The following is a 56299-nucleotide window of genomic DNA, read 5'->3' on the forward strand; positions in this document are numbered from 1 at the left end:
CAGCATTCTTACGCATTGTTGATTACTGTCCCTTCTTTGCACCGTAGCGGGAACGAGCCTGCTTGCGGTCCTTAACGCCCTGGGTATCCAGTGCGCCACGGATAATCTTGTAACGAACACCCGGGAGGTCCCTAACACGACCGCCGCGGACGAGCACCATGGAGTGCTCCTGCAGGTTGTGGCCCTCGCCTGGGATGTACGCGGAAACCTCGATACCGGAGGTCAGGCGAACACGAGCGACCTTACGCAGTGCAGAGTTCGGCTTCTTCGGGGTGGTGGTGTAAACGCGGGTGCAAACGCCACGACGCTGAGGGGAGCCCTTCAGCGCTGCGGTTGCGACCTTGGAGCGCTTATCATGGCGGCCCTTACGGACCAGCTGCTGAATAGTTGGCATAAATCTAGTCTTTCTGTATGACTTCGGCTGAACTGACCGATGCTGCCCAAACACGCAAAAATAGGGGCTCTTTTCCGGGGCCCTTCCGCATGTCCAGAACATCAATCAGCCATTCAAGCCGATTAATCGATCAGACTTTTCGCCCCACATGAAGGCGAAACCTCTTCGAACAATAGCAGCGACACGCAAAACATCCAAATTCCACCTACCTGGCGATTTATCCAATCGTCGCAGGCAGGAATAACGCAAGGCTTTACGACGCCACACCCCACCCGAGCCCGCCTGCGACAAATTCCCCGGAACTTTGATCCCCACCCAAAATCGGGCATTAGGCGAGGCCTATAGGGACAACAATCACATCCACTAAATAGGCACACGCCCCGTCGGCGTTTCAACATTCGAACCACTATATATAGAAACGATAAACCCATTAGTGCGAATATCTTGTGTTTTAGTTGCTCGCCCCGGCAGAAATTACAGCTATGTTATTTCGTGTCGCCCGGCGCTGCGTGGTGGCTTTTTGGCATCCCGGCTTGCCGCAAGTCCTCCCACATGACTGCAGTTGCCACCTAATTCCCCCACATGCACGCCTGGGCGTGCCATCAGAGCTGGAAAGGCAGCGAGCTTTTCGCTGTACCAGCGCTCCATTTCCATAACGAAGGGAAGAACTACATGGGTTCACGGACCATTAACGTCGCAGATTCCATCGAAGAGTACTTGGGCCGGCGCGATTGGCGCATCAACGCCAATGCCAATCAGGATTTCTCGCTAGGAGGGTTGATTCTTAACAACGCTGGCAAAGTAACCGCTAATTACTGGCTAGATGAGGTCTTTACGCCAGCCGCGGGAAGTGCACACCGAGCCGGTGATATTCACATCCATGATCTAGACATGCTCAGCGGCTATTGCGCTGGCTGGTCACTGCGCCGAGTTCTAGAAGAGGGATTCGGTGGCGTTCCAGGCACTATCTCTTCAGCACCACCGAAGCACTTTTCCTCCGCGTGCGGACAGATCGTCAACTTCCTGGGCACTCTGCAAAACGAGTGGGCAGGCGCGCAGGCCTTCTCCAGCTTCGATACCTACATGGCGCCTTTCGTGCGGCTGGATAGCCTCAGCTACGGCCAGGTGCTCCAGCACATGCAGGAGTTCATCTTCAACTTGAACGTGCCTTCCCGCTGGGGCACGCAGACGCCATTTACAAACCTCACTTTCGATTGGCACTGCCCTGCCGACTTACGCGACCAGGTACCGCTCATCGGCGGCGAGCCCGTCGACTTCTGTTACGGCGACTTGGAGGCGGAGATGGTCATCATCAACCGTGCCTTCATCGAGGTGATGTCCGCCGGCGACGCGGACGGTAGGCCTTTCACCTTTCCTATCCCCACCTACAACATCACCCCGGACTTCGATTGGGACAGCGAGAACGCCGAGGCGTTGTTTAGTATGACCGCGAAGTACGGGCTGCCCTACTTCCAGAACTTCCTCAACTCTGATCTAGACCCAGGCATGATTCGTTCCATGTGCTGCCGGCTGCAGCTGGACCTGCGCGAGCTATTAAAGCGCGGCAATGGCTTGTTCGGCTCGGCCGAGTTGACCGGCTCCATCGGCGTGGTCACGCTCAACTGCGCACGCCTGGGCTACCTCTACCGCGGCGACGAGGAGGCGCTATTGGCGCGCGTCGCAGAGCTGGTAGATCTCGGCGTCGACACGCTCGAGCGCCGCCGCGCCTTTGTTAACGAGTGCTTGGACAAAGGTCTTTTCCCCTATACCAAGCGTTGGCTACCCAGCTTGGATAACCACTTCTCCACCATCGGGGTCAACGGCTGCAACGAGATGATCCGCAACTTCACTTCCAATGCCTACGATCTCACCGATACGCGCGGCCACGCACAGGTTCTGCGTCTGCTCGAGCGGGTTCGCGCACTGCTTGTCGACGCCCAGGAGAAGACCGGGCACCTTTATAACCTCGAGGCTTCACCCGCCGAGGGCGCTACGTACCGCTTCGCCCGCGAAGATCTGAAGCGTTATCCAGACATACTGCATGCCGGCACCGCAGAAGAACCGTATTACACCAATTCCTCGCAACTGCCCGTCGCGCACACTCCCGATCCTTTCACCGCACTTGCAGCCCAAGAGGACCTGCAGACCCAATACACCGGCGGAACGGTGCTGCATCTCTACATGGGTTCGGCGATGTCGACCGGCAAGGCTTGTGCGACCCTGGTGCGCCGCTCGCTGGAAAAATTCCGCCTGCCCTATGTCACCATAACGCCGACTTTCTCCATTTGTAGCTCCCACGGATACATATCCGGCGAGCATCCGCACTGCCCCGACTGCGGCTCCACCACCGAGATGTGGACGCGCGTGATGGGCTATTTCCGGCCAGTCTCTAGCTTCAACACGGGCAAGAAGGGAGAGTTCCATGAGCGCCAGTACTTCGACGAGAGGCTTGCGGCCAGCGTCTAAGACTGCACCTTCGTTGCAAGAGCCGAAGCTAAATTCCAGAACGCTGCTGCCGATTGGCGGGCTTATCCCCTTCTCGGCTTCGGATTGGCCGGACCACCTGACCATGACGTTATTCCTCAACGGCTGCCCGCTGCGCTGCAGCTACTGCCATAACCCGCAGCTGCAGGCCTTTGGGCCGGGAAACTATAGCTGGCAGGACGCGTTTTCCTTGCTATCCAAGCGCCGTGGGCTTCTCGACGGCGTAGTCTTTTCCGGCGGCGAGCCACTTTCCGCGCCCGGGCTGCCGCAAGCGATAGCCGAAGCCCACGCGGCTGGCTTTAAGGTTGGTCTCCACACGAGCGGATACCTGCCGAGCAGGTTGGAAAAGCTCGTGGATAACCCCCTGACGCGGCCAGAATGGATAGGCATCGATGTCAAGGCCTTGCCAGATGATCTGCCACAGGTCACCGGCTGCAGCCGCGCCCAAGCGCAGCGGATGTGGGAGTCCTTTTATCTGTTGGCAGAAAACGCCCGGGCAGGGCGGCTAAAACTACAGGCCCGCACCACTTTGTGGCCCGGCTCCTGCATAGAGGCACGGCTTCCCGAGCTGGAAGAACGCGTTGCACAACAAGGACTTAAGCTCGTGCGCCAGTGGGCACACGACGTCGACAAGCACGGCGTCTACCGCGGGGCGGAAGCTACTGCCAAACCCACGTAAATTCGGCGTCGGTGGCGTGCTCGGAGAAGTAAACCTTCTCCTGTGCCTCCCAGGTCTCGAACCACTCTGCGTAGTCCGGATCTCGCTCGATGGCTCGCTCATAGCGCTTTTCGCGCGGGCCGTCGAGGCCCACCGTAATCACGGTGCCGCGCTCCTGAGCGGCGGCGATATTTTCTGGGGTAACCGCACCGACTCCCTCCACGATAAGGTCATCGCGCGCGTCCAAACTCGCCCACTCACCGGGCGCATTGGCTTCCCAATCCCAGCGCCAGTAGCCAGGATTGGCCCCGCGCAGCACCTGTTCGGCAACCATCTGGGAGCCCTGCTCAAGGCCGTGCCAACCGGGATAGAACTCGTCCAGGTGCACCACACGCCAGCCTGCTCTATCGGCGAGGGCGGCGCAGGCCCACGTCTTGCCAGCACCCGATGGCCCATCGATGAGCACCGTCACCGGCTTGAAGGGTTTCTTGCGCGTCGCGGCAGCCTTGATGACATCCTCGATGAGGCGGTCGAGCTGACTGTCGAAGTCCATGCTTCGTGGCCCTTTCGTCTTATAGACCGAAGAATCTCCAGGAATCTGTAACTACCGACGCTACCACCGGCACTGCTGCCAAAAGTGAACCGGCTAACATGATGAGCCAATCTTTCCTGCTCACACGCGACTCGCGCGCCCACGTGCGTGACGGCGAGTACAGCGGAGTACGTCCAAAGCCGCGGGCCTCCATCGCCGTGGCCAGCTTGCCGCCGCGACGTAGCGCCACTACCAAAAGGCCGAAGGACATCGTAAGCAAATGCTTAACCTTGCCGCGATCCCCCAATCCCCGCGCCCTCCGGGCACGAGCCATGGAATCCCAGTCGTCTCGAAACAGCGTCGCCATACACACACCGGCGACCGCGCCAATAACAAAACGCGAAGGCAGGCGAAGGTTCTGCGCCAGGGCGTCGCCTAAGCGTGTGGGATCAATGTCGCGCGCGAGAACAATCATTGGCAGCGCTACCGCGAGCACACGCAGCATCATCGCCACCGAAAGGCGCACCGAGTTCTCCGAAACCACGATGAGCCAAAGCCGGAAGTAAACCTCCCCGCCCTCGGCGCCATACAGCAACATCGACACGCCAGACAGTGCGGCGAGGATAAACAGGAACCATCCGCTCCTTATGAGCTTTCCCCAGCTGACTCCACACAGCGGCGCAAATACGAAGGTGATGACCAAAGAAACCGCGGCGGAGACCCAATCCACCGAGAGAAACAACGGCAAGGTCAGCGCCAGCATAAGGTAAACCCGCGTCAATGGGTTTACGCCGGACAAGATATTAGGCACGTGGCACCTCCACGCGGTGGTCACCGAGAGCCGCGATGAAGAGGGGATCGTGGGTTACCGAGGCAATGGTCACTCCCTCATCGCTTAACTCGCGCAGCATCCACACCAGTTCCGCGAAGGTCTGCGGATCCTGGCCAAACGTCGGCTCATCAAGCAACAGCACCGCCGGCGCGCTGACCAATGCTGTGGCCACCGAAAGGCGCCGTTTCTCTCCGCCCGAAAGGGTGAAGGGATTGGCGCCAAGCAGCTGCCCCAAACGCAGGCGCTCTACTAGTTCCGCGATGCGCTTTTCTGGGATCTCCTCGCCCATCACTCGGGGTCCCACGCGCAGTTCATCGGCAACGCTGCGCGCAACGAATTGATGTTCTGGGTTCTGAAACACGTACCCAATGCGATGCGCGAGCTCCCGCGACTTCCACGTTGCCGGGTCTCCTTTAAGGCCGCGGCGCACGTGCTCGGCGACGCCCACCTCACCCGACGTATACGGCAACAGCCCGGCCATGGTTTCCAGCCAGGTGGTCTTGCCAGCACCATTAGGGCCAGTCACCACGGTCGAAGCTCCCGTAGGAAGCTCAAAGGTACGCGGCGGACCAAAACGAGTCAGCAGGTCCTTCGACCACATTGCTGGTTCAAGGCTGGATACGTCTTGTTGAACGCGAGCCTGTGGCAGCGTGGGCATCGCCTGGGCGCGTGCTTCCAGCACCTCGCCCATGGAAGCGTCAAGCGCAACCTGCCCGTCCTCGATGAGTAGTCCGCGTTGCAGCAGGTGACGCCATCTATCTGGCTGGTGCTCAACCACGATGAGCGTGGCGCCGGTGCGCTCTACTAGCTGGGTTACTGCGCGGACCACCGAATCGGCTCCCTCTGGGTCGAGGTTCGCCGTGGGCTCGTCCAACAAGATAAGTCCTGCGCCCATCGCCATCACGCCCGCCAAAGCCAAGCGTTGCTTCTGGCCACCGGAAAGCCGAGCGGTGGGATAGTCACGTGGAAGGTCAAGACCCACCAGCTCCAAGGCTTGGTCGACGCGGCGCCAAATCTCAGAGCGTTCGAGGCCAAGGTTCTCGCAGCCGAAAGCAACGTCGTCGCCCACTCGCGAGGAAATTACTTGGGAATCAGGATCCTGCAGGACCAGCCCCACTGGCATGCCTTCGCCAGGCCACTCACCATTGCCCGCGGTACCAGCTCCGAAGAGCTGGATCTCTCCTACCTGCTCGCCTTCCTCGTCGCCGCCGAGCACTCCGGCAAGAGCCGCCAAGAGCGTGGACTTGCCAGAACCGGAGTCACCGCACAGCAGAATTCGGTCGCCGGGCTCGACGTGGAAAGCAACATCCCGCAGCGCCGGCTCTGCGCGCCCGGCATGGGTCCAGCCGAAGCCTTCTACGCGGATGCCTGTTCCAGAAACCATTCTTGAAAGTGCTTCTTAAGACTCGCGGCCTGCAGCAAAGCGGTCGAGCGCACCAGTGGCCGCGAGCGCCTTGACCGTGAAGTAGCCCAGCACACCGGCGAGGATTGCGCCGGAAAGGCAGGTGCACACCAAGTAGATGATGTTGTATTCAACGGAACGGGCTAGGTGGCCGGCAGTGAAGAGCTCCAAAGTCCATGCACCGACGCCGGCGGCTAGGCCAGCGATGGTGGCAACAAGCAGGTTAAAAGAACGGTAGGCAAAGATGGCGAAGACAATCTCCACGCCGATGCCCTGGGCGATGCCAGAGAGCAAGGTTGCCGCGCCCCACTGGGAGCCAAGAGCGGCGGAGACGCAGGCAGCGAGCAGCTCCACAAAGAGCGCCGCACCTGGCTTGCGGATGATAAGCCCACCGAGCACGCCTCCCAGCAACCAGATGCCAGAGGCCAAACCGCCCAGTCCAGGGGTAAAGGCATCGAGAGCCTCGTAGCCGGCATAGCCCGCGGTGTTCCAGAACAAGAAAATCAGGCCACACGCCACTGACAAGACCGCGGCCACGACGATGTCGACGACGCGCCAGCGGCGGTTGGGCTTTCCAGCCTTGTGCGCAGTGCGTGCCGAAGATGCAGGTGTAGTAGACATTTTCCTCCCTCGCGCCGGTATTACCCGGATCAGGTGCAACGGTTCCCCATATGTGGGGGTCTCAGCCTTCTCCCGCGCAAAATGCTGCGTTTGTTGTTCCTGAGTTTCGGTCTAAGGAGGGAGAAAGCACCCGTGTTCGCTGTGTAATTAGATGACTTCGTCAATTTGGACCCACTAATGCTAGCAAAAGTAAAAGGCCCCATGCCTAAAAGCATGGAGCCTCTCAAAGCCGCAGCGTTATACCCAGAAAGCTGGGACATCGCGCGGGGGTGGACTTAGAACGTGAAGTCCTCATCCAGCGGGACGGATGCGCCGGTGAACTCACCGAATCCATCGTCGCCGTAGATGGAATCGCCGTAAGTCGGGATCGAGTACGCAGCGTTGCGTGCGGCCTCGGTCGGCTTAACGGAGATGTTGCGGTAACGCGAGATACCGGTACCAGCAGGGATGAGCTTACCGATGATGACGTTCTCCTTCAGGCCAATGAGCTGATCGGAGCGCTTGTTAATAGCGGCGTCGGTAAGCACGCGCGTGGTCTCCTGGAAGGAGGCCGCGGACAGCCAGGACTCGGTAGCCAGCGATGCCTTGGTGATACCCATGATCTCGGAGCGCAGCTGAGCTGGCTCGCCGCCCTCGGCAACCTGTGCGGCGTTGACCTGCTTGGCCTCAGAGAGGTCAACCAGAACGCCCGGCAGGTAGTCGGTGGAGCCGGAGTCAATGACGGTACCGCGACGCAGCATCTGGCGGATGATGATCTCGATGTGCTTGTCGTGGATGGCAACACCCTGGGTACGGTAAACGGCCTGCACCTCGTCGATGAGGTGCTTCTCGACGCCGCGGCGACCGAGGACCTCGAGGACGTCGTGCGGATCAGCCGCACCACGCATCAGGCGCTCGCCGGTGGTGACGTGGTCACCGTCGCGCAGGGAACGCTCGATCATTGCGTCCGGGTTGGACTCCATCGGGCGGCGGACCTGTGCCAGGCCCTGGCGCTTCGACAGCTTCTCGTAGACGACGTTGTCGGAACCGTCATCCGGAGTGATGGTCAGGGTCCAGAAGTTGCCCTCATCGGACAGGGACACGGTGCCGTCAACGGATGCGATCGGCGCACGGTTCTTCGGATTACGTGCTTCGAACAGCTCCTGCACACGTGGCAGACCGCCGGTAATGTCGCCACCGACACCACCCTGGTGGAACGTACGCATGGTCAGCTGGGTACCCGGCTCACCAATGGACTGTGCAGCCACGATGCCGACTGCCTCGCCGATGTCGACAAGCTGGCCGGAGGCCATGGACTTGCCGTAGCACTTCGCACAAACGCCGGCTGGGGTCTGGCAGGTAAGGACGGAGCGAACCTTGACCTCGGCGATGCCGGCAGCCAGGATCTTCTCGGTCAGTTCCTCGGTCAGGTCAGAGCCTGCCTCTGCAACGACGGTGCCATCTTCAGCCTTCACATCGGACGCGACAACGCGGCCGGATGCGGAAGTCTCCCACAGCTCGTGTTGAACCAGCTTGTCGCCGGCCCACTCGCCCAGCGGAACGCGGACGCCCTGGCGGGTGCCACAGTCCTCTTCACGGACGATGACGTCCTGTGCCACGTCAACGAGACGACGGGTGAGGTAGCCGGAGTCCGCGGTACGCAGTGCGGTATCGGCTAGGCCCTTACGGGAACCGTGCGAGTTGTTGAAGTACTCCAAGACCGACAGACCCTCACGGAAGGAGGTCTTAATCGGACGGGTGATGTAGTCACCCTTGGAGTTCACGACCATGCCCTTCATGCCGGCCAGGGTCCAGATCTGACGCATGTTACCCGCTGCACCAGACTTAACGATCATCGGAATCGGGTTGTCATCCGGGTAGAGATCCTCGACTGCCTTACCAACGGTGTCGGTAGCGTCCTTCCAGAGCTCAACCAGGCGGTCGTAACGCTCACGCTCGGTCAGCGCACCCTGCTCCCAGTACTTGCGCTCGATGCGCTGTGCTTCCTTCTCGTAAGACTCGAGAACCTCGGTCTTGTTCGGAAGGACCAGAACGTCGTCCATGGTGATGGTCACGCCAGAGCGGGTTGCCCAGTAGAAACCGGCATCCTTCATCTTGTCCAGAACCTGGGCAACGGTGATCATCGGGTACTTAGCAGCGAGGTCGTTAATGACGTCACCGAGCAGTACGGAGTTCTTGGCGCCGCCCTTACGGACCATGACGCCCTCGAGGTACGGGTAGTTCCACGGCAGCAAGTCGTTGAACATGATGCGGCCAAGGGTGGTCTGCGCCATCCAAGCCTGGCCCTTCTGCCAACCATCAGGGAACTGCTCAGCCTCGATCTCAGCCGGCGGACGCAGGTGGGAGATGCGGACCTTGATTGGTGCCTGCAGGCCCAGAACGCCGCGGTCGCGAGCCATGATGGCCTCGGCGTAGGAGGAGTAAACACCGGTTGCGGGGCCGTTTTCGGTCGCCTCGGTGTAGCGGCCCTCGCCGCCGATCTCGCCCTCTGCCTTGTCCATGGTCAGGTAGTAAAGACCGGTGACCATATCCAGACGCGGCATAGCCAGCGGCTTACCGGATGCCGGGGAAAGAATGTTGTTGGAAGCGAGCATGAGGACACGAGCCTCAGCCTGTGCCTCTGCGGACAGCGGCAGGTGAACTGCCATCTGGTCACCGTCGAAGTCAGCGTTGAACGCCTCGCAAGCCAGCGGGTGCAGCTGAATTGCCTTACCCTCGACCAGCTTCGGCTCGAAGGCCTGGATACCCAGACGGTGCAGCGTAGGTGCACGGTTGAGCATAACCGGGTGCTCGGAAATAGCCTCTTCCAGAACGTCCCAAACCTCAGGGCGCTGGCGCTCAACCATGCGCTTTGCAGACTTGATGTTCTGTGCGTAGTCGTTTTCGACCAAGCGCTTCATGACGAAAGGCTTGAACAGCTCGAGAGCCATCAGCTTCGGCAAACCACACTCGTGGAGCTTCAGCTGCGGGCCGACGATAATAACGGAACGGCCGGAGTAGTCAACACGCTTACCCAGCAGGTTCTGACGGAAACGGCCCTGCTTGCCCTTGAGCAAGTCAGACAGAGACTTCAGCGGACGGTTGCCAGGTCCGGTGACCGGGCGGCCGCGACGGCCGTTGTCGAAGAGCGCGTCAACAGACTCCTGCAGCATGCGCTTCTCGTTGTTAACGATGATCTCAGGAGCGCCGAGATCGATCATGCGCTTCAGGCGGTTGTTGCGGTTGATAACGCGGCGGTACAGGTCGTTCAGGTCGGAGGTGGCAAAACGGCCACCGTCGAGCTGAACCATCGGGCGCAGCTCCGGCGGGATAACCGGGATCGCGTCCAGGACCATGCCTGCCGGGTCGTTACCGGAGCGCAGGAAGGCTGCTACGACCTTCAGACGCTTCAGCGCGCGCATCTTCTTCTGGCCCTTGCCATTGTTGATGACTTCGCGCAGCTCTTCGGCCTCAGCCTCGAGATCGAAGTTACGGATAAGGGTCTGGATAGCCTCAGCACCCATGCCGCCGGTGAAGTAATCCTCGTAGCGATCAACGAGCTCTTCGTAGATGGTCTCGTCGATGATCATCTGCTTCGGAGCCAGCTTCAGGAAGGTGTTCCAGATTTCATCCAGTCGTGCGACCTCGCGCTCGCCGCGCTCACGGATGTGCTGCATCTCCTTGTCAGCAGCGTTCTGGACCTTGCGGCGTGCGTCAGCCTTTGCGCCAGCAGCCTCCAGCTCAGCCAGATCCTGCTCGAGTTTGGCAGCGCGCTCTGCGATCTCAGACTCGGTGTCTTCCTCGACGTCCTTCTTCTCCAGAAGCATCTCTGCTTCAAGGGTGGACTGGTCGTTGTGGCGAGCCTCTTCATCAACAGAGGTGATGATGTTGGCTGCGAAGTAGATGATGCGCTCCAGGTCCTTCGGAGCAAGGTCCAGAAGGTAACCCAGGCGGGAAGGAACGCCCTTGAAGTACCAGATGTGGGTTACCGGAGCAGCCAGCTCGATGTGGCCCATGCGCTCACGGCGAACCTTGGACTTGGTGACCTCGACGCCGCAGCGCTCACAGATGATGCCCTTGTAGCGAACACGCTTGTACTTACCGCAAGCGCACTCCCAGTCACGGGTTGGGCCGAAGATGCGCTCGCAGAACAGGCCGTCCTTTTCCGGCTTCAGGGTGCGGTAGTTGATGGTCTCAGGCTTTTTAACCTCGCCCTTGGACCAACGGCGAATGTCATCGGCAGTGGCCAGACCGATGCGGAGCTCGTCGAAGAGATTTACGTCAAACACGTAATGTCTCCCTTTCATCCCCACGCGAGTGTGGGGAACGTTGATGGCTTTAAAAAATTCTCAAATAGTGTGCCCTGCTGGTAGCTCGGGGGCCACCAGCCAGGACCGTAAGCTCTCACGCTTGAGCTCAAGCGTGCTATGCGATGTCGGCGTCAGCGCGCTCGTCGCGCGAAAGGTTAATACCCAGCGACGGGCTATCCATGTCGTCATCGTCAGAGCCAGACAGCTCCATCGGCGTGCCGTCGGTGGAGAGAACCTCCACGTTCAGACACAGCGACTGCAGCTCCTTGAGGAGGACCTTGAAGGACTCCGGGATACCTGGATCCGGGATGTTGTCGCCCTTCACGATTGCCTCGTAGACCTTCACACGGCCGACGACGTCGTCAGACTTGATGGTCAGCAGCTCCTGCAGGGTGTAGGCAGCGCCATAAGCCTGCATTGCCCACACCTCCATCTCGCCGAAGCGCTGGCCACCGAACTGCGCCTTACCACCCAACGGCTGCTGGGTAATCATGGAGTAAGGGCCGGTGGAACGAGCGTGAATCTTTTCGTCGACCAGGTGGTGCAGCTTGAGCATGTACATGTAGCCGACGGAAACCGGGTACTTGTACGGCTCGCCAGAACGGCCGTCGAAAAGCTGTGCCTTGCCGTGCTCGTCAACCATGACGTCACCGTCGCGGTTCGGGCGGGAGGAAGCCAGCAGGCGGCCGATCTCCTCGTTGGAAGCACCGTCGAATACCGGGGTTGCGGTCAGGGAACCAGCCGGGACGTCGTAAAGCTCTTCCGGCAGGGTCTTGAGCAGCTCAGCGTTAGCTGGGTCATCAACGTCGACCTTCCAGCCGGCGTGTGCCAGCCAGCCAAGGTGGACCTCGAGGACCTGGCCGATGTTCATACGACGCGGAACACCGTGGGTGTTCAAGATGACGTCGACAGGCGTGCCGTCAGCCATGAATGGCATGTCCTCTGGCGGCAGGATCTTGCCCACGACACCCTTGTTGCCGTGACGGCCAGCGAGCTTATCGCCATCCTGGATCTTGCGCTTCTGAGCGACGTAAACGCGGATCATCTCGTTGACGCCCGGTGCCAGATCGTCGTCGTCTTCGCGAGAGAAGCGAGCAACGCCAATGACCTTGCCGTTCTCACCGTGAGGAACCTTCATGGAGGTATCGCGAACCTCACGTGCCTTCTCACCGAAGATGGCGCGCAGCAAGCGCTCCTCCGGGGTCAGCTCGGTCTCACCCTTCGGGGTGACCTTACCGACGAGAATGTCGCCTGCGCGAACATCAGCACCAATGCGAACGATGCCTCGCTCATCCAGGTCGCGCAGAACATCGTCAGAGACGTTCGGGATCTCGCGGGTGATTTCCTCGGCACCCAGCTTGGTATCGCGAGCATCGATCTCGTGCTCCTCGATGTGGATGGAGGTCAGAACATCGTCCTCGACGATGCGCTGGTTCAGGATGATTGCATCCTCGTAGTTGTGGCCTTCCCAAGGCATGAAGGCAACCAACAGGTTGCGGCCCAGGGACATCTCGCCGTTGTGGGTACCCGGGCCGTCAGCCAGAACCTGGCCGACCTCTACGCGCTGGCCCAGCTCGACGAGCGGGGTTTGGTTGTAGTTGGTGCCCTGGTTGGTGCGCTCAAACTTACGCAACATGTAGGTGTCACGCTGGCCCTCGTCATCCATGATGGTGATGAGATCAGCGGTGACGTTTTCTACAACGCCAGCCTTCGGGGTGATGATGAGGTCGCCGGCGTCGTATGCAGCGCGCTGCTCCATACCGGTACCAACGAAAGGTGCCTCGGAGCGCACCAGCGGCACTGCCTGGCGCTGCATGTTAGCGCCCATCAGCGCACGGTTAGCATCGTCGTGCTCCAAGAACGGAATCATGGCGGTTGCCACGGAAACCATCTGGCGTGGGGAAACGTCAACGTAGTCGACGCCGGAAGCGTCGGTAACTCCGATGTCGCCGTCCTTCAGGCGGACCTCGATACGGGTGCCGACGATGGTGCCGTCAGCTTCCTTCTCGATTTCCGCCTGCGCAATTGCGAACTTATCTTCCTCATCAGCGGTGAGGTACTCGACCTCGTCGGTGACCTTGCCGTCAACAACCTTGCGGTACGGGGTCTCGATGAAGCCGAAAGCATTGACGCGAGCGTAGGAGGCCAGGGAGCCAATCAGACCAATGTTCGGGCCCTCCGGAGTCTCAATCGGGCACATACGGCCGTAGTGAGAAGCGTGTACGTCTCGGACCTCAATGCCGGCGCGCTCGCGGGACAGACCGCCTGGGCCCAGCGCGGACAGACGGCGCTTGTGGGTCAGACCAGACAGGGAGTTGTTGTGGTCCATGAACTGGGACAGCTGCGAGGTACCGAAGAACTCGCGGATAGCAGCAGAAACCGGACGCACGTTGATAAGGGAGGTCGGAGTGATGGACTCCGCATCCTGGGTGGTCATGCGCTCACGGACGACGCGCTCCATACGGGACAGGCCAACGCGGACCTGGTTCTGGATGAGCTCGCCGACGGTACGCAGACGACGGTTACCAAAGTGGTCGATGTCGTCGGTGTGGATGGCGATGGTCTCGCCGTTCGGAGCGGTCATCTCACGCTCGCCTACGTGCAGGCGTACCAGGTACTCGAGGGTGACAGCAATGTCTTCCTCGGTCAGGGTCATCAGACCGTCGTGGTCACCGCCCAGACCCAGCTTGCGGTTGACCTTGTAACGGCCCACCTTTGCGAGGTCGTAGCGCTTTGCACGGAAGAAGGAGTTATCCAGCAGGGACTGCGCGAGCTCGCGGGTTGGCTGCTCGCCCGGACGCTGCTTGCGGTAGATCTCCAGCAAAGCCTCGTCAGTGTTTGCCACACCATCGGACTCGAGGGTAGACATCATCAGCTCGGAGAAGCCGAAGCGCTCACGGATCTGCTCCTCGGACCAACCAAGGGCCTTGAGCAGCACGGTTACCGGCTGGCGACGCTTACGGTCGATGCGGACGCCGACGGTATCGCGCTTGTCGACGTCGAATTCCAGCCATGCACCGCGGGAAGGAATCACCTTCACGGAGTGCAGCGGACGCTCGGTGGACTTATCGATGGTCTGATCGAAGTAGACGCCCGGGGAGCGAACGAGCTGGGAAACGACGACACGCTCGGTACCGTTAACGATGAACGTACCCTTGTCAGTCATCATCGGGAAGTCACCGATGAAGACGGTCTGAGACTTGATCTCCTGGGTGTCGTTGTTGATGAACTCTGCGGTCACGTACAGCGGCGCGGAGTAGTTGATGTCCTTTTCCTTGCACTCGTCGACGGTGTTTTTCACCGGCTCGAAGCGAGGCTCCGACAGGGACAGGGACATGTTGCCCGAGTAGTCCTGAATCGGAGACAGTTCCTCAAGGATGTCCTCGAGGCCGCTGGTGACGCGAGCCTCGGGACCGCGCTCAGCCTGCTCGCGCTCGCGCCACTCTGGCGAGCCGATCAGCCATGCGAAGGAATCGAGTTGTAGATCGAGGAGGCCCGGGACGGCGATAGGCTCGTTGATTTTCGCGAACGAGTATCGCTTCGGGGCTCCAGGGATATTGGCCACTGACTTGGTCTGGCGGGAGACTGCCAAGATGGGTCCTTCCAGCACCTCACGCGGATTGCCTCCCCGCCCTGGCCGACGAGGTGCAAAACCGCTGGTAAATTTAGCATTCGGTCTGCTGTAGATTGTCTGGGTTCAGAATGCACAAAATCACCTTGTCAAGTCGGTTTTGCCATCACCTACTTGAAAGGCTAAATGTGCACCGAAGATCCAGATTCCAGCGCAACGATATAGCTTATAGGAAAGTTCCCACCGTGTAAAGGCGAAATCAGCATGTTACTTGCGGCGGCGCTTCTGGAAGGCACCCAATGCCCCAGCCAAACCGATGAGAGTCAGCACCGCGCCTAGGCCCAAGACGGCCCAGCGAACCATGGTGGCAAAGGCGGGCTTTGGGAATTCCGCGGCTTGTGCGAGGAAGGCGGCACGATCCTCGTCAGAGGTCTTGCCCTCGAACATGAATTGGGTTTCGCGGCCGGCACCACTGCGGTCTCCCCAATAGTCATCGATGGCCACGTCCATTCCTACCACCATGCCGCTTACCTGATCGACGTAGAAGTCGCGTGTCGCCTTGTGGAATAGGTAACCCTGCTCGGTCGAATCATCTTCATTGTGCAAGGTGGTAGTGGTCTGCCCTGGGTACAAGGTCGCGAGGTTGGTCGGCTCAACTTCTTGATGGAAGCGATAGACGGTGCGCCCCTCGATTTCCATCTCCTCTTCGAAGACGGCATCGGCAGCCTTGCGCAGATAGGGGTCAAAGACTGGGTACGTAGTCTGCTCGGTTGCTGCTGGGAACTTTAGCCACACACCATCGACGGTGACCTGTGCGGTAGGGCTGCCCAGGGTGTGGGTAAGGGAGGCGTCGCCAAGCGCGTCACCGCTCAGGCGGTCCATGGAGTAGCTCCACACGCGCGCCATGGAAAGATCCTCCACCTTGCCACTATCTCCGCGCATGGCCGACTCCCCGATGCGGAGCGTGGCCTGCTCTTTATCTGAAGGATCTTGAATGTCCATGTTGAGCTGATAGGTCATTGGCCCCTCGTAAGGACTCGTGCCCTCCCCTGTCACTACCTGCGACTTGGCGGAATCGTCGTGCAGCGTCCACGTGGTGTGCTGCAAATCCAAAGGAATGCGCGGTTCGAAGCTCAAGAACTTCGGCGCCGCGATACCTGCGGCCATTAGCGCAACGCCGAGGCCTAGAAGCAGGACAGAAAAGATTCGGGATTTGGGCAGCATGGTGGATTATTCTACAGGTCGCGTCCGCGGAGACTGGAATCTGCACGCGGGGCGGGGAAGGACAAACACCTCCAAAACGGGAATAACCCCGTCTCCCAGCGGGAAACGGGGTTATAAGCCAAGTAAAATTACTTGAGCTCGACAGAAGCGCCAGCCTCTTCCAGCTTAGTCTTAGCAGCCTCAGCGTCGTCCTTGGAAGCGCCCTCGAGGATTGCCTTCGGTGCGCCCTCAACGAGCTCCTTAGCTTCCTTCAGGCCCAGGCCGGAGACGATCTCGCGAACAGCCTTGATGACGCCGATTTTCTTTGCGCCAGCGTCGGTCAGAACGACGTCGAACTCGTCCTTCTCTTCCTCAGCAGCGCCACCAGCAGCCGGTGCGCCTGCAGCTGCAACTGCAACCGGAGCAGCAGCCTCAACGTCGAAGACCTCTTCGAATTCCTTAACGAACTCGGAGAGCTCGATGAGGGTCATTTCCTTGAAAGCTTCAATGAGCTCGTCCTTGGTGAGCTTAGCCATGATGGCCATCCTTTCTTTTGGGCTGGCATGCAACCCAGATTGTGTTTGTGTTGATTTTTATGCGCCTTGATTGGCGACTTTAAGCCTCGGCAGACTTCTTGTCCTGCAGGGCCGCAGCGGTGCGGACCATCTTGGTAGCAGGAGCGTTGAATGCAGCCGCAGCCTTTGCCATAGAACCCTTCATAGCGCCGGCAAGCTTTGCGAGAGTGGTCTCGCGGTTGTCCAGCTCGGCGATGGCAGCAACCTGCTCTGCGGACAGAGCGTTGCCATCCATGTAGCCGCCCTTGACGACGAATGCCTTGTTGTCATCAGCGAACTTCTTGATGACCTTAGCGGCATCCACTGCCTCACCCTTGATGAACGCAATTGCGGTCGGGCCAGTCAGCTTATCGTCAAGACCTTCGATGCCAGCCTCGTTAGCGGCGATCTTGAAGAGGGTGTTCTTGGCGACGGAGTACTCAACGTCAAAGCCGAGGTTGTTACGCAGCTCCTGGAGCTGAGAAACGGTCAGGCCGCGGTACTCGGTCAGCACGATAGACTCAGCGCCAGCGAGCTTCTCCTTGAGCTCCGCGAGATCTGCGGTGTTCTTCGGGTTTGCCATGTTCTACTTCGCCTCCTTTCGAAACATCTCTGTGATTTTCCGTCGAGACATCTTCAATAAAAAATGCCCCGTGCAAGAGCACAGGGCGCGCAGCATAAGAGAATGCCGCGATTAATCGCAAAGTGTCTCCTGCGTGGGCCGTCCCCTAGGATGAGGAACCTTCGATCCGGACTCCCGGATGACCGACGGTCTTCGGTGAACTTTGACTCGACCTTTCAGGCCGCTCAAACTTCGCTAGGAACTATACAAGCCACGCTAGCCAACTCCAAATCGCGGCTCTCGGGGCTTCCTTCTCCCTGTTTCACCCAACGAGAATTCTTAGTCCCTGAGCACCCCGCGCGGAACGATGACGGGGGCGTCGCTTCGCGGGTCATCCCAGATCTCGACGTCGATGCCATAGGCGGCTGCCAGCACTTCTTTCGTCAACGCCTGCTGGGGAGTTCCCTGCGCGATGACCTCGCCGTTGTTCATGACCACCATGGTGTCGGAGTACTGGCCGGCCAGCATGAGATCGTGCAGCACAACGACCACCGTTTTCCCGGCGTCGGCCTGTTTGCGCACGAGCTCCAAAACGCTCATGGCGTGGGCTGGGTCGAGGAAGGTTGTGGGTTCGTCGAGAAGCAGCACTGGCGTGTCCTGCGCCAGAGCAAGCGCCAGCCACACCCGTTGGCGTTGGCCACCCGAGAGCGCCGCGATATCACGGTCGATGAAGTCCGTAATGCCCGTCTCCACGCAGGCCTGCGCGATGATGTCGCGGTCCTTCGCAGACAGTCCCCGACCGCGGCCCAGGTGCGGGTAGCGCCCGCGCGCTACAAGCTCGCCCACCCGCAGCCCGTCCGGCGCCGTCGGCTGCTGTGGAAGAAGCGCCACGTGGGTAGCTGCTTCTTTCGGGCTCATGCCATGTACGTCTAGCTCGCCGATATGCACGCTCCCCTGCCGCGGGCGAAGAATTTTAGACAAGGTCTTCAGCAACGTGGACTTGCCGCAGCCATTAGGCCCAATGAGCGTGGTGATTTCACCCGGGTGGGCCACCAAGTCAACGCCGGACAGGATGTCGTCCCCGTCCTTATAGCCGGCATGGATACCGGTGGCCGTAATTTCTCTGTCTTTCACTAGCTTTTATCCTCTCCTCCGTGCGGCATTCCACACCAAGATGACCAGGGCACATCCTCCGATGATGGAGGAGACTGCACCCACTGGAGCGTCCATTGGCAACGCTCCAGCAATCACAGCGCACGCACTCAACAAGGCGGCGCCAGCAGCGCAAGAAACCAACGGCACAGGCGTGGGCGTCCGGGCAACAATGCGCCCCACATGCGGGGCGAGAAGCGCGATGAAACCAATGGGGCCGGCCACGGATACAGTCACCGCGCAGATTCCCGTAGCAGCGACCAGCAGGAACGCGCGTGTTCGCGTGATGTTAACTCCGAGGGAAAGGGCCGAGAGATCATCATGCGCAAGAAGTGGCAGCTCCCTGGCACACCACAGACCAAGCACCACGAAAGGAGTCAACCCCACGAGAAGAGGAGCAATGACCTCCATCCGCACGAAGCCCGTGGTTCCCGCCAGCCACAGCTGCGATTGCGCCGCGCGAAGGAGCTCGGCGGCGCGCAAAAGATACGCCACCAGCGCTTGAAACAGCAGCGAGAGCGCGATTCCGACGATAACGATGCGGTTGCTCGTGCCGATTCCCCCAAGCGCTACCAGCAGGATGGCTGCTAGCACGGCACCCAGCAACGCGAGCCCGGCCCGCCACCAGAACATGGAGAGCCCTTCGGCAAGCACAGGCCGGGAGAGCACCGTTCCGAGGACCACCATGACGGACGCACCACCAGTCACGCCAAGGATATCGGGAGAGGCCAGCGGATTGCGCGACATCGACTGCGTCCACGACCCCGCCAGTCCGAGCGCGGCACCCACGATGAGCGTCGCTAGCGCTACCGGCATGCGCAGGTCCCACACAACGCGAATTTCGCTGCGGCTTCCCCCGCCGTTGAGAATCTCCAGGACCTGCCCCGGGCTCAAGGCCACAGGGCCCTGCCCTAGCATGAGGACATAGGAGCTTGCGGCGACCACAACAAAGAAGCAGGTCGCTGCCCATATCCATGTCCGGCGCTGCCGCTCTTGGGAACGCAGATGCTTAACGACGTCCCCCTTCTGCAACCCCCTCATAGCTCGTGCTCCCCACGGTGTACGGCCCAGATGAGAAATGGTGCGCCCACAAAGGCCAAGACGATGGACATCTCCAGCTCGGAGGGACCCACGATGAGGCGGCCCAGAATATCCGCAACGAGTACGGAGCAGCCACCGAGTAAGGCGGCTGGCGCAACCATCGCGGTAACTTCTGGCCCCGTGAACCGGCGCAGCAGATGGGGGATGGCAAAACCAACGAAGGCAATGGGCCCCGTCGCCGCGGTAGCGCATCCTGCTAGCACAACGATGCTCAAGGCAGCACCGCGCCGCGTCAGCGTGGGCGAGCCGCCTAGTGCCACCGAGGATTCCTCCCCCATGGCTAAAAGGTCGAGCGGGCGCGCCACTCGTGCGGCGCTGATAAGCCCGATTAGCAACCCAACACCTGCAATGGCGACATCCTCTGGGCCGCGCCCAAACGTGGAGCCGATGGTCCACCGGCGCATGCTGTCGAGAACATCCGTGGAGTACAGGCCGATCAACATGGCGCTAGAGCTCAAGGCAGCAGCAACGCCTGCGCCGACCAAGACCAGCGTCAAAGGATCCTGAAACCTGCGGGACACACCCAGCACTAATGCCGTGGCCAAGCCAGCGCCGAGGAGGGCGAGCGCTGTCCGCATCCCGGTTGAGGTGGCGATCCCTAGTGTTGTCCCGAGGGCAACAAGGAACGAGGCTCCCGCAGTAATACCAATGAAGCCCGGATCGGCCAAGGGGTTCCTAGTCCAAGACTGAGCGATAACACCCGATACCGCGATGGCAGCTCCCGCGAAGTAGGCCACGAACGTGCGGGGGATGCGTAAATCCCACACGATATTCTCGATATCTGCCTCGCCCCCGTGGAGGAGGGCAGCGAACAGATCCGGAAACGGGATAGTCCTTGACCCCACTACCAGCGAGCACAGCAAAAGGAGGAGGGTCGACACAACTAGGGCCGTGGTGAGCAGTGCGCGGCTTCTTCCCCGCGAATCCAATGCGGCTGCTTCACCGCCGTGGCGCGCACCCGCAGCACCGTGGATAGCATCAGCCTTCCTCGGTAGTGCGAGCATTTAGAGCTTCTCTTCGAACTTGTCGACGGCCCACGGGATCGTCAGCGGGTTCGGAATGCTCATCGCATTGCCGGTGTCCGTGTCCAGGTAGCGAACGCGGCCATCCTTGACCACGTCGAGGCCTTGGAACGTGGAATCCTTCTTGATTTCATCGACCGCGCCGTTGTAGTCCAAGACGAACAGGTAGTCCACGTTGTTGAGCTGGGAGTAGTTTTCCGGGGCATAGTCCACGAAGAAGCTGGAACCATCACCCTGCAATTCCTGCGGAATCTCAAAACCGAGGTTCTCAATGAACTGGCCGCGGCCGTCCTCTGCTGTGTAGAGGCCCAGCTTCCCCTCATAGGGCATGACGATGGCTGCTCGCTTGCCCTGCAGCTCCGGGTGGGAGTCCTTGAACTGCTCGAAGGCGTCCTCCGCCTGGTCAATAAGCTTCTCCCCCTCCTCTTCCTTGTCCACGGCAGAGGCGATGGTCTTGACTTGTTCCTCCCAGGGAATCTGCCAGTCTTCGAAACCTTCGGGCTTCACGGTCAGCGGGGCGATATCCTCGAGGGATTTCTTCGCTTCCTGGTCCACAGCTTGGTTCACGGCGATGATCTGTGTGGGATCCGAGGCAGTGACCTGCTCAAGTACCTCTGCCGTGAAACCGGAAGCGGTGTTATAGATCACCTCGGGCTGGGCATCTCCCAGAAGCTCCTTCGCCCATGGGCCAACGCCGGAGCCATCACCGTCGCCTTGCGCACCCCATGGCGCTACGGCAACCGGAGTGATTCCGAGTGCCAGCACGGTATCGGCATCACCCAGCCCTAGGCTGGCAACGCGCACCTCCTCAGCGCTGTCCGCACCCGTACTGTCCTCGCCACTTCCGCGCGAGCACCCTGTCAGAGCAATCGCTGCCACTGAGACAATAGCGAGCACGCCTTTTGCGCGCCGACTGATAGCAACCATGAAAACCTTTCCTTCAACGGGAACGAGCACGCAAGCATTCGCACCCCTAAATTATTTGAGGCTAGCCTAACCTGTACGTTATGATGGTTTCAAATTTGGCCTCTACCTAGGATCAATTCCCTTGACGCATCACCGCTTATTGCCCGTCACCCTCACCGGGAACACCCGCCTCAAGCCGCGGCTGCACCGTTTAACTTTTCACTCGCCGGCTTTTAGTGACTACCCCCTAGCCGGGCCTGACGAGTATTTTGGGCTCCTCATGCCCCAAGACGGGCAGAAGTTCTCCCCTCTCCCAGTCGAAGATGCCAATGTTCGTGCTGCCGTCAACGGATTGCCCGACGGCATACGCCCAGCATTGCGCTGGTACACAATTCGCAAGCTCAACCAAGAAGCGTGCACCATCGATGTCGACGTTGTGACCCATGGCGATAATGGCCCGGGATCACGCTGGATCCTCAATGCCCACCCCGGGGATACCGCCGGAATATATACCGGGCAAGTGCGGTGGCAAGCGCCTAAGAAGTCACAACTATTGCTCGCAGATGCCTCTGCCCTTCCGGCGCTGTGGCACATCCTCGAGCACTACGAAGCCTTGTCACCGGAAACCTTGGGTGCAGTCGACGTCGTTGCCATGATCGCAGACGACGCTGAAGTTGAAGACGGCTTTGAGGAAACGTGGCGCGACAAGGTTCGCTCACTCGCCATGATCACCGCCCCGCACGAGGAACACAGCACGCGCGCTAGCCAGCTTCTTGGATCCCGATTCTCCGCGGATACAGCGCCGGATTCGGTGTGGGTGTCAGGCGAAGGAGACCTGGCCAAAGCAGTGCGCTCGATAGCCGTGCATGACTGGGGTGTACCGCGCGAAGACGTTATCTGGTCCGTGTACTGGATGAAAGGCAAGCCGCGGCCTTAATTCCTTCGCACGCATCTACGCTACATGGCAATCTCTCTGCCCGCTCACCGTGCATCCGTATGCTGGGATACCATGACCACCCTTGTTTGGTTTCGCGATGACCTGCGCCTTTGCGATAACCCCGCACTCACCTGGGCTGCTTCCCGGGGCGAGGTTATCGCCTGCGTTCTAGACGAACCTGCCTACCCGCGTAGCCGCCCCTTGGGCAGTGCGACCAGCTGGTGGCGTGAACGCTCCCTTTCCTGCCGCGCAGAAGAGCTCGCTTCCTATAACGTTCCTTTATACAGGCTAAACGGCGACGCCCGTACGACAATCCCTGCCTTCGCTGAGTCTCAGAACGTTTCCGCCGTGTGCTGGAACCGGCGTTATCATCTGTCGACAATCGACGCCGTCTTAAAAGAATCCCTCCACTCGCAAGGCCTCGAGATCCACTCTTTTGCTGCCCATTGCCTGGTGGAGCCACAAGCCGTTAAGCCCTATAAGGTCTACAGCGCCTTCGCCCCATCTACGCTGGGGCGAAGTTTCCGCACGAGAAGTCTGGCAATTTGCAAGTTCGATCCCGACGGCACCTACGTGCGCCAGTGGGCACCACCGCTTAGCCCACCGCCCATCGTGGACCTCAAGCAGTCGCGGCAAGCCGCCTTGGACGCATACCAGGAAATCTGCTAGGCCCGCCGCGTGTTCTAACACGGTCATGCAAGACGGCCGGCGAGGCAACAGGAAAACATCGAGGGCCCCAGCCTTACGGCCGGGGCCCTCGATGTCTCTCTATACGCTTTGGATATCGCTGCGGGGTCTCAAGCCGCTGCGCCCTGCAAAGCTCAGGGTGTTCTCTCTATCTCTCATGCGCCTCTCTCAAACGCACAACATAAGTATGGGGCATGGAACTTGCGAGACAATGAATTCAACCTGCAAGTCCCCTGTGCGTTCCTGCCAATTTCCTGAAATTTAGAAAACGGCAAGAAGGCAAAAGAATGCCCCAACCGCGACGCGGTCGGGGCGAACCATCAGCGGCGCTTAAAGCGAACCACTAACAGAAGCAGAAATTACTCTGCGTAGTTCTTCTGAACAGAAGCGTCAACCGGGATGCCAGGACCGGAGGTCGTGGAGATGGTTACCTTCTTGACGTACTGGCCCTTAGCAGAGGACGGCTTCAGACGCAGGATCTCATCGTAGAGAGCGCCGTAGTTCTCAGCCAGCTTCTCAGCGTCGAAGGAAGCCTTGCCCAGGATTGCGTGCAGGTTGGAAGCCTTGTCAACACGGAAGGAGATCTTGCCGCCCTTGACGTCGGAGATAGCCTTCGCAACGTCAGCGGTGACGGTGCCGGTCTTCGGGTTCGGCATCAGACCACGTGGGCCGAGGACACGTGCAACGCGGCCGACCTTAGCCATCTGGTCCGGGGTAGCGATTGCAACGTCGAAGTCGATGTTGCCCTCGTTGATAGCGGAGATCAGCTCGTCGGTGCCGACGATGTCAGCGCCTGCAGCCTTAGCTGCCTCAGCCTTCTCGCCCTCTGCGAAGACAGCTACGCGAACGTCCTTACCGGTGCCGTTAGGCAGGGAAACGGTGCCGCGAACCAGCTGGTCAGCCTTGCGTGGGTCAACGCCCAGGCGGAAGACGACGTCGACAGTAGCGTCGAAGTTCTTGGAGGAGGTCTCCTTAGCGAGCTTTGCAGCCTCGAGCGGAGAGTACTGACGGGACTTGTCGACGAGCTCAGCAGCCGCCTTGTAAGCCTTAGAGTTGGTGCTCATTTAAGCAATTCCTTTTCTTGGATTGGTGTGGTCTTGGCGGGCCGTAGCTGGCCCTACCACGAACGACCACACGAGATGGCCGCTCATTTTTTGATGAAGTTGTTTACTTGGCTGGGATGCCGTCGACGGTGATGCCCATGGAACGAGCAGTGCCGGCGATGATGCGAGCACCGTTCTCGATGTCGCGAGCGTTCAGATCCTCGAACTTGGTCTGTGCAATCTCCTTGCACTGATCCCAGGTCACGGAACCGACCTTGTCGGTGTGAGGAACGCCGGAGCCCTTCTTGATGCCAGCGGCCTTCAACAGCAGCTTCGCTGCCGGCGGGGTCTTCAGCTTGAAATCGAAGGAGCGATCCTCGTAGACGGTGATCTCAACAGGCACAACGTTGCCGCGCTGGGACTCAGTCGCAGCGTTGTAAGCCTTGCAGAACTCCATGATGTTGACGCCGTGGGCACCCAGTGCCGGACCAACCGGCGGAGCTGGGTTAGCAGCGCCAGCCTCAATCTGCAGCTTGATGAAACCAGAAACCTTCTTCTTCGGAGCCATCGAATTACCTCTTTCCTGTGTTACCGGTGCGCTGCCACGATGAATAACAACGCCCCGTCCGGATGCTCACCTCAAGTGGGCCACCGGGGGGAGAAACGTTTAGTTGTCTGTGCACGCAAAAAGGCGCACGGCGTTTCATCCTAGAACACCGTGCGCCCTGCTACCAAATCGCGTAGTCTGCCATTTTCCCAGGCTACGCGCCAAGTGGTTTTAGGAGACGCGCTCGATTTCGGTCGGGGAAAGCTCGACTGGAGTCTCGCGGCCGAAGATGGAAACCAGACCCTGCATCTTACCGGTCTCTGGGTCGATCTCGGAGATGGTTGCGGAAACGGATGCCAGCGGGCCGGAGAGGATGGTAACTGCCTCGCCGACCTCGAAGTCGTGCGCGTAAGCCTTCGCAGCAGCCTTCTCCGGCATTGCGACGACCTGCTCGCCGTCTTGGTCGCCAGCGTTTTGGTTGGACTCCGGTGCAGCCTCGTTCGGCATGAGGAACTTGGCGACGTCGCGGATCTTGACCGGGGTCGCATTGCCCTCGTTGCCCACGAAGGAGGTCACGCCAGGGGTTTCGCGAACGACGGACCAGGCGGCGTCGTTGAGCTCCATGCGGACCAAGACGTAGCCCGGCAGCAGCTTGCGCTTGACGATCTTCTTCTTGCCGTCCTTGTTTTCCAGAATCTGCTCGACCGGAACGACAACCTCAAAGATGGAATCCTCAACTTCAAGAGTCTGGGCGCGCATGTCAAGGTTGGTCTTCACCTTGTTCTCGTAGCCGGAGTAGCACTGGATGATGTACCACTGGCCCGGCTGCTTCTTCAGCTCGCGGGTGAACTGGCGCAAACGACGGCGGTAGTCATCGTCCTCGGTTCCCTCAGCTTCAGCGGCGCTTGCAGCCTCTGCGTCTGCAGAATTAGACGCGTCCTCAGCGGCTTCTGCACCTTCTGCGGCAGGTGCGTCCGCGGACTCGGAATCAGCCACAGCTTCGGCTGCCTGGTCCTGTACGTTGCCGATGAGGGCCGCTTCGAGGGAGGTTTCTGGCGTTTCGACGTTGTTCTCGTCGCTCATGGTCTTTTACTCCATCCGTTCGCGCGCGAGCTTTAAAGAAGCAGGCGCTTCAAGAATTTTCTGCGCCCTAGCCTACCTGCGTTGCGGCCCCTAAACGAACGCCGCCCCGCCAAGCCACTAGGGCAAAAAGTATCCCGCCGTTTCCCTCGCCTCGCGAGTGAAATCAGCGGGATAAAAGCTTGTATTAAAAGACTACTAAGGAGTCAGAATCTTCTCAACTCCCAGACCGGACAGGGTGTCAACTCCCCAGACAAGGGCAGTCAGGACGATGAGGAAGGCGAAGGTAATAACGGTGTACTGAACCATTTCCTTTGCGGTTGGCCAGACGACCTTCTTCATTTCGGAAGCAACCTCGCTTGGGAAAGCGGCTACACCGCCGCCGACGGTTGCATCATCTTTTTTGTCCTCTACGCGTACAACTCGCTTGTCGGTGTACGCCTGCGATGAGGTGGTAGCTGCACCGGAGAGCTGGCGCTTACCGGTGGGGCGTGAAGCGCCTGACTTAATCGGCTGCTGTTCATCGCTCACAGCTGGTTCCTCCTTGGAAAAGTTTTGGCAGGGGCGACAGGACTCGAACCTGCAACCTACGGTTTTGGAGACCGTTGCGCTACCAATTGCGCCACGCCCCTATGCATGTAACTGTCAAAGACAGCATGCACAACCCTACCAGAACTGCGATTTACTTCTAAACCGCCAGCCCTTGGGCCGGAGTCGGTAGTAAAAAAGCGCCCGCGTTGTGGGGCACTTTCCTTTCCCGGTAGCGATGGCGAGAATTGAACTCGCGACACAGCGATTATGAGTCGCTTGCTCTACCACTGAGCTACACCGCCATAATCATGTGCACTAGATGCAGACATGATTGGAGCCCCCTGACAGAATCGAACTGTCGACCTTTTCCTTACCATGGAAACGCTCTGCCGACTGAGCTAAGGGGGCACAGCCTCGTTGAGTAACGAACTTTTTGTTCGCTGTGCTCTCGTTGAAGCCTTGAAAAGATTAACCCGATTTAGTCTAATTACACAAATCGCCAGTTCACTCTGCGTTTTTGAGCTCTTTCAAACGCACGTTTTCGCACACCTTTAGCCCAAGGGGCAGAGTGAGGCGAGCTTGAAGAACACGACCGCTAGATTTCACCCACGACGCGAAAACGAAGAAACCCCGTGGTCGAAACCACGGGGTTTAGATTGTGCCAGGTAGAAGATTCGAACTTCTGAAGGCAATGCCGGCGGATTTACAGTCCGCTCCCTTTGGCCGCTCGGGCAACCTGGCTTGCACTCGAGGTGCGATTAGGTACTTTACTACGAAGTGCCCACCGGCATGCAAATCGGCAGGACACAAGTCCTTTTAGTGCCTGCTTAGCCAACCCGGCGAACCGTGTAATCCGCCAACTGGCGCAGCGCCTCGCTAGCTGCACACTCCGGCAGCACCGAAAGCTGCTCCTCCACAACACGCAGGTAGCCGCGCACATCGTCCATGGCCTTCTCGCGGCCGCCCGAGCGACGCAGAAGGTCGATGGCGTGGTCAACAGACGCGTCGTCGGCAAGCGGGCCTGTCAAAAGCGCACGCAGTTCGTCGCCCACTGGACCTTCCTCCTCCAGGGCGTAGAGGACCGGCAGGGTAAATACACCCTCGCGAAGATCGGTGCCCGGGGTCTTACCGGATTCCTTCGGGTCGGAGAAGATGTCAATGATGTCGTCGACGATCTGGAAAATCATGCCGATTGCGCCACCAATCTGGCGCAACGCGGCGGCCTGTTCAGAGGTAGCACCGGAATGATAAGCGCCCAGGTAGCCAGCAGACGCGATGAGCACGGCCGTTTTCTCACGGATAACCGCCATGTAATGATCCACCGCATTAGCCTCGCCCGCGCCGATGGTCTCACGCATCTGGCCGGTGACCAGCTCCTCGAAAGTCTCCGCGAAGTGGCCAACCGTGTGGGTATCAAGCTGGGACATCAGGCGGGACGCATGCGCCAAGAGGGCGTCGCCAGCCAAAATTGCCACGGAGTTGGTCCAGCGGAAATTGGCGGACTCGACGCCGCGGCGGCGCTCAGCCTCATCCATCACGTCATCGTGATAAAGCGTTGCGACGTGCACCATTTCAACCACCGTGGCGGCTTTAATAACCTCAGCAGAAGCTGGGCGCTGGCCAAACTCGGAGGCGAGCAAAGCCATCATTGGACGAAAGCGCTTTCCGCCTGCACTCGAAAGGTGGCTGACCTTCTCTTTTACGAAGTCCTGCCCACGATCAATTTCATGGTGCAGCAATTCCTCAACGGCAGCCATTCCAGCGCCAATGCGCTCGCTTAGCTGCGGGTCACCCAAGTCCACATGAGTGGCATGAGTCTGGCCGTGAGACATTAACAGCGTTCCTTTAACTCAAAAATGGCAGTGATAATCAGCTACTTACCGTAGTCCATACCACGGCCCTAAACACACTCAAGGTGGCCAACGCGTGCAATGATAGTGCCCATGTCGCAGCAGATCGATAACCCAGAACTTGTAGACGTAGCCATCATCGGCGCAGGGCCGGCAGGTTCCGCCGCCGCCATTCACGCAGCTAAAGCGGGCTACGAAACGTTGCTTATCGACGCCGCGTCTTTCCCCCGTGACAAGACCTGCGGCGACGGGCTCACCCCGCGCGCGATGCATCAGCTGAATCTATTGGGGCTGGACATTAATGCGCAATATCGCAATAAGGGCTTGAAGCTACACGGTTATGGCGGCTCGGTAACCGCGCCGTGGCCCTCCAGCTACCCGACTTCGGTGGGTACGGCTTTGCCGCGCCACGAGTTCGACAATCTCGTCTTTGCGGCCGCACAGGCTGCAGGTGCAAAGACGTGGACCGGTACGCCTGCGACCGCCCCAGTGGTGGAAAACGGGTCTCTCACCAGTTTCCGCGTTGGTGAGCGCGAAGTGCGTTCCAAGTGGGTGATCGTGGCCGACGGCGTGCGCTCGACCTTTGGCAAGCAGCTAGGACGCGCTTGGCACCAAGACGAGGTCTATGGCATCGCTGCGCGCAGTTATGCGACTTCCACGCACGCAGCGGAGCCGTGGATGCACTCGCATGTGGAGCTGAAGTCGGAGACCGGCGAGGTGCAACCGGGCTATGGCTGGATTTTTCCGCTGGGTGCGGAAATCGGTGAGGTCAACATCGGACTTGGCGCGCTTTCAACGGCGCAGCGTCCGGCCCGTATCAACACCAAGAAGCTGCTTTCTCACTACGCGCAGCAGCAGCGCGCGGACTGGGGCTTAGGCGAAATCACCCGCGTAGCCTCAGCTCTGCTGCCTATGGGCGGTGCGGTCTCAAACGTGGCCGGTGCCAACTGGATGCTCATTGGTGACGCCGCGGCTTGCGTGAACCCGCTCAATGGCGAGGGCATCGACTATGGTTTGGAGACCGCAAAGCTTGCAGTCGAGTTGTTGGGCACCAAGGACTTCACACTGGCCTGGCCAGATCTGTTGCAGACGCAGTACGGCGAGGCTTTCGTCTTGGCGCGCACGGCCGCGCGCTTACTGACTTACCCACAGTTCCTGCCTTTCGCGGGCCCAGTTGCGCTGCGCGGGCCGGTCGGCCGGATGCTGATGCCGGCGGCAGCCCGGCTTATGGGCAACTTGGTCACAGAAGAAGACCGCGACCTCATCGCTCGCGCGTGGCGCCTGGCTGGCCGCGGCGTAGCGGCGGCGCGGCGCGATACGCCGCTGTGGAACACGCTCTAGGCCTGCGTGCCTTTCCAGATGGTCCTTTTGCGGGGAGCCTGGCCAAAGCTCGGCAGAGGGCTCGGTGAGTGCTCAGCAGGGCCGGAGCCAGCGTTGCTGGGCCTAGCGCAACGGCTTCGTCGCCGAGTGCAGCGCCACGATGCCGAGCGTCATGTTCTTCCAGCCCGCGCCTTCCCACCCATTGCGGTTGATGGCTGCGGCAAGTTCCTCTTGGTCGGGCCAGGCGCGAATCGAGTCAGCGAGATAGACATAAGCCTCCGGGTTCGACGAAACTAGCTTCGCAATCGGCGGCAGCAGGCGGGTTAAGTATTCCTTGTAGACCGTGCCGAAGACCGGGATGATGGGCTTGGAAAACTCTGCCACTGCAATACGGCCGCCCGGTTTGGTTACGCGAGCCATCTCACGCAGCCCCAGCTCGAAATCGTGGATATTGCGCAGGCCATAAGAGATTGTTACGGCGTCGAAGGTCTCGTCTGCGAAGGGCAACTGCATGCCGTCGCCGGCAACCTTCGGCACATCGCGCTGTGCACCGGCGGCCAGCATGCCGCGGGAGAAGTCGCAGGCCACACACCACGCGCCGGACTTGGCGAGCTCCTCAGTCGACACAGCCGTGCCCGCCGCCAAGTCGAGGACTTTCTCCCCCGGCCGCAAGTCCAAGCGTTCACGGGTGCGCTTACGCCAGGTCTTATCCTGGCCAAAGGACAGCACCGTATTAGTGATGTCATACTTGGCACCGACGGCGTCGAACATGCGCGCAACGTCGAAGGGCTTCTTATCGAGATCTGCCTTTGACATAAGTAGCTAGTTTAGGCCACGCGTGCACCGAGGGCACGCGCCGCCCACCGCGGCAGCTCAGGGCGCTGACCCAGGATGGTCAACGGCACGCGGCGAGTATCTTCCAAGACCTCCTCGTAGTAGCCCAGAAGCTGCTCGCACAGCGCCTTCCACGTCTTGGAAGAAATCGACTCGCGGGCATTCGCACGCAACTCCTCGTGGATTTCTGGGTTCAGCAGCGCATCGACGGCGTTGGGGAGATCCTCGACGAAGGTCGCGACTTCGAGAAGCAGCCCGTTGTAGCCCTCCTGAATGAGATCCACTGGGCCTCCGGCGCGCGGCCCAATCGTGGGGACGCCGGAAGCCTGCGCCTCCTGAATGGCCTGGCAGAAGGTTTCGAATTCGCCCGCGTGAACGAAGACGTCGAGAGAGGCATAAGCTTGGGCCAATTCGTCGCCGCCGAGCGCGCCCGTGAAGTAAGCGTTGGGCAGCTGTGCCTCCAACAGTGGACGCTCTGGGCCGTCGCCAACGATGACCAGCTGAATATCGGAGCGATCATTCAGCGCAGCCAGACGGTGCACGCCCTTTTCTGCAGCAAGACGGCCAACGAAACCCACGACCTTCTTGCCGTCTGCACCCCACTGCTTGCGCAACTGCGCGGAGCGCTTAGACGGGTGGAAACGCTCCGCATCCACACCGCGGCCCCAGTGGCGCACATTTTTGATGTTGTGATCTTCCAAATCGCGGATGGTCAACGAGGAAGGCGCGAGCGTCATCTGGCAGGCGTTGTGGATGGTGCGCAGCCACTCCCAGGTGGCATAAGCCAGCGCGGAAGCGTGGTACTTGGTAGCGAAACCGGCGACGTCAGTTTGGTAGAGCGCCACCGACGGAATGCGTTGCTGACGGGCGGAGAAGGCCCCGGCCGCACCCAGAACAAAGGGGCTGGCCAGGTGGATGATGTCGGGCTTGAACTGCCGCAGTGCCTCGTCCACGGCGGTGGTTGGTACGCCGACAGGCAGCGAATCAATCAGTGGGATGCGCACGGTGGGAACCCGCACGATGGGAAAGCCTAGGTAATCCGCGATTTCCTCCTGCCCCTCGCGCGCACCGGGGGCAATGACAAGGGCCTCGTGCCCGGTTTCTGCCAGGTGCTCAAGCACACGCAGCACGGAGTTGGTCACTCCATTGACGTTGGGAAGGAAGGACTCTGCCACAATCGCAACACGCATGGGTTCAATAATCCCCTATTTGCCTAGGATTCCGGTGAAGCCTGCGGAAAATTTTGGTTAACACTTTCATTTGCTTGGCGACGCCGCTCCGCCGCCCGCGTGCTCAATCCCACCGTCCACCATGCCGCCGCGGCAATCAGGCTGGCCACGACCATCGAGGAAAGCGCCGGGAGGATAGACAGCGTCCATTCGCGGCCCTCGACTTTTACTAGGTCAGGGTCACTTTGCGAGTAGAGCACCCAGACCTGCTGGCCCTCCCCCAGCCCGGTGGGATAAAGCAGGCCGGATTGCGGGGAATGGTAGATGCCTTCGGAGTCCTGGAAATCGACGTAGGTTCTTGTGATTCCTACGTCCGTGACCGTCGCCAACGCGCGGCCCGGATTGGACTCGATGGAGCGATCGTTTAAGAAAGCCCCCACCATCATCCCCAGCATCGCGACAATCGACGCCGCGTACAACGCAATGATGAGCTGATGCAGGCGCCGGCGATACACGACAGGCGTGTAGCGCGGGGCCACTGCCGCCTTCGGCGCCTTGGGCGGCCGCGCCGGAAATGCGCCCACCTACTGGCCGACCTTTGCAGTCAGCTCCGCCTGCAGCTGGCGGCGGGTTTCGCGGGTGGTGTGTGCTTCGACGATGGTGACTCCGGTGGAGTATTCCTTCAGCTCGGCGAGTGTATCGAGAAGCTTCTGTGGAGTATTCGCCGCGCGGTACTCGGCGCCGAAGGCTTCCGCCACCTGTTCCAGTTTCATTCCGTGCGGGGTGCCGAAGGCCTTCTCGAAGGAGGGACGGAACGGCTCTGCGCCCTGTTCCAGAAGCTCGAAGATGCCGCAGCCGTCATCATTGGCCACCACGATAGTGAGATTTTCCGGGCGGGCCTCGTCTTCTGGAACAAGAAGTGAGGTGGCGTCGTGGAGGAAGGTGACATCGCCAAGCAATGCGATAACGCGCGGGGCGCGCCATGCATCAGCTTCGCGGGATTGGGTGGCCAGCGCGATGCCCATGGCCTGTGCGATGGTGCCGTCGATGCCGGCGGCGCCGCGGGGTGAGAAGGTATCCACGCCGTCGAAAGGCAGGCCTACCAGCGAGGCATCGCGGACCGGGTTCGAGGCGCCTAGGACCAAGATGTCTTCGACGGAGAGGGTATCCCCCACCGCGGCGGCGACGTGCAGGCCGGTGAAACCAAGCTCCTTGTTCTCAAGGACCTCGCGCACCCCGGAGGAAGCCATCTCAGCGGCGCCCTCGCAGATCTTCAGCCACTCGCGGCTCGGCTCGCCGGTGGTCTTGACCGTGGTACCCAAAGTGGCTTGCTCGCCACGCGGATTGGTGAAATCGGCGCTGCGGGAAAGAACGATGAGCTCGATGTCTGGGTCGTTGATAAGCGCCATGACGCCGCGGTGCAGCGTAGGATGGCCCACCACGATGACCTGCTCGACCTTGGTGTTAACCACGTAATCGTTAGCCGAGACCTGCGCGCGGCGGAAGATATGAGCCGCCGCTGGGTGCACCGGGTGGAATGGTGCCGGCGCGGTGGGCTCGGCGATGGTCGGGACGTCCTCGAGGCCTTGGACCTCCCAAGCTTCGTCGCCGGCGATAACGAGCGTGTTCTTGCTCAAGTCAACCTCGACCTCGCCGTGGTTGACAGGTCGCGGCGTAGGTGCCTTGCGGGAGGTGTGATCAGAAGGCTTTTCCGGCAGTGACTCGTGGAGAAGTGGAACGTCAAAGGCAACGTTGATGTGCACCTGCAGGTCACTAGTAAAACGCTGCGCAACCTGCGGAATGTCTGCTTCCTCAGCCACCTGGGTGGTCGCAGCGTAGACGCCGAAAATGCCCTGCTGCTGAATGGTCTGAGAAGCGCCCGTGCCCACCAAGCGTGCGGGACGATCAGCGCTGATGACAGCCAGCGGGGTATGCGAGTGGGCTGCCTCCACCATCGCTGGTAATGCGTTAGCCACGGCGGTGCCAGACGTCATCACAACGCCAACGTGGCGGCGCTGCACGCGCGCCATGCCCAGGGCGGTAAAGGCCGCGGAGCGCTCATCCAAACGAGTGTGAACGCGGATATCCTCGCGAGCCAGCAGCGCCAAAGAAAGCGGCGCGTTGCGGGAGCCTGGGCAGATAATGACGTCAGACAGGTGGCGCGCCAATTGCGCAGCCACCGCCTCCGCCAGCTTCATGGAGTCAGTCATGGTGCTCCATAGTACTAGCTGGCGTTTAGGGGCTTAAGCTCCCTGGGAGTTGCCGTTACCGTTGCCATTCCCATTGCCGTTTCCGCCGCCCAGCAGGTCGTTCAGTAGACTCTCTAGGTCCTCGCCACCCTGATCCAGCTGATCCCGTACGTCTGGCGGAAGCTCGGTTGGCAGCTGGTCGATCGGGTTTTCACTCTGTGGTGCTTCCTCGGTGACCGTTTCAGTAACGGTGGTGGGCTTTTCCTCAGTAACCGTTGCGGTGGAAGTTACCGTCTCCGGCTGGGAATCCGCCTCGGAGCTGGCGTTGCGCCACATGAAAAACAGTGCGCCGGCCGCGATAACTGCCAGGGCCGCAATAGCAGCGAAGACGCTGGTCAACCCAGAACCGCCGCTCTTACGCTTGCGTTCCGGCTCCACCTCATAGCTGGAGGGCACCGGCTCGTAGCCGGATTCATAGCCAGAGTCATAGCCAGAGCCATAGCCGCTAGGCTGACCATATCCGCCGGGGCTTGCTTGAGGCGCCGGAGACTGTTGCGCGCCCTGCCCAGGAAATACCTGACGCGGCCGCTCCTCTGACGCGCCGAATTGACGGGTAGCGTCGTTGCTGCCGAAGCCCGAGTTGGAGCCCGGCCCATACCCAGTCACGCGACCAATCTGCCGGGTTTCATCGTCAGAGTAGCCGCCGGAATTATTTCCAAAGTTATTAGCCATGCTCCTAGAAATACCCTATTTTCCTGTAGAAACACAGGCAGAAACCCGCAAGCCGCCTTATTAACTTGCAGCTGCAGCCAGCGCGCCGCCAGTTGGACTGTCCTGCTTGGCAACCTCGCCTGGCGTGCCGGTAGCCACAATCTTTCCGCCCGCTGCACCGGCACCAGGGCCCAGCTCGATGACTGTATCTGCCTCCGCGATGACCGAGAGATTGTGCTCGACCACGACGACGGTCTGCCCGGCGTCGACAAGCTTGTGCAGCTCCGCATTCAGCAAGGCGATGTCCGCTGGGTGCAGACCAGTGGTTGGCTCATCGAGGAGGTAAACCGTGTGCCCGCGGTGGGAATTGCGCGAGCGCTGCAGCTCGGTGGCCAACTTGATGCGCTGGGCCTCACCGCCGGAAAGCTCGGGCGCGCCCTGGCCTAAGCGCAGGTAGCCCAGCCCCACGGCCTGGAGGGTCTCCAGCGCGCGCATGATTGCAGTGACCTGCGCGGAGCCTTCAGCGGCGGCGAATACCTCGTGGGCGTCGTCAACGCTTAACTCTAGGATCTGCGCAATCGTGCGCCCGCCCCACGTCACTTCGAGTGTTTCAGGGTTGTAGCGTTTGCCCTGGCAATCCGGGCATAGCGTGTAAGAACCGGGAAGGAAGACCAACTCAACCTCGATCTGCCCCGCACCGCCGCAGGTAGGGCACTGCCCTTGCTTGACGTTGTAGGAAAAGCGCGAGACCGTCCACTTGCGCTGCTTGGCTTCTAGTGTGTTGGCAAAAAGCTTGCGGACGTGGTCAAAGAGGCCGGTATAGGTCGCGAGCGTCGAGCGCGGCGTGCGGCCAATGGGCTTCTGAGTGATTTGCACCAGGCGGGTGACTTCACCGAGATTTTCTGTGTTTTCGACGCTCCACTGCCGAACCGCGCCGTCGGGTTGTTCCTCGGCGTCGGTCACGGCGGTCGCCTGCTCGCGCAACAGACCTGCAAGAACCGTCGAGACCAACGTGGACTTTCCCGAACCGGAGACACCCGTGACTGCAGTGAAGGCGCCTAATGCAAAGTCCACGTCGAGCCCGCGCAGGTTGCGCGCCTTAATGCCGCGTAAGTGCAGTTGTTTCTCGCTCTTTCGTGGGGTCTCATTCAATGCCAAACGACGCCGCGCCAGCGCCTTACTGGTCGGGGTATCGGCATCATAGTCGGCGACTGGGCCGGAGTACAGTACCTGGCCGCCGCCTTCGCCGGCGTGAGGGCCGACGTCGACAAGCCAGTCAGCTTGTGCGACCAAATCCATGTCGTGCTCAACCAGCAGGACGGTGTTGCCGGCGGCGACGAAGCGGCGGCAGATGTCCATAACGGCTGTGCGCTCCTCTGGGTGCAGGCCAGCGGAGGGCTCGTCCAACACGTAGGTGACGCCGAAGAGCCCCGAGCGCAGCTGCGCGGCGAGGCGGATTCTTTGTAATTCGCCAGCCGAAAGCGTCTCCGTGGGGCGGCCTAGGCTCAGGTGCGCCAGGCCGAGTTCCAGGGCGGAGGTCAAGGCAGGAATAACCTGTTTGAGTAAGAGATCCTCGGCGCTGTTTTCTTCCGGTTTCTGCTTGGCAAGCAACTCGTGGAGCGCATCCAAGGGCAGGTCGTTGAGGGTGTCGATTGGCAGGCCCGCGTAAGTGACCTGCAGCGCGCGCGGATTCAGCCGGCGGCCCTGGCAGGTAGGGCAGGTGTGTGACTCCATGTACTGGAGCGTGCGCTTGCGCAAGCTCTCAGACTGCGTTTCCGCGAGAGTCTTGTTGAGGTAGCTGGCCACCGAGCGCCACGTGCCTTCGTAGTTGCGCTGAATCTGGTCAGCGCCGCGCAGTGGCTTGACGGTGACCACGGGGCGTTCCTCGGTGAAGAGGATCCAGTCTCGGTCTGCGCGCGGGAGCTCGCGCCACGGGGAATCCATGTCATAGCCCAAAGTCATGAGGATGTCATGGAAGTTCTTGCCTGCCCATGCACCGGGCCAGGCGGCGATGGCGCCCTCCTCGATGCTCAAGGACTGGTCCGGAACCATCGACTCCTCGGTCGCCACATGCACCACGCCCGTGCCCTGACACTCCGGACACATCCCCTCGGGCGTATTCGGCGAAAAGGAATCGGAGTACAGGCCTTCTGGGTTATCCCCGGCGCGCGAATAGAGCAGACGCACGGAATTGGAGATGGCGGAAATCGTGCCGGCGGTCGAGCGCGCGCCGCCCGCTGAGGTGGACTGCTCGAGGGCCACTGTGGGTGGAAGGCCTTCAATCTGGCTGACCTGCGGATCCACGGCGGAGCCGATGAGGCGGCGTGCAAAAGGTGCGACGGATTCGAGGTAGCGGCGCTGGCCTTCTCCGTGGATGGTGCCGAAAGCAAGGGAAGACTTACCGGAGCCTGAAACGCCAGTCACGGCGACGACTTTGCCGCGCGGAATATCGACGTCGACGTTGCGCAGGTTATGAAGGTGGGCGTCACGGACGCTAATCATGCCAGTCATGGCCGCCAGCCTACCGCGCGCAAACTCAGACCAACGGTGTACATTTTGCCAATTAGTGGCGGAGATCCTGGCGTTTTCCGGGCGCTAATTGGCAAATTGTGCGGTTTTCCACGCCGCACAAACGCCGTTGCAGATAGAGATAAACCCTAAAGGAACTGCCAACACTCACGCACGCGCGCAAACCACCAATCCCGGCGCTCGGGCGCGGCCGCCAGGCCGGACAAGCGCGCCGGATCCGGTGGGAGCGGGGTGGCGGCAAGGTGCCCATCAATCAGTTGGCGCGGCTCCGTGACGTCTTCGAGGAACAGCGAGCCCGTGGCCAACCCGGCGGCGGCAGGAGTGACGTCGACGTCTTCGTCATCAAGAATCTTCGGCAGCGCCGCGACGGTGGCCAGCCCCATGCCGATTCCCACCGAGGTATCCAAGGCCGAAGCCACCGTAATATCCATGTGGCGGGAACGCAGATGCTTGGCGACGTCGAGCACCCTGCGTACTCCGCCCAAAGGCGCCGGCTTTACCACCGCGACGTCGGCTGCCTGCAGATCAGCCACGCGGTACGGGTCCTCGACCTTGCGGATAGACTCATCTGCCGCAACGCGCACGAAAAGCCCGTTGCGCATCAGCTGGCGACGCACCTCCGCGAGTTCTTCTGCGCTCGCGCAAGGCTGTTCCATATAGTCCAACGGCATCAAAGCCTTGGCTGCCTCGACTGCCTGCTCAACGCTCCAGCCGCCGTTGGCGTCGACGCGAAGGACGGGGACGCGTCCGCGCTCGGTGATGTAGTTGCGTACGGCGGTGACGCGCGCGATGTCGTCGGCAAGCGTCTGGCCCTTCTCTGCAACCTTGATCTTGAAGGTGCGGCAGCCTGGGTAGCACTCCATCACGGCAGGAACCTCGCTGGCAGGCACGGCGGGGATGGTGCCGTTGACCTCGATGAGATCGCGGACTGGTTCCGGGAAGCCTTCATAAGCCGCCTCCAAGCCGGCTGCCAACCAATGTGCCGACTCGGCTGGGCCGTATTCCAGGAAAGGTGAGAACTCGCCCCAGCCTGCAGGACCCTCGATAAGCAATGCTTCGCGGGTTGTTATCCCACGAAACTTCACGGCAAGCGGCAATGAGACAACATGGGCGCGGGATAGGACGTCATCGATATGCATGGCTTTCATGGTAGCGCCCTCAGACCATTGACCCCCTCCCCGCTCTGCGCTATTTTTGGGAACCTATACCAATAAAGGAGGAATTATGCTGCTAGCTGAGGCATTGGCGGAGCGCGCCCAGGCGCAAGAGCGTCTCAATAGCCTGCACGAGCGGCTACTCGCCGTGGTTCGCGTGCAGGAGGGCGATACCCCGGAGGAGGATCCGCAGGAGCTGCTGCGCGAGCTCGACGGCGTGACCGGGCGCATCGATGAGCTGGTGCAGGCCATTAATGCGACAAATATCGCCACCGCCTTCGATGAGAAGATGAACTTAATGGAGGCCCTCGCTCTGCGGGACGGCCTTGTGCGCAAGCGCCGCATCTACCACGACTTGGCGCAGCGGGCGGGCACACGCTCGGATCGTTATTCCCGCAACGAGATTAAGTTTGTCTCCACCATCCCGGTGGCGGATATGCGCAAGCATGTCGACGATCTATCTAAGCAGTACCGCGAATTAGATACCCGCATCCAGCAGCTGAACTGGAATACCGAACTGAAAAACGGATAGTCATGTCGCGCGCCGCATAAAGCGCGCGATGGTAGCCCACACGCCTGCAGCGAGCAGGCCCCCACCCTGGAGGGGAAAGTCAAGGGACACCAGGCCCTCTTTAGCGCTTTTAAAAGAGGCGGGGGAGTTCGAGTCTCCCCACAGCATGGAGTACCGCGCTGGCATGGCGTACACGGGTACATTGCGGGGCGAAGCCCTCGTAGTATCGCGCATTGATTATTACCGGCCTGCTGGGCAGCGCGTGTGGGTGAGGGTTGGGAATGGGGACTATTCTTCTTTTGCCACTAAGCTGGCCGTTATGAGCGAGCAGAAAAAATACAGCACCGATAATCCCTTTCGGCCGGAATTGTGGCATTCCGTAGAGGGGTTTGAAGACCTCACGGATATCACCTACCACCGGCTCATCGGAGACAAGCGCGAGGACGGCATCGTCCGCATCGCGTTTGACCGCCCGGAGGTGCGCAATGCCTTTCGCCCGCATACCGTAGACGAGCTCTACCGCGCCCTTGACCACGCCCGCCGCACGCCGGATGTGGGCACGATTTTGCTCACCGGCAATGGCCCGAGCGAAAAGGACGGCGGCTGGGCTTTTTGTTCGGGCGGCGACCAGCGCATTCGCGGCCGCTCCGGGTACCACTACGCCACCGAGCACGCCCACGATGATGCCACCGCGGATGAATCCACCGTGGACACCGCCCGCGAGAAGGTCGAAGGCGGCCGCCTACATATCCTCGAGGTCCAGCGCCTTATCCGCACCATGCCCAAGGTGGTCATCGCCGTAGTCAATGGCTGGGCTGCCGGCGGCGGGCATTCCCTGCACGTAGTCTGCGATATGACGGTCGCCTCCCGCCAGGAGGCGCGCTTCAAGCAGACCGACGCGGACGTGGGATCCTTCGACGCCGGTTATGGCTCGGCCTACTTGGCAAAAATGGTGGGCCAAAAGTATGCCCGCGAAATCTTCTTCCTGGGTCGCACTTACGACGCCCAGCGCATGTACGAGATGGGCGCCGTCAACGAGGTCGTCGATCACGCCGACTTGGAAGATGCCGCCATCCAGATGGGCCGCGAAATCAACGGCAAGTCCCCGACGGCCCAGCGCATGCTGAAGTTCGCCTTCAACCTGACCGATGACGGCCTCATGGGCCAGCAGGTCTTCGCCGGCGAGGCGACCCGCCTGGCATACATGACTGACGAGGCCGTCGAGGGCAAGGAGGCATTCCTCGAAAAGCGTGATCCACAGTGGGAGCAGTTCCCGTACTACTACTAGTCAGGAGTTGGCACGATGTGGATTTTCGCCATCGGCTTGGCCACACTTGCGCTGGCGGGCGTCATCGGCTCGCGCGTATGGATGCTTCGCCACATCAAAGACGCCGAAAGGCGTGGGGAGCGTCCCTTCGATCAGGAGGACACCCCGCGCAATCCGTACATGTAGGAAGGCATAGACGCTGCGGGGAATGTCGTGAGGCATCTCTGGGACCAAGGTGAGACATCATAAACTTTTGTGGACATGTCCATAGTTCATACGTAAAGTGTTGAGCATGAAACTCAGCAACTCATTCGTCATGCTCGTCGCCGCCGGCCCCGGCATGCACTCCCTGGACCAGCTTCTCTTCAGCAAGAAGACAAAAGTAGCCAACTAAGGCCACCGCTTCCCAACCTCTCACCTCATCTATTGAAGTGAGAGGATTTTTAAGTTTTAGCAGCTAAAAGAGGAGATAGGACTGCCTAAGTTCATAATATTGAACAATCTAGTTCAAGGGTGCTAGTGTTTGTTGAGTTCACTTCTCCCAATGCAAAGGAAGTTCATGATGAGCTCAAATCACAGCACCCCACGCCGGCCCCTACAGCGCATTCTCGCAGGCACCTGCGCCCTAGCACTCGGCGCCAGCCTCGCCGCTTGCAGCGCCTCGAAAGAATCCACCGACGCCGCAAAACCGAAGGACGGCGACACCGTCAAGGCCGTGGCCACGACTACCCAGATCTGCGACTACCTCACCCAGATAGCCGCCGGCGGCGTCAAGCTCCACAAGGTCGACTCCCAAGGTGCAGAGACCACCTCCGGCGAGGGCCCAGTGACCCTCGACCTCACCTGTTTGCTCGCCCCCAACGCCAGCGCCCACGAGCACGAGATGACCCCACAGCAGATGCAGGCGCTCTCCCAGGCCGACTACATGTTCGTCAACGGAGTCGACCTCGAGCACTTCCTCGACCAAGCCGTGGACTCCTCCGGCTTCCACGGCGTCATGGCCGTGACCTCGGGCGTCAAGAGCGAAGGCATGAGCGATGGCAACGGCAAGTACACCATCGACGAGGGCATCGAACACGTGAGCCCGCGCCCGTGGCCTTTCCCGGGGGAGGACGGCGAGGCCCCAGAATTCAAGTACGACCCGCACGTGTGGACCTCCCCGAAGCAGGCCAAGATTCAGGTCGACAACATCGTCAACACGTTGTCCCAGGCCTCCCCGCAGGCCAAGGACGCCTTCACCGCCGCCGGCAAGAAGTACACCGACCAGCTGGAGGACCTCGACAAGTGGGCCAGCGATTCCATGTCCGCAGTTCCTGAGCAAGACCGCGTGCTCTTCTCTTCCCACGACGCCTTCGGCTACTTCTCTAACGAGTATGGCGTGAAATTCATCGGCTCCGCACTGTCTGACTTCAACCACCAGCAGGACGCCACCTCGAGCCACATCGATGAGCAGGTAAAGAAGGTCCGCGAGTCCGGCGCCAAGGCCATCTTTGCGGAGAATTCCAACAACTCGAAGTCCATCGAGGCCATCGCCCGCGCCGCAGGCGTCAAGGCGGTTACATCCGACGACGCTTTGTACGGCGACTCGCTAGGCGTGCCTGGCAGTGAGGGCGAGACCTACATCGGATCCATCATCCACAACATCAACACCTTGGTCAGCGCCTGGGGCTCCGAGCAGCAACCGTTGCCGGAATCGCTGCAGGAATTCGACTTCGCCAAGCGCAAGTAGCTCTTTATGTCTTCCCCATTAGTCACTCTGCACAATGCCACCTGCGGCTATGGCGCCCGGGATATCCTCACCGACGTTGACCTTGAGATCCGCGCGGGCGAGGCCGTGGCGCTCCTAGGTTCCAACGGCGCGGGCAAATCTACCCTGCTCAAGGCAATCACTGGCCTGGCTGCCTTGCGCGGCATGGCCACCATCGACGCCTCGCTCGGATACGTCCCGCAGTACCAAGACTCCGACCTGAGCTTTCCCGTCACGGCTTACAAGGTCGTGGAAATGGGCCTTTTGCCCTCAGTGAGCTGGTGGCACAGGTGCACGAGCATGCGTAGCTACCGCGACTGCGTACTCAATGCCCTGCGACAAGTGGGGATGGAGCACCTCGCCGAGACGCGGTTTGGCCAGCTCTCGGGTGGGCAACGCCAGCGCGTGCTCATCGCGCGCGCGTTGGTTTCGGCCCCGAAGCTGGTGCTTCTCGACGAACCCTTCAACGGGCTTGATCAAGAAAGTCGCCGAATCCTGATTCAGATCATTGCGGATCTCAAGGAAGCAGGAATCGCCCTGCTCGTCTCCACTCACGACCCCATCTTGGCGCAGCACACCTGCGACTGGGCGGCGTTTGTGATCGACGGCAAGGTCCGCACCATGGGAACCGAGGAAGCAGTGGAAACCTATATGGAGCAAGGCGCGCGACTGTGATAGAGCAGATTCTCTTCGCCCCGTACCTGCGCAATGCTTTCCTCTTCCTGCTGTGCCTATCGATTGCGGGAGCTGCCATTAGCGTCCTCGTTAATCTCCGCCGCATGGAATTTACGGTGGAAGCCCTCGTGCACTCGGTTTTTCCGGGCATCGTGGTAGGGCTCATCGTGGGCGGCATCCCGGGCATCGTGCCGGGTGCGGCCGCGGTGGCCACGGTGACGGTGCTGGTGCTGGCTTCTCTGGGTTCTGGGCGGCGCCAGTCAGCGCGGAAGCTGGATATGGAAGCCGGAACGGCCGTGGTGCTGACCTTCATGTACGGCATCGGCGTGGTCATCAGTTTGGCCTATGGCGACAAGTCCGGGCAGCTGGAGGCACTCATGTTTGGCCGGCTTCTCGACGTCACGCAGTCCAGGCTGGCAACCTCCGTCACGCTCTGCGTGATTGCGGCACTGCTCATCCTGACAACCTGGCGCATGCAAATTCTCGTCGCTTTCGATACAACAGCGGCCCGCGCCATGGGCGTCAACGTGGCGGCTTATGAGCTCATTGCGAATATCGCGGTTGGCCTAATCGTGGTGGCGGCTAGCTCGGCAGTGGGTGTGTTGCTGGTTATCGGTTTTATTGTCATTCCAGGCCTCTCGGCGCGCTTGATCGCAGGATCCCCGCGCAGCATGTGCTTCTGGGCTGCGGGTTTGTCCACACTGGCAGTGGTGGTGGGATTTGCCATCATGCTGTCCCAAACCACGCACCAGATTTCGCCGCAGGCAATCGTCAGCTTGATGCTGGTTGCCACCGTGCCGCTAGCGGGCTTGAAGGGGGTATTTAGCTAATGGGACTGTCTCATCTTGATCCAGAGATCCTGCGGTTGCCCCTCCTTGAGGCCATCGCTGTGGGATGTTTATCTGGCTTGGTTGGAACCTTGATGGTCATGGGCAAGCGCGTCTTTTTCGCTGAGAGCCTGTCACACGGAATCTTCCCCGGCGCGGTGCTCGGTGTAGTGGTGGCCAACCTTCTGAGCTTGGATCTCTCCACGGGTTTGATGGTGGGCGCGGCACTGTTCTGCCTGCCTTTGGCATGGCTTATGCGGTGGCTGAGTACCGTCGAGGGCATTTCTTCGACTGCTGCCGCCGGCGTGACGCTCACCCTGGGGTTTTCCCTGGGCATCTTGTTGCTGCGCTGGTTCCAACCGCTACCTATCCACGTGGATAGCTTTCTCGTGGGCTCGCTGACCACTGTCAATGCGCAGGATGTCTGGTTTGTCGGCGCCCTGGTGGTGGTCAGCCTTGGCGTGCTGGTGGCATTTCGCCGGACGTTGGTCTCCTTCTACTTCGACCAGACGTTCTTCCGCGCACAAGGCGGAAAGCCCGGCCGCTATGACTTGCTTACCCTCACGCTTATCAGCGTGACCATGGTGGTGGTGATTCCCGCGGTGGGCACTATCTTGTCCCTGGCGCTGCTGGTAGCCCCGGCGGCGGCGTTGCAGCCGTGGATCAAGCGCCCGACCCAGCTCATGCTCGGTGCCGGTATCGCGGGCATTGCGCTGGCATGCGGCGGGCTCTGGCTGGCGGCCGCCCTCAGTTTGTCGGCGGGCGGCTGCATCGCGGTGCTGGCGGGTGTGTTCTATTTGCTCAGCATGGGGCTACGCGCCTTGCTCTAAACGCCCGGCGCGCCGCCTCCCGGGACGAACGAAATGCCCGGGTAACCTGATTATTCGTGACTCATATCCTCGCCCCACTCCCAGTCGATCCCCGCAATCCCGCAGCTATTTTGGATGAGCTCGAAAAGGCCATCGCTGGGCAGACCACGCTCTTGCCCCTTCCCGCAGCGGACCGCACGCGGGCGGAATTGCTGCGCAACCACATGCGCGCGGGCGAATCGATTGCTGAGGGCATTGCTTTGGTGGTGGCCACCTCGGGTTCCACGGGCACACCGAAAGGTGCGCAGCTAAGCCCACTTAACTTGGTGGCGAGTGCGGATGCCACCCATTCTTTCCTGGGTGGACCCGGCCAATGGCTACTGGCCATGCCCGCCCACCACATCGCAGGCATCCAGGTGCTCGTGCGTTCGTTGGTGGCGGGTGTGGAGCCACTGTGCCTCGACCTGTCCCAAGGCTTTAACATCGCCGAGTTCGCCCGCGCAGCAGAAGAACTCGCCCACACCGAAGACCGCATGTACACCGCGCTCACGCCGATGCAGCTGCACAAAGCACTCGATTCGCTGGACGGCATCCAGGCACTGCGCCGCTTCAACTCCATCCTGGTGGGTGGAGCAGCGCCGCATCCCCAGCTGTTGGAATCTGCGCGCAAGCTCGACATCACCGTTGTAACCACCTATGGCTCCTCGGAGACTGCGGGCGGTTGCGTCTACAACGGCACTCCCCTGCCCGGCACCGAGGTGCGCATCGGGGAGGATAACCGCATTTTCCTGGGCGGGCCGACCATTGCGCAGGGCTACCGCAATGTGGAATCGCGCGACTTCGTCGATGGCTGGTTCGCCACTTCCGACGCCGGGGCGCTCGACGCCCACGGTCAACTCACCGTCACTGGGCGTCTGGACAACATCATCAACTCGGGCGGCCTGAAGTTGCACCCAGAACAGCTGGAACAGCTCTTGTTGCAGTTACCGGGCGTCGACAGTGCATGCGTGGTGGGCATCCCTGATCCACGTCTTGGCCAGATGATCGCCGCAGCTTACACCGGCTGGGCCTCGCGCACCGACATCCTCGAAGCGCTCGATGACCTGCCTCGGTGGCAGATTCCGCGCGAGATTATCCGCATTGCTGAGATGCCGCTGACCGGCCCCGGCAAGGTGGACCGTCGTGGTGTCGCAGGGCTCTTTAAGAACTGATTAGGCTTCGTTAGCGCGCACCGTCACATCGGCGGCCGCGACTTCCGCAAGGGAGAACTCCCTGTCCCCTGCGTGCAGGTTGAGCAGGCCCGCAACGCGGGAATCGACTTCGACCTCGACGCCCAAGCCAACGCCGTGGCTGTCGAGGTAGCGCAACAGCTCGGTGTCCCCGTCGCATACCCGCTCGATGGTGACAGGGGTGTGAAGGGGGACGTCGTCAAGCGTGAGCGTGCCAAGGTCCTCGATGCTGCCCTGCGCGTCCGGGATGGGATCGCCGTGGGGATCGCGCTGAGGATGGCCCAGGTGCTGATCGAGGCGATCGATGAAGCGATCGGAGCATGCATGCTCGAGGAGATCGGCGTCCTCGTGAACCTCGTCCCAGGTGTACCCCAGCTCTTTAACCAGGAAGGTCTCGAGGAGACGATGGCGGCGGACCATACCCATGGACAGTGCCTGACCCTCTGGGGTCAGCGAAACGCCAGAGTAGCGCTCGTGTTCCACCAGCCCTTGGGCAACGAGACGCTTTACGGCTTCCGACGCCGTGGGCACCTTTTGGTTCAATCGCCCCGCCAGCTCCTTGAGCGCGATGGGCGCGCCGCTGGAGTGTTCGGAGAGGTCCCACAGGACTTTGAGGTAGTCCTGGGTACGTTCAGGGAGATCGCTTAAGTGCATGACATTCATCGTAGTAAAGGCCTTGCCCCGCGAGCGATTCACATGATAACTTTTAAGAAAGTTCAACGCATTGAACTTTTGTCACGGGTGTGGCCCACAGCCGTCCTTTCTTGGGTATGTACGACGCGCTTCCGCCATACCCGTGGCTTTTATATGTCCGCCGTGTGCGTCCCTTGTGCACAGCATGTCCGCGGTGGCGTGGCACAATAACTAACATGTCACTTTCTGCCTATCCCGCAACTGCCAAAGACTGGTTCCAAGGCGCTCGCCCGCACACATGGGCAAATGCTTTCGCCCCAGTCATCGCTGGTACGGGCGCCGCCGCGGCTGCCGACGGCGCGCACTGGGGCCGTGCCTTTCTCGCACTCATTGTGGCGTGGGCGCTCATCATCGGTGTCAATTACGCCAACGATTACTCGGATGGCATTCGCGGCACCGACGACGACCGCACCGGCCCGCAGCGCCTTACCGGCGGTGGGCTGGCGAAGCCGCAGCACGTGAAGTACGCAGCCTTTGCTTCGTTCGCAGTTGCTGCCGTGGCTGGCATTGCGTTGTCTTTGGTAGCGAACGCCGCGTGGTTCATCTTGGTAGGCGCGCTTTGCATTGCCGGCGCATGGTTTTATACCGGTGGCAAGAATCCGTACGGTTACCGTGGCCTCGGTGAGGTCGCTATCTTCATCTTCTTCGGTTTGGTGGCCGTACTGGGCACGCAGTTCACGCAGGCTGGCCGCATCAGCCTGACTGGACTGGCGCTGGCGATAGGCATTGGTGGAATGAGCTCCGCAGTCAACTTGGCCAACAACATTCGCGACATCCCCTCCGACACTGAGGCCGGCAAGATCACCTTGGCCGTGCGCTTGGGCGATAAAAAGTCGCGCAACCTATTCATGTGGCTGCTACTTCTTCCGGTCCTGCTAACCATCGTCATCGCCTTCGACTCCTGGCTGGCATTGGCTGCCTTGGCGTACTTCCCGTTCGCACTCCAAGCCGTCCGCACCGTCAACCGCGGCGCCCGCGGCCCCCAGCTCATCCCGGTGCTCGGGATCACTGGCCGCGCAATGCTGGTATGGGCGCTGGTCAGCGCGATTGCTCTTTTTCTCGTCTAAAAATTCTTACTGTCAGCCTTCCCCGTAGGGAAAACGTACGCCGAAGGGCAAGACCTCCAAGCGAAGTTAAAAGTTGCCGATTTAAAATTTTCTGAAATTTAAATCACAAACATTACTCAGAGTGATACACTTCACTCACTTCGTTTTATCTGTCCGCACAGAAAGGTCGAAAGTTGTTTATTTTCGATGAGATTCCAAAAATCGAATCTGTTGGGGGGTCTACCCCATCACGGGTAAGAGGGCGAGAGGCTGTGGCCGAGAGTAAGGTCACAATCCAACTGCCCAATGCCGTAAGTCTGGAAAAGTGTCTCCGACAGCTTGAAATTTCTGACCAAAGACTTGCAAAAATGGGCCCGAATAGACCAGGCGGCCCCTACGATTGGCAATTCGTTTTAAGCGAGTCATTCGACGACGGTAGCGCATGTGTTCACTTTGGCGTTTCTTGGTATGACTTGGAATTTTTCTTAGAAAAGAAAGACAGTTTCCGCGACAACCGGCATAACTCAATACTGCAAAATATAGGAATCGATCCTTCGAGAATGTCCGTAGACCACTGGGTGAGGACCAAATAGAGTGTTGAAAACTCCACTAGGTAATGATGGGTCGAAAGGCAAAGTCTTTAGTCTCGTCATTGCCTACTTTTTTATGTCTCTGTGCGGAGCGATGACTTCGATCGCAATCTCACTCAACTTCGCCACTCGGCCAAACGGTGAAGCACTTGTGGCCACTGTTCTAGTAACAGGGGCCTGCGCTCAGGTATTTGTGTCCCCTCTTTTGACACCATTCTTTGATCGAGCAAATCCTTTTACGGTGGCAAAGCTTGGAACAATATTTGAGTGCCTTACTCTCATTTTCTTGTGCGGCTTTCCATCAACGCTCACTCTCATCGCAGGAAATATCGTAATAGCTACGTTGAGTGGGATTACCATTCCAGCCTATTACGCAATTGCAGATTCAAGCCTAGATGCCTCGGACCAAGCCCGGGCTTTTTCCTACTTGGACACGGCTCGGCTATGTGGCAGCTTCGTAGGCCCTGTACTCGGCGGCGGATTCCTAGACATCGCCTCACTACGCACAGTATTTGCATTGGAGGCCCTAGCCGTCGGGAGCTCAATTATTGTGGTGCAGCGTTTGCAAAGACAAGATTGGCCCCTAGTTCCATCAACTTCCCCCCACACTCTCAAGGCCGAGGCCCCAAGTCCTCTGCACAGCATTGTTGAAGCTCCAAAAATACTTCTTAACAATCCACGTTCGCGTCAGGCGCTGACAAGCATCTGGGCCGCGATTATCTTCACATCGATTTTTAACGTGGCTCTCGTGTTCTTCGCCACTCAGTCCCTGAATACCAGCGGGTTTTTATATGCAATAGTCGCCCAGTGTTTTGTCGTGGGACGGATTTTAGGCGCAAGATTTTCAGCAAGACTTACGAAGGCAAACGCCCTAGCGACCTTGATCAAAAGTGGAATAGGAATGGGGATCTGCATCTCGATCCCAGGCTTTGTGCCCGCGTTATTTCTCTGTATTCCGCTTTTCGCATTGGCTGGAATGTTTAATGGACTCCAAGTGTCTGCTCTAAGAATAGTGGTCGTCAGCGCCGTCGATCCAAAGATTAAGCCCAAAGCGTTAGTAACGATGGGGACGATTAACAATTCGGCAATGCTGGTTGGATACATTGTGGGTGCACCGACGGTATCTGCCGCTGGACCGAACGCTGCATTAATCATCGCCGGCCTCGGCACAGCACTGTTTACTGCGCTTCCTTCGTTATGGAACAAGCTCACAAAGCCGTTCCTCCGAAGTAATTGAATGCCACGATGTGAAAGCTAGCGGCCTGCCAACTCCGCTTGGACCCAGGCCTTATGAGCCTTGCGCTGAGCGGAGTACTCAGCCAAGGTCTCGGTGGCTTCTACGCGCCACTTCTTAAACACGAGCATCGACAACGGCAACGCCACGAATAGGGCAAGCAGCGCTGCGAGCAGTACTGGAATGGGGAAACCTGCCAGGATGGCGATGAGCTCGATGACCACCGTGAGCAGGATGAAAAGCACCAGGCGGGCCAAGCCGTACTTCCAAAGCGCGGCGCGGGAGCGGCGGCGCAGCTCGGGATCGGGTGCCGGCGGCTCCGGATTATGTGCAGAAGAAGTATCAGTCATGGGGCTAAAGTCTACGCTTTCGATTCCGTAGGATATAACGCATGGGTCGTTTGATTTTGCTTGTCTTAGTTGTTCTTGCCGCCGTACTGGTCTGGAAGGCTTTTGGCCCTTCCAGCTGGAAGAAGCCGCAAACAACGCAGCAGCGCCCAGCCATCAAGGGCCCAGACGACGATGAAGAGTTCCTGTGGAACCTCGAGAAGGAGCGCTTCAAGGAGCGCCGCGCCCGCGAAATGCAGGCCGAGCGGGAAGCCGAGGAGCGCCGCCGTCAACAGCGCCGCGAGAGCCACCGCGACGAGCCTTCGCGCGACGAAACGGACGAGAAGTAGGGTGCATTCTCCGCCGGCACGGAATGGTTTCCCTCTAAAGGTCCCTCTCTACGGGTAGCTTTACGAGTAACGGCAACCCTGAAACGCGCTTCATGGTCCCATTGCCCCACAAAGGGACCCAAGCAATGGGACCATGAAGAAAGTGATGGAAAGCTACGCCGCTAAGCGCGCGGCTGGAAGCTCATCTCAAGGCCGAGGGCCTCCGCGACCGCGGTGACCTTCTCCCAGCGCACACCGCTGCCGCCGTGCTCGATGGTGTGCAAAGTGGAGCGAGATACGCCTGCGGCATCGGCCAGTTGCTGCTGCAGGATACCGAGCTCGCGACGGCGAGCAGCGAACTCCGCGCCGATGGCGAGCAGCTGCGGGTTATCGCCTGCTGGCTTTCCTTGCTTATTTCTTGGCTTATGCGTATCAGGCACTAGTTCAACCCCGCGTAAGAGTGCAGACCGGAAACAACCATGTTGATGAAGAACAGGTTGAAGACCATCAAGGAGGTCGCGGCAATGTTGATCCACGGCGAGAACTTACGCCAGGACGGCGTCGCACGCGCGTGGAGGTAAGCCGCATAAAGAATCCAGGTAGCGAAGGAGACGGTTTCCTTCGGGTCCCAGCCCCAGAAGCGGCCCCATGCGGATTCCGCCCAGATGGCGCCGAGGACGATACCCAGGCCCAAGGTCGGCAGTGCGATGATGCCGAGGCGGTAAGCAAGCTGATCCAGCTTCTTCGCCGAAGGCAGCGGTTTTGCCACAACTCCAGCGAAACTACGCTCAGCGCCCTTCGGCTGCCAGACACGCAACATAGTCAGCAAAGACGCGATACCGGAAACCACGCTGATGGAAGCACCGAGGGAAACCACAGTGACGTGGATTGGCAGCCAGTGCGACTGCAGCGCCGGGACAACCGGAGCGGATTCCGCATACAGCTTGGTGGAACCGTAGAACATCAGCGCCAGAATCGGAGTGAGGATCCACGGCCACATCGTGCGCCATTCCTTGCGCTGCATCGCGATGTTGGACACGATGAGCACGCCAGCGGTCACCATCAGCACGTACTCATACAGGTTGCCAAACGGGAAGCGGTGTGTGGCTAGGCCACGCAGCACGATTGCCACGACGTGGAGCACAATGCCCAGCCACAGCAGCATCTGCGTCATGCCGCCGAGCTTGTCAGCCTTTTCCTCGAGGACGCTGGGGTCTTTGACTGGAGTGGTGTCGGCGACGGCGGCGTCGGCAAGCGCAGCGTCATCCTCGCCTGGTGCGTAGGGGCTGCCGCCTGCCACTACCTTCTGCTTGGACTGCGCGCGATCTGCTGCAGCTGCGCGGCGGGCATCGATGACCGACTGCATGCGGCCGTAGTACGCGAGCGAGAGAAACAGCGCGATGGCGTAGATAACGAAGGCCGTTTGGACGGCGATGTCGGAAAAATTCGACAGATTCTGATCGATAAGCATTGAAAACCTTGCGCTTTGCTCCAAATAGTACCTGCATACGATACTCCCGCATGCAGGCGACATCAAACTTTAGTCGGATGGATTAATCATCCACCCAGATCTCATCCTCTTCTACTTCGTCCGGGTCAGGCAGTTCCAAAAGCTCGCGATAGAGCGCGTAGAACTCCTCGGACCAACCGGCGCGGTCGGTGCGGGCAAGACCCGCCATCTGGATGTCGGTTCCTCCATCCGCGGCCGGGCTAATGCGCACCCACACGCGGCGGCGCTTGATAACTAGCGAACCGACCAAGGAGACGAGCATCAAAAGGGCCGAGACCAAGACCCACTTCTGGAACGGGTCATAAGAAATCTGGTAATTCGCATACTGGGAGGCACCGTTGAAGGTGACCTTCGTGCCATCGTCCAGCGTCACGGATTCGTTCTGCGAGAGATTCACGCGGTCAATCTTCTGCAGCTGACCCGAGTGCACCAGGGAGGAATCCAGATCGAAGATGGACTGCGCAGTGCCGGTATCGAGGCCGGCATCGCCGCGGTAGATATCGATTGCCAAGGCAGGATCCGTAAGCCCTGGGTACGCGGAGGTCAGCAGCTGACCGTTCTCCCCGGACCACTGTGCGGTCGGCGCGAAAAGGCCCTGGATGGCGAGCTGATTCTGGCGACGCTCAAAGAGATCCGGGTACATGCCAGCCGGCGGGTCGAAGCGCATGACGCCAGAGGAAAGGAAGCGAACCATGTCATCGGGGCGGAACTGGATGGTCTGGGTACGCTTCTCGCCGTTTGGCCACTCCACCGTCACGGTCGGCGCGTAGCCGTGGCCCTGCAAGTAGACGCGGTTATGGGAAAGGCGCAGCGGGTGGTTGACGCTGAGCGCGTAATCCTGCCAGGTGGAAGGGTCGGAGTAAATGTCATCGCCTTCCGCATAAGAAACGTTCGATCTAAACATCTCCGCCTGGCCGTTATCCAGGTAATCCGCGGTGAAGTCGTGGGCTACGAAGCAGAACGGGTGCAGGCCCGTGCCGTCGAAAAGCGAGCCAGCGCGGAAGGAGTCATAGTTCGAGGTCGAGGTATTGCAGAACTCGGTGGACTGATCCAGTTTGGTCTCCCCGTCCTGGGAACCGGACTCGGTGACCACGATGACTTGGCCCTCGTAGTTAGACAGGCGGCCGGCGGCAACGGTGACCAAGATGGCCACCAAGGCAATATGGAAAATCAGGTTGCACAGCTCGCGGGCATAGCCGCGCTCAGCGGAGAAAGACTGCTGCCCCTGGCGGTCTTCTTCCGGGCCTGATTCAGCAACGCGCCACTTCTTCAGCAGCTTGGTTACTCGAGCTTTGATTTCCTCCGGCGAATGCTCCGAATGACCTTCGGCGTGAAGCGGCATCTTTTCCAGGTACTTCGGAGCACGGGTAGGCGGGGTCTTCCAGGCTTTGTAGTGCTCCCAAGAACGCGGGATGATGCAGCCCACGAGGGAGACCATCAGCAGCATGAAGATGGCCTGGAACCAGATGGAAGAAAAGACGTCGAAAAGCTGCAGTTTGTCGTAGATTTCTGCGACCTTGCCGTGCGAGCTGATGAAGTCCTTGACGTTAGCCTCGTTGAGATCGCGCTGCGGCAGCAGCGAGCCCGGGATGGCCGCCAGGGCGAGCAAGAACAGCAACGCCAGTGCGGTGCGCATGCTGGTCAGCCAATGCCATGCCTTGCGCAGATAGCGAACGATAAGTTTCATATGCCTTCTTATCCTCTTAAATTAGGGTCGCGCCGTATTCAAACGTCCACTGGCGGATGAAGCTGATGAAGTTGCCCCACAAGCCGGTAGCCAGTGCGAGGCCCACCAGAATCATGGCGATACCACCGATGATCTGGATGGTGCGAGAGTGTTGCCGCATCCAAGAGATAGTGCGCATGGCACGGGCTGAGCCCAGCGCAACGAGCAGGAAAGGCAGCCCCAGACCCAAGCAATAGCCGATGATAAGGAAGGTTCCGCGCACTGCGGTCATGCCTTCAGTGCCAACGGAGACAGAGATAATCGCCCCGAGCGTAGGCCCCAGACACGGCGTCCAACCAAGAGCAAAGACGCCACCAAGCAGCGGCGCACCCAACCACGTGGTCCAGCGCCGCGGCGCCATGCGGGTGTCCTTTTGCAGCACCGGCACCACGCCCATGAACACAACGCCCATGAGGATGGTGATGATGCCGCCTATCCGCATGAGCACATCAGCGTTGAGCGTCAGCGCGGAAATCGCACCGAAAACAGAGACCGTCGCCAGTACGAATACCACGGTAAAGCCCAGCACAAACAGCGCCGCGGCAAGTACTACGGCCCATTGCTTGCGCTTGCCGACGCCGATGCCATACTCCGCGTCATAACTAACCTCACCGCCAACCACACTGGCCAGGTAGGAGATATAGCCGGGAACGAGCGGGACCACGCACGGACTGGCAAAGCTGACCAAACCAGCGGCCATGGCGAGGAGAAAACCTAGGGCGAAAGGACCACTAGTGATGACCGATTCGACGTTGAGCGCCGCATCCGTAAAGTCCATGAAACCTCGCGCAATTCTAAATAAGTTGTCTAGCAGTGGAAACTACTCTTTTTCCAGCGAATCTACGACTTCGAGAACATCCTTGTCGGTGATCTCGCGCAGAAATACGGCGGCTGGTCGATGCTGCTTATCGAGCACGATGGTGGTTGGCACGACAGAGGTCGGTACGCCGCCAAGAGCCGCAGCCGTCTTGAAAGGCGGATCGTAGATGGACGGATACTCCAGCCCGTTATCTCCCAAAAAATCACGGGAAATTTCCGGGTTGAAGTCGCGGACATTAATTCCCAGAACTGTACCCGTACCGCGTTTGGTCAGCTCGGCATGGATGTTTTGTAAGTCATCCGATTCGGAGCGACAAGGAGCACACCATTGTCCCCAAGAGTTCAGTACGACGATCTGGTCAGAGAAATCATCCAGAGAAATGGTCTGGCCATCGTGGCGCAAATTCTCTCCTGTGAAGGACTTCAACGGTTTGCGCTCTTCGGGCGCATATTTGATTACTTTTTCTCCGCCTGGAGCAAAGAATTCAAAGGTGCCGCCACTCGCCACTGCATTTTGTGCTTTATCTGCGTCTTGACCGCACGCAGTGATAGCCGAAGCGACAACCATCAACGAGGCGACTACAGGCAAAAGTTTGTGTTTCACGGGCTCTGCCTTAAATATCCTGCGCCGGGGAGGAGTAGAAGATGTCGATGAGTTGGTCGTCTTGGAAGACGAGCGAGGTCACCGAGGCAAGGTCGCACTCGCGGTCCCATGGTGCGTGGGCAAGGCGCTTGCCCAGTGCGGTGCGCTGGACCATGACGATGGGCAGCTGGTGGGAGACGATGATGGCCTCGTGGCCTTCTGCCTTATCGCGTGCGCGCTCGACTGCATTGACCATGCGGGCAGCGATCTCCTCAAAAGGTTCGCCCCAGGAAGGCTGCATCGGGTTGCGCAGCAGCGGCCAACGCTGTGGGTTCCATAGCTGGGAATTCCAGCCCTTGGTGCGCAGGCCCTCAAAACGGTTACCGGATTCGATGACGGACTTGTCGATCTCAACGTCAAGGCCGGTGACCTTGGAGATAGGCTGCGCAGTTTCCTGTGTGCGCTGCAGCGGCGAAGCCACCAGGTAGGTCACGTCGTGGCCGCGGAAGGACTCCGCAGTGCGCGCCGCCATGGAGTGGCCGCGGGAGGAAAGGTGGTAGCCCGGGATGCGTCCGTAGAGGATCTTTTCCGGGTTGTACACCTCACCGTGGCGGACCAGGTGGACGATAGTCGTCGACATAGAAGTTCCTTTCGCTCTTCTTTAAATGAGCTTTAAGCGCGCTGGGTTGCTGCGGCAGCCTTTGCTGCGGGCGCGAGCGCCTTTTCGATTACCTCAAAATCATTGTCGGTCAGCGCATCGGAGACAAACCAGGTCTCAAAAGCTGATGGCGGAACGTAGACGCCGCCTTCCAGAAGAGCGTGGAAGAACGGAGCAAAGCGCCAGGTATCAGCAGCCTTCATGTCGTCGAAGTTGCGGCCGCGTCCCTCAGCGAAGCGGATGGAGAACATCGAGGAAGCGCGCTGAATGTTGTGCGCCACGCCTTCCTTATCCAATGCTGCAGAGATAAGACCGGTTAGGCGGTCAGCGTTTGCGCCAAGGCGCGGGTACAGCTCTTCGTCGGCAAGCTCCAGGGACTTCAGACCAGAAGCCATCGCAACTGGGTTACCGGACAAAGTACCTGCCTGGTAGACCGGACCAGCCGGTGCCAGGTAAGCCATAACATCCGCGCGGCCACCGAAAGCAGCAGCTGGCAGACCACCGGAGACAACCTTGCCGAAGGTGACCAAGTCACCAGCGACGCCGTCGACGCCGAACCAGCCCTTGTGGGAGGTACGAAAACCAGTCATGACCTCATCCAAGATGAGCAGCGCGCCGTCGGCATGCGCGATTTCCTTCAACGCCGCATTGAAGCCCTCATCGGGAGCCACGGTGCCCATGTTGCCCGCGGCTGCCTCAGCAATGATGCAGGCGATCTCACCTGGGTGTGCGGCAAAAGCCTCACGGACAGCATCCAGATCGTTATAAGGCACAACGATGGTATCGGCAGCGGTTGCGCCGGTAACGCCCGGGGAATCCGGAAGGGCGAAGGTAGCAACGCCGGAGCCTGCCGACGCCAACAGCGCGTCGACGTGGCCGTGGTAGCAGCCATCAAACTTCAACACCTTTGCGCGACCGGTGAAGCCACGGGCCAAGCGCACGGCGGACATGGTTGCCTCAGTGCCGGAGTTGACCAGACGCACCTGCTCTACTGCGGTGCGCTCCACAATTCGCTCTGCCAGCAGGGTTTCCGCCTCGGTCGGCGCGCCAAAGGAAAGGCCATCGACCGCTGCCTTCTGCACAGCCTCCACGATTGCCGGGTGGGCGTTGCCGTGGATCATCGGACCATAGGAGCTAACAAGGTCAACGTACTCGTTGCCGTCGACGTCCCACAGGCGGGAAGCTTCGCCGCGCGCGATAACGCGGGCTTGGCCGCCGACCGAACCGAAGGCACGGACCGGGGAGTTCACGCCACCTGGGGTGACCTTGGATGCGCGCTCGAACCACTGGGTGGACTGGGAAACTGGCTGCTGACTCGTATTAGGCATAGCCAACATTGTAACTGCTTTGTCCCTATACAAAAGTTGGAGTGGCCAAACGCGCCACCGCGCCCAGAGCACTTCGCCGAATTGTATCCACTCCATCTACTCCACGCGCTACTTACCCTGCACCGGTTTCTAATTGCCGTTAAGCTACTGCCATCGCCACGATCGCAGCGCCGGGGGAACAACAAAGCGCGCTGCACACCGGCTGCTCATGCAGCTTGCAACCAACACTCATGGCGGTGATTTTAAAAGGGGGAAATTTTCATCATGCGCTCACGCATTTTCTTCTGCGCTATCGGCCTTAGCGCTGTATTTTGTGCATCCTGTGCAAGCAAAGAAGTCACCATGGTTCCAGCTCAAGATATGAAACCGCTGGAAACGCAAACCTCAGAAAGCACCACGCCTTGGGCCCAGGGCTCCGCGCCACAACCGGCCACACGCTTAGCGCTAGATTCCGCGCAAGAGTCATCCAGCAAACACGAACCAAAGCCGAAAGAAACACCGAAGGCGCCCGCACCTGAGCAAGCTCCG

Annotated in this window: 52 protein-coding genes, 4 tRNA genes and 1 riboswitch (1 of these 57 running past the window's edge); of the genes, 16 read left to right on the forward strand and 40 right to left on the reverse strand. The window is 60.0% G+C overall.

What is annotated here, in order from left to right; translation table 11 throughout:
• A protein-coding gene (gene rpsG, locus HMPREF2888_RS06080; RefSeq protein ID WP_070518519.1) for a 30S ribosomal protein S7 crosses the window boundary here: on the reverse strand, window positions 1-16 show its start. 452 nt of this gene lie to the left of the window's left edge; only the first 16 of its 468 coding nucleotides appear in the window; the start codon lies at window positions 14-16; its stop codon lies off the left edge, out of view.
• 6 nt (window positions 17-22) lie between these two features.
• Entirely contained in the window at window positions 23-394 is a 372-nt protein-coding gene (gene rpsL / locus HMPREF2888_RS06085) for a 30S ribosomal protein S12 (RefSeq protein WP_070518520.1), read from the reverse strand.
• 672 nt (window positions 395-1066) lie between these two features.
• On the opposite strand from rpsL, the gene HMPREF2888_RS06090 reads away from it, so the two are divergent.
• Together HMPREF2888_RS06090 and HMPREF2888_RS06095 are read left to right on the forward strand one after the other, a co-directional pair.
• A complete protein-coding gene (locus HMPREF2888_RS06090; protein ID WP_070432545.1) occupies window positions 1067-2860 on the forward strand; it encodes a ribonucleoside triphosphate reductase in 1794 nt (597 codons plus the stop codon).
• Window positions 2817-3557 carry an anaerobic ribonucleoside-triphosphate reductase activating protein gene (locus tag HMPREF2888_RS06095; RefSeq protein WP_210386806.1) on the forward strand — a complete coding sequence of 247 codons (741 nt, stop codon included), beginning with the start codon at window positions 2817-2819 and terminating at the stop codon, window positions 3555-3557. The genes HMPREF2888_RS06090 and HMPREF2888_RS06095 overlap by 44 nt, the downstream gene beginning before the upstream one ends.
• Here HMPREF2888_RS06095 and HMPREF2888_RS06100 read toward each other — a convergent pair.
• The 13 genes from HMPREF2888_RS06100 to HMPREF2888_RS06160 form a co-directional block, all read right to left on the reverse strand.
• Entirely contained in the window at window positions 3538-4089 is a 552-nt protein-coding gene (locus tag HMPREF2888_RS06100; protein WP_070432543.1) for a nucleoside/nucleotide kinase family protein, read from the reverse strand. The genes HMPREF2888_RS06095 and HMPREF2888_RS06100 overlap by 20 nt on opposite strands.
• A gap of 19 nt (window positions 4090-4108) precedes the next feature.
• Window positions 4109-4879 carry an energy-coupling factor transporter transmembrane component T family protein gene (locus tag HMPREF2888_RS06105; RefSeq protein ID WP_070518522.1) on the reverse strand — a complete coding sequence of 257 codons (771 nt, stop codon included), beginning with the start codon at window positions 4877-4879 and terminating at the stop codon, window positions 4109-4111.
• Window positions 4872-6284 (reverse strand): ABC transporter ATP-binding protein, encoded by a 1413-nt coding sequence (locus HMPREF2888_RS06110; RefSeq protein ID WP_070432541.1) that lies wholly within the window; start codon window positions 6282-6284, stop codon window positions 4872-4874. The genes HMPREF2888_RS06105 and HMPREF2888_RS06110 overlap by 8 nt, the downstream gene beginning before the upstream one ends.
• 15 nt (window positions 6285-6299) lie before the next feature.
• Window positions 6300-6923, reverse strand: coding sequence for an ECF transporter S component (locus HMPREF2888_RS06115; protein ID WP_070456869.1), 624 nt, complete (start codon window positions 6921-6923; stop codon window positions 6300-6302).
• Window positions 6912-7009: riboswitch (TPP riboswitch) on the reverse strand. It overlaps the preceding gene by 12 nt.
• A gap of 189 nt (window positions 7010-7198) precedes the next feature.
• Window positions 7199-11191 carry a DNA-directed RNA polymerase subunit beta' gene (locus HMPREF2888_RS06120; RefSeq protein WP_070432540.1) on the reverse strand — a complete coding sequence of 1331 codons (3993 nt, stop codon included), beginning with the start codon at window positions 11189-11191 and terminating at the stop codon, window positions 7199-7201.
• Window positions 11192-11327: 136 nt separating this feature from the next.
• Window positions 11328-14822 carry a DNA-directed RNA polymerase subunit beta gene (locus tag HMPREF2888_RS06125; protein WP_070518523.1) on the reverse strand — a complete coding sequence of 1165 codons (3495 nt, stop codon included), beginning with the start codon at window positions 14820-14822 and terminating at the stop codon, window positions 11328-11330.
• A 228-nt stretch (window positions 14823-15050) separates the two neighbouring features.
• The gene (locus HMPREF2888_RS06130; protein ID WP_070518524.1) at window positions 15051-16007 is read right to left on the reverse strand and encodes a cell envelope lipid trafficking protein PgfA; all 957 of its coding nucleotides are present in this window, start codon (window positions 16005-16007) and stop codon (window positions 15051-15053) included.
• A 128-nt stretch (window positions 16008-16135) separates the two neighbouring features.
• Window positions 16136-16522, reverse strand: a complete 387-nt coding sequence (gene rplL, locus HMPREF2888_RS06135) for a 50S ribosomal protein L7/L12 (RefSeq protein ID WP_070518537.1) — start codon at window positions 16520-16522, stop codon at window positions 16136-16138.
• A gap of 79 nt (window positions 16523-16601) precedes the next feature.
• Window positions 16602-17123 carry a 50S ribosomal protein L10 gene (gene rplJ, locus HMPREF2888_RS06140; RefSeq protein WP_062035921.1) on the reverse strand — a complete coding sequence of 174 codons (522 nt, stop codon included), beginning with the start codon at window positions 17121-17123 and terminating at the stop codon, window positions 16602-16604.
• A gap of 318 nt (window positions 17124-17441) precedes the next feature.
• On the reverse strand, window positions 17442-18236 hold the full coding sequence (locus tag HMPREF2888_RS06145; protein WP_061920452.1) for an ABC transporter ATP-binding protein: 795 nt from the start codon (window positions 18234-18236) through the stop codon (window positions 17442-17444).
• 6 nt (window positions 18237-18242) lie between these two features.
• Window positions 18243-19295, reverse strand: a complete 1053-nt coding sequence (locus HMPREF2888_RS06150; RefSeq protein ID WP_062035923.1) for a FecCD family ABC transporter permease — start codon at window positions 19293-19295, stop codon at window positions 18243-18245.
• Complete coding sequence (locus HMPREF2888_RS06155; RefSeq protein ID WP_083281229.1) at window positions 19292-20359, reverse strand: FecCD family ABC transporter permease; 1068 nt, start codon at window positions 20357-20359, stop codon at window positions 19292-19294. The genes HMPREF2888_RS06150 and HMPREF2888_RS06155 overlap by 4 nt, the downstream gene beginning before the upstream one ends.
• Window positions 20360-21304, reverse strand: a complete 945-nt coding sequence (locus tag HMPREF2888_RS06160; protein ID WP_070432537.1) for an ABC transporter substrate-binding protein — start codon at window positions 21302-21304, stop codon at window positions 20360-20362.
• Window positions 21305-21443: 139 nt separating this feature from the next.
• Here HMPREF2888_RS06160 and HMPREF2888_RS06165 point away from each other — a divergent pair, with 139 nt between their 5' ends.
• Together HMPREF2888_RS06165 and HMPREF2888_RS06170 are read left to right on the forward strand one after the other, a co-directional pair.
• A complete protein-coding gene (locus tag HMPREF2888_RS06165) occupies window positions 21444-22220 on the forward strand; it encodes a siderophore-interacting protein (RefSeq protein WP_235597098.1) in 777 nt (258 codons plus the stop codon).
• Window positions 22221-22292: 72 nt separating this feature from the next.
• Entirely contained in the window at window positions 22293-22889 is a 597-nt protein-coding gene (locus HMPREF2888_RS06170) for a deoxyribodipyrimidine photo-lyase (RefSeq protein WP_070518526.1), read from the forward strand.
• Between the two features lie 377 nt (window positions 22890-23266).
• On the opposite strand, the gene rplA is transcribed toward HMPREF2888_RS06170, so the two are convergent.
• The 9 genes from rplA to HMPREF2888_RS06215 all read right to left on the reverse strand — a co-directional run bounded on the left by rplA (window position 23267) and on the right by HMPREF2888_RS06215 (window position 27940).
• Entirely contained in the window at window positions 23267-23971 is a 705-nt protein-coding gene (rplA, locus tag HMPREF2888_RS06175) for a 50S ribosomal protein L1 (RefSeq protein WP_061920443.1), read from the reverse strand.
• A gap of 103 nt (window positions 23972-24074) precedes the next feature.
• Entirely contained in the window at window positions 24075-24518 is a 444-nt protein-coding gene (gene rplK, locus HMPREF2888_RS06180) for a 50S ribosomal protein L11 (protein ID WP_061920442.1), read from the reverse strand.
• A 210-nt stretch (window positions 24519-24728) separates the two neighbouring features.
• Window positions 24729-25580 carry a transcription termination/antitermination protein NusG gene (gene nusG / locus HMPREF2888_RS06185; protein ID WP_070518527.1) on the reverse strand — a complete coding sequence of 284 codons (852 nt, stop codon included), beginning with the start codon at window positions 25578-25580 and terminating at the stop codon, window positions 24729-24731.
• Window positions 25581-25775: 195 nt separating this feature from the next.
• Window positions 25776-26108, reverse strand: coding sequence for a preprotein translocase subunit SecE (gene secE / locus HMPREF2888_RS06190; RefSeq protein WP_062035935.1), 333 nt, complete (start codon window positions 26106-26108; stop codon window positions 25776-25778).
• A gap of 25 nt (window positions 26109-26133) precedes the next feature.
• Window positions 26134-26209, reverse strand: a tRNA-Trp gene (locus HMPREF2888_RS06195).
• A gap of 129 nt (window positions 26210-26338) precedes the next feature.
• A tRNA-Met gene (locus HMPREF2888_RS06200) sits at window positions 26339-26410 on the reverse strand.
• Window positions 26411-26440: 30 nt separating this feature from the next.
• Window positions 26441-26516: transfer RNA gene (locus HMPREF2888_RS06205), tRNA-Thr, on the reverse strand.
• Window positions 26517-26767: 251 nt separating this feature from the next.
• Window positions 26768-26849 (reverse strand) — tRNA-Tyr (locus tag HMPREF2888_RS06210).
• An 86-nt stretch (window positions 26850-26935) separates the two neighbouring features.
• Entirely contained in the window at window positions 26936-27940 is a 1005-nt protein-coding gene (locus HMPREF2888_RS06215; RefSeq protein ID WP_061920439.1) for a polyprenyl synthetase family protein, read from the reverse strand.
• A 99-nt stretch (window positions 27941-28039) separates the two neighbouring features.
• On the opposite strand from HMPREF2888_RS06215, the gene HMPREF2888_RS06220 reads away from it, so the two are divergent.
• On the forward strand, window positions 28040-29299 hold the full coding sequence (locus tag HMPREF2888_RS06220) for a geranylgeranyl reductase family protein (protein WP_070518528.1): 1260 nt from the start codon (window positions 28040-28042) through the stop codon (window positions 29297-29299).
• 102 nt (window positions 29300-29401) lie between these two features.
• On the opposite strand, the gene HMPREF2888_RS06225 is transcribed toward HMPREF2888_RS06220, so the two are convergent.
• The 7 genes from HMPREF2888_RS06225 to HMPREF2888_RS06255 form a co-directional block, all read right to left on the reverse strand.
• The gene (locus HMPREF2888_RS06225) at window positions 29402-30094 is read right to left on the reverse strand and encodes a demethylmenaquinone methyltransferase (protein ID WP_061920436.1); all 693 of its coding nucleotides are present in this window, start codon (window positions 30092-30094) and stop codon (window positions 29402-29404) included.
• Between the two features lie 11 nt (window positions 30095-30105).
• Window positions 30106-31302, reverse strand: coding sequence for a glycosyltransferase family 4 protein (locus tag HMPREF2888_RS06230; protein ID WP_061920433.1), 1197 nt, complete (start codon window positions 31300-31302; stop codon window positions 30106-30108).
• 23 nt (window positions 31303-31325) lie between these two features.
• A complete protein-coding gene (locus HMPREF2888_RS06235) occupies window positions 31326-31820 on the reverse strand; it encodes a DUF3592 domain-containing protein (RefSeq protein WP_371326265.1) in 495 nt (164 codons plus the stop codon).
• Between the two features lie 45 nt (window positions 31821-31865).
• Window positions 31866-33491 carry a 2-succinyl-5-enolpyruvyl-6-hydroxy-3-cyclohexene-1-carboxylic-acid synthase gene (gene menD, locus HMPREF2888_RS06240; RefSeq protein WP_070432533.1) on the reverse strand — a complete coding sequence of 542 codons (1626 nt, stop codon included), beginning with the start codon at window positions 33489-33491 and terminating at the stop codon, window positions 31866-31868.
• A 33-nt stretch (window positions 33492-33524) separates the two neighbouring features.
• Complete coding sequence (locus HMPREF2888_RS06245; RefSeq protein WP_062035946.1) at window positions 33525-34202, reverse strand: hypothetical protein; 678 nt, start codon at window positions 34200-34202, stop codon at window positions 33525-33527.
• Between the two features lie 60 nt (window positions 34203-34262).
• Window positions 34263-36683, reverse strand: coding sequence for an excinuclease ABC subunit UvrA (locus HMPREF2888_RS06250; protein WP_371326200.1), 2421 nt, complete (start codon window positions 36681-36683; stop codon window positions 34263-34265).
• Window positions 36684-36838: 155 nt separating this feature from the next.
• Window positions 36839-37858 carry an o-succinylbenzoate synthase gene (locus HMPREF2888_RS06255; protein WP_061920425.1) on the reverse strand — a complete coding sequence of 340 codons (1020 nt, stop codon included), beginning with the start codon at window positions 37856-37858 and terminating at the stop codon, window positions 36839-36841.
• A 76-nt stretch (window positions 37859-37934) separates the two neighbouring features.
• On the opposite strand from HMPREF2888_RS06255, the gene HMPREF2888_RS06260 reads away from it, so the two are divergent.
• The 8 genes from HMPREF2888_RS06260 (at window position 37935) to menE (ending at window position 44911) form a co-directional block, all read left to right on the forward strand.
• On the forward strand, window positions 37935-38396 hold the full coding sequence (locus HMPREF2888_RS06260) for a DIP1984 family protein (protein ID WP_061920423.1): 462 nt from the start codon (window positions 37935-37937) through the stop codon (window positions 38394-38396).
• Window positions 38397-38694: 298 nt separating this feature from the next.
• Window positions 38695-39663, forward strand: coding sequence for a 1,4-dihydroxy-2-naphthoyl-CoA synthase (locus HMPREF2888_RS06265; RefSeq protein ID WP_070518538.1), 969 nt, complete (start codon window positions 38695-38697; stop codon window positions 39661-39663).
• Window positions 39664-39678: 15 nt separating this feature from the next.
• Window positions 39679-39828: a hypothetical protein gene (locus HMPREF2888_RS12860; RefSeq protein ID WP_162839570.1), complete on the forward strand. Its 150-nt coding sequence runs from the start codon at window positions 39679-39681 to the stop codon at window positions 39826-39828.
• A 376-nt stretch (window positions 39829-40204) separates the two neighbouring features.
• Window positions 40205-41371, forward strand: a complete 1167-nt coding sequence (locus tag HMPREF2888_RS06270) for a metal ABC transporter substrate-binding protein (RefSeq protein WP_061920421.1) — start codon at window positions 40205-40207, stop codon at window positions 41369-41371.
• A gap of 6 nt (window positions 41372-41377) precedes the next feature.
• Window positions 41378-42064: a metal ABC transporter ATP-binding protein gene (locus tag HMPREF2888_RS06275; protein ID WP_070518529.1), complete on the forward strand. Its 687-nt coding sequence runs from the start codon at window positions 41378-41380 to the stop codon at window positions 42062-42064.
• Window positions 42061-42894, forward strand: coding sequence for a metal ABC transporter permease (locus HMPREF2888_RS06280; RefSeq protein WP_235590994.1), 834 nt, complete (start codon window positions 42061-42063; stop codon window positions 42892-42894). The genes HMPREF2888_RS06275 and HMPREF2888_RS06280 overlap by 4 nt, the downstream gene beginning before the upstream one ends.
• Window positions 42894-43721 (forward strand): metal ABC transporter permease, encoded by an 828-nt coding sequence (locus HMPREF2888_RS06285; RefSeq protein ID WP_049062513.1) that lies wholly within the window; start codon window positions 42894-42896, stop codon window positions 43719-43721. Before HMPREF2888_RS06280 ends, HMPREF2888_RS06285 begins: the two co-directional genes overlap by 1 nt.
• A 56-nt stretch (window positions 43722-43777) precedes the next feature.
• Window positions 43778-44911 carry an o-succinylbenzoate--CoA ligase gene (gene menE / locus HMPREF2888_RS06290; RefSeq protein ID WP_070432531.1) on the forward strand — a complete coding sequence of 378 codons (1134 nt, stop codon included), beginning with the start codon at window positions 43778-43780 and terminating at the stop codon, window positions 44909-44911.
• Here the strand turns inward: menE and HMPREF2888_RS06295 are convergent, their stop codons facing one another.
• The gene (locus tag HMPREF2888_RS06295; protein ID WP_070432565.1) at window positions 44912-45583 is read right to left on the reverse strand and encodes a metal-dependent transcriptional regulator; all 672 of its coding nucleotides are present in this window, start codon (window positions 45581-45583) and stop codon (window positions 44912-44914) included.
• A gap of 215 nt (window positions 45584-45798) precedes the next feature.
• Between HMPREF2888_RS06295 and HMPREF2888_RS06300 the strand changes: the two genes are divergently transcribed.
• Both HMPREF2888_RS06300 and HMPREF2888_RS06310 read left to right on the forward strand, forming a co-directional pair.
• Window positions 45799-46689, forward strand: a complete 891-nt coding sequence (locus tag HMPREF2888_RS06300) for a 1,4-dihydroxy-2-naphthoate polyprenyltransferase (protein ID WP_070432530.1) — start codon at window positions 45799-45801, stop codon at window positions 46687-46689.
• Window positions 46690-47265: 576 nt separating this feature from the next.
• On the forward strand, window positions 47266-48495 hold the full coding sequence (locus HMPREF2888_RS06310; RefSeq protein WP_049146071.1) for an MFS transporter: 1230 nt from the start codon (window positions 47266-47268) through the stop codon (window positions 48493-48495).
• Between the two features lie 17 nt (window positions 48496-48512).
• On the opposite strand, the gene HMPREF2888_RS06315 is transcribed toward HMPREF2888_RS06310, so the two are convergent.
• Window positions 48513-48842, reverse strand: a complete 330-nt coding sequence (locus tag HMPREF2888_RS06315; RefSeq protein ID WP_061920409.1) for a DUF4229 domain-containing protein — start codon at window positions 48840-48842, stop codon at window positions 48513-48515.
• A 41-nt stretch (window positions 48843-48883) separates the two neighbouring features.
• Between HMPREF2888_RS06315 and HMPREF2888_RS06320 the strand changes: the two genes are divergently transcribed.
• Complete coding sequence (locus HMPREF2888_RS06320; protein ID WP_070432528.1) at window positions 48884-49168, forward strand: hypothetical protein; 285 nt, start codon at window positions 48884-48886, stop codon at window positions 49166-49168.
• 161 nt (window positions 49169-49329) lie between these two features.
• Here HMPREF2888_RS06320 and HMPREF2888_RS06325 read toward each other — a convergent pair whose 3' ends face one another.
• The 7 genes from HMPREF2888_RS06325 to hemL form a co-directional block, all read right to left on the reverse strand.
• The gene (locus HMPREF2888_RS06325) at window positions 49330-49587 is read right to left on the reverse strand and encodes a helix-turn-helix domain-containing protein (protein WP_061920405.1); all 258 of its coding nucleotides are present in this window, start codon (window positions 49585-49587) and stop codon (window positions 49330-49332) included.
• A complete protein-coding gene (gene ccsB, locus HMPREF2888_RS06330; RefSeq protein WP_070432527.1) occupies window positions 49587-50618 on the reverse strand; it encodes a c-type cytochrome biogenesis protein CcsB in 1032 nt (343 codons plus the stop codon). The genes HMPREF2888_RS06325 and ccsB overlap by 1 nt, the downstream gene beginning before the upstream one ends.
• 82 nt (window positions 50619-50700) lie before the next feature.
• Entirely contained in the window at window positions 50701-52344 is a 1644-nt protein-coding gene (locus HMPREF2888_RS06335) for a cytochrome c biogenesis protein ResB (protein WP_070432526.1), read from the reverse strand.
• A gap of 16 nt (window positions 52345-52360) precedes the next feature.
• Window positions 52361-53161 (reverse strand): cytochrome c biogenesis CcdA family protein, encoded by an 801-nt coding sequence (locus tag HMPREF2888_RS06340; protein WP_070432525.1) that lies wholly within the window; start codon window positions 53159-53161, stop codon window positions 52361-52363.
• A 42-nt stretch (window positions 53162-53203) separates the two neighbouring features.
• Window positions 53204-53770, reverse strand: coding sequence for a TlpA disulfide reductase family protein (locus HMPREF2888_RS06345; RefSeq protein WP_070518539.1), 567 nt, complete (start codon window positions 53768-53770; stop codon window positions 53204-53206).
• A 46-nt stretch (window positions 53771-53816) separates the two neighbouring features.
• Window positions 53817-54425 carry a histidine phosphatase family protein gene (locus tag HMPREF2888_RS06350; RefSeq protein WP_061920396.1) on the reverse strand — a complete coding sequence of 203 codons (609 nt, stop codon included), beginning with the start codon at window positions 54423-54425 and terminating at the stop codon, window positions 53817-53819.
• A 32-nt stretch (window positions 54426-54457) separates the two neighbouring features.
• Window positions 54458-55780 (reverse strand): glutamate-1-semialdehyde 2,1-aminomutase, encoded by a 1323-nt coding sequence (gene hemL, locus HMPREF2888_RS06355; RefSeq protein WP_061920394.1) that lies wholly within the window; start codon window positions 55778-55780, stop codon window positions 54458-54460.
• Window positions 55781-56299 lie beyond the last annotated feature (519 nt).

The sequence above is a fragment of the Corynebacterium sp. HMSC077D03 genome (assembly GCF_001808545.1).
Taxonomy (GTDB): domain Bacteria; phylum Actinomycetota; class Actinomycetes; order Mycobacteriales; family Mycobacteriaceae; genus Corynebacterium; species Corynebacterium simulans.

What these genes read in the sequence shown, in the direction of transcription:
- HMPREF2888_RS06270 (WP_061920421.1), top strand. Translation starts at nt 40,205, where the DNA reads ATGAGCTCAAATCACAGCACCCCACGCCGGCCCCTACAGCGCATTCTC.
- HMPREF2888_RS06110 (WP_070432541.1), bottom strand. Translation starts at nt 6,284, where the DNA reads ATGGTTTCTGGAACAGGCATCCGCGTAGAAGGCTTCGGCTGGACCCAT.
- HMPREF2888_RS06350 (WP_061920396.1), bottom strand. Translation starts at nt 54,425, where the DNA reads ATGTCGACGACTATCGTCCACCTGGTCCGCCACGGTGAGGTGTACAAC.
- HMPREF2888_RS06095 (WP_210386806.1), top strand. Translation starts at nt 2,817, where the DNA reads ATGAGCGCCAGTACTTCGACGAGAGGCTTGCGGCCAGCGTCTAAGACT.
- HMPREF2888_RS06090 (WP_070432545.1), top strand. Translation starts at nt 1,067, where the DNA reads ATGGGTTCACGGACCATTAACGTCGCAGATTCCATCGAAGAGTACTTG.
- HMPREF2888_RS06225 (WP_061920436.1), bottom strand. Translation starts at nt 30,094, where the DNA reads ATGTCAAAGGCAGATCTCGATAAGAAGCCCTTCGACGTTGCGCGCATG.
- HMPREF2888_RS06230 (WP_061920433.1), bottom strand. Translation starts at nt 31,302, where the DNA reads ATGCGTGTTGCGATTGTGGCAGAGTCCTTCCTTCCCAACGTCAATGGA.
- HMPREF2888_RS06250 (WP_371326200.1), bottom strand. Translation starts at nt 36,683, where the DNA reads ATGATTAGCGTCCGTGACGCCCACCTTCATAACCTGCGCAACGTCGAC.
- HMPREF2888_RS06215 (WP_061920439.1), bottom strand. Translation starts at nt 27,940, where the DNA reads ATGTCTCACGGCCAGACTCATGCCACTCATGTGGACTTGGGTGACCCG.
- rpsL (WP_070518520.1), bottom strand. Translation starts at nt 394, where the DNA reads ATGCCAACTATTCAGCAGCTGGTCCGTAAGGGCCGCCATGATAAGCGC.
- HMPREF2888_RS06155 (WP_083281229.1), bottom strand. Translation starts at nt 20,359, where the DNA reads ATGCTCGCACTACCGAGGAAGGCTGATGCTATCCACGGTGCTGCGGGT.
- HMPREF2888_RS06345 (WP_070518539.1), bottom strand. Translation starts at nt 53,770, where the DNA reads ATGGTTGTCGCTTCGGCTATCACTGCGTGCGGTCAAGACGCAGATAAA.
- HMPREF2888_RS06265 (WP_070518538.1), top strand. Translation starts at nt 38,695, where the DNA reads ATGAGCGAGCAGAAAAAATACAGCACCGATAATCCCTTTCGGCCGGAA.
- HMPREF2888_RS06130 (WP_070518524.1), bottom strand. Translation starts at nt 16,007, where the DNA reads ATGCTGCCCAAATCCCGAATCTTTTCTGTCCTGCTTCTAGGCCTCGGC.
- HMPREF2888_RS06150 (WP_062035923.1), bottom strand. Translation starts at nt 19,295, where the DNA reads ATGAGGGGGTTGCAGAAGGGGGACGTCGTTAAGCATCTGCGTTCCCAA.
- rplL (WP_070518537.1), bottom strand. Translation starts at nt 16,522, where the DNA reads ATGGCTAAGCTCACCAAGGACGAGCTCATTGAAGCTTTCAAGGAAATG.
- HMPREF2888_RS06245 (WP_062035946.1), bottom strand. Translation starts at nt 34,202, where the DNA reads ATGGCTAATAACTTTGGAAATAATTCCGGCGGCTACTCTGACGATGAA.
- HMPREF2888_RS06335 (WP_070432526.1), bottom strand. Translation starts at nt 52,344, where the DNA reads ATGAAACTTATCGTTCGCTATCTGCGCAAGGCATGGCATTGGCTGACC.
- menD (WP_070432533.1), bottom strand. Translation starts at nt 33,491, where the DNA reads ATGACTGACTCCATGAAGCTGGCGGAGGCGGTGGCTGCGCAATTGGCG.
- HMPREF2888_RS06255 (WP_061920425.1), bottom strand. Translation starts at nt 37,858, where the DNA reads ATGAAAGCCATGCATATCGATGACGTCCTATCCCGCGCCCATGTTGTC.
- HMPREF2888_RS06320 (WP_070432528.1), top strand. Translation starts at nt 48,884, where the DNA reads ATGGGTCGTTTGATTTTGCTTGTCTTAGTTGTTCTTGCCGCCGTACTG.
- ccsB (WP_070432527.1), bottom strand. Translation starts at nt 50,618, where the DNA reads ATGCTTATCGATCAGAATCTGTCGAATTTTTCCGACATCGCCGTCCAA.
- HMPREF2888_RS06315 (WP_061920409.1), bottom strand. Translation starts at nt 48,842, where the DNA reads ATGACTGATACTTCTTCTGCACATAATCCGGAGCCGCCGGCACCCGAT.
- HMPREF2888_RS06275 (WP_070518529.1), top strand. Translation starts at nt 41,378, where the DNA reads ATGTCTTCCCCATTAGTCACTCTGCACAATGCCACCTGCGGCTATGGC.
- HMPREF2888_RS06170 (WP_070518526.1), top strand. Translation starts at nt 22,293, where the DNA reads ATGACCACCCTTGTTTGGTTTCGCGATGACCTGCGCCTTTGCGATAAC.
- HMPREF2888_RS06300 (WP_070432530.1), top strand. Translation starts at nt 45,799, where the DNA reads ATGTCACTTTCTGCCTATCCCGCAACTGCCAAAGACTGGTTCCAAGGC.
- HMPREF2888_RS06100 (WP_070432543.1), bottom strand. Translation starts at nt 4,089, where the DNA reads ATGGACTTCGACAGTCAGCTCGACCGCCTCATCGAGGATGTCATCAAG.
- HMPREF2888_RS06285 (WP_049062513.1), top strand. Translation starts at nt 42,894, where the DNA reads ATGGGACTGTCTCATCTTGATCCAGAGATCCTGCGGTTGCCCCTCCTT.
- rplA (WP_061920443.1), bottom strand. Translation starts at nt 23,971, where the DNA reads ATGAGCACCAACTCTAAGGCTTACAAGGCGGCTGCTGAGCTCGTCGAC.
- hemL (WP_061920394.1), bottom strand. Translation starts at nt 55,780, where the DNA reads ATGTTGGCTATGCCTAATACGAGTCAGCAGCCAGTTTCCCAGTCCACC.
- HMPREF2888_RS06340 (WP_070432525.1), bottom strand. Translation starts at nt 53,161, where the DNA reads ATGGACTTTACGGATGCGGCGCTCAACGTCGAATCGGTCATCACTAGT.
- HMPREF2888_RS06115 (WP_070456869.1), bottom strand. Translation starts at nt 6,923, where the DNA reads ATGTCTACTACACCTGCATCTTCGGCACGCACTGCGCACAAGGCTGGA.
- HMPREF2888_RS06160 (WP_070432537.1), bottom strand. Translation starts at nt 21,304, where the DNA reads ATGGTTGCTATCAGTCGGCGCGCAAAAGGCGTGCTCGCTATTGTCTCA.
- nusG (WP_070518527.1), bottom strand. Translation starts at nt 25,580, where the DNA reads ATGAGCGACGAGAACAACGTCGAAACGCCAGAAACCTCCCTCGAAGCG.
- rplK (WP_061920442.1), bottom strand. Translation starts at nt 24,518, where the DNA reads ATGGCTCCGAAGAAGAAGGTTTCTGGTTTCATCAAGCTGCAGATTGAG.
- rplJ (WP_062035921.1), bottom strand. Translation starts at nt 17,123, where the DNA reads ATGGCAAACCCGAAGAACACCGCAGATCTCGCGGAGCTCAAGGAGAAG.
- HMPREF2888_RS06220 (WP_070518528.1), top strand. Translation starts at nt 28,040, where the DNA reads ATGATAGTGCCCATGTCGCAGCAGATCGATAACCCAGAACTTGTAGAC.
- HMPREF2888_RS06295 (WP_070432565.1), bottom strand. Translation starts at nt 45,583, where the DNA reads ATGCACTTAAGCGATCTCCCTGAACGTACCCAGGACTACCTCAAAGTC.
- HMPREF2888_RS06260 (WP_061920423.1), top strand. Translation starts at nt 37,935, where the DNA reads ATGCTGCTAGCTGAGGCATTGGCGGAGCGCGCCCAGGCGCAAGAGCGT.
- HMPREF2888_RS12860 (WP_162839570.1), top strand. Translation starts at nt 39,679, where the DNA reads ATGTGGATTTTCGCCATCGGCTTGGCCACACTTGCGCTGGCGGGCGTC.